At 38.2% G+C, this 57,671-nt stretch carries 46 protein-coding genes and 3 tRNA genes (2 of these 49 running past the window's edge); 26 read left to right on the top strand and 23 right to left on the bottom strand.

Annotation, left to right across the window (positions count from 1 at the left end):
- Together prpB and ACSBFT_RS17320 are read left to right on the top strand one after the other, a co-directional pair.
- On the top strand, positions 1–610 hold the 3' portion of the coding sequence (gene prpB, locus ACSBFT_RS17325; protein WP_489601711.1) for a methylisocitrate lyase. 287 nt of this gene lie to the left of the window's left edge; only the last 610 of its 897 coding nucleotides appear in the window; its start codon lies off the left edge, out of view; it ends in the stop codon at positions 608–610.
- A 57-nt stretch (positions 611–667) separates the two neighbouring features.
- Positions 668–1,783 (top strand): bifunctional 2-methylcitrate synthase/citrate synthase, encoded by a 1,116-nt coding sequence (locus ACSBFT_RS17320; protein ID WP_489601710.1) that lies wholly within the window; start codon positions 668–670, stop codon positions 1,781–1,783.
- A gap of 699 nt (positions 1,784–2,482) precedes the next feature.
- Here the strand turns inward: ACSBFT_RS17320 and ACSBFT_RS17315 are convergent.
- On the bottom strand, positions 2,483–4,102 hold the full coding sequence (locus ACSBFT_RS17315; RefSeq protein ID WP_489601709.1) for a tetratricopeptide repeat protein: 1,620 nt from the start codon (positions 4,100–4,102) through the stop codon (positions 2,483–2,485).
- 554 nt (positions 4,103–4,656) lie between these two features.
- On the opposite strand from ACSBFT_RS17315, the gene ACSBFT_RS17310 reads away from it, so the two are divergent.
- The 9 genes from ACSBFT_RS17310 (at position 4,657) to ACSBFT_RS17270 (ending at position 16,530) form a co-directional block, all read left to right on the top strand.
- Complete coding sequence (locus tag ACSBFT_RS17310) at positions 4,657–5,871, top strand: glycoside hydrolase family 117 protein (protein ID WP_489601707.1); 1,215 nt, start codon at positions 4,657–4,659, stop codon at positions 5,869–5,871.
- An 18-nt stretch (positions 5,872–5,889) separates the two neighbouring features.
- A complete protein-coding gene (locus ACSBFT_RS17305) occupies positions 5,890–6,906 on the top strand; it encodes a zinc-dependent alcohol dehydrogenase (protein ID WP_489601706.1) in 1,017 nt (338 codons plus the stop codon).
- Positions 6,907–6,933: 27 nt separating this feature from the next.
- Positions 6,934–7,698, top strand: a complete 765-nt coding sequence (locus ACSBFT_RS17300; RefSeq protein WP_489604849.1) for an SDR family NAD(P)-dependent oxidoreductase — start codon at positions 6,934–6,936, stop codon at positions 7,696–7,698.
- Positions 7,699–7,713: 15 nt separating this feature from the next.
- Entirely contained in the window at positions 7,714–10,227 is a 2,514-nt protein-coding gene (locus ACSBFT_RS17295) for a glycoside hydrolase family 2 protein (RefSeq protein ID WP_489601704.1), read from the top strand.
- A gap of 22 nt (positions 10,228–10,249) precedes the next feature.
- Positions 10,250–11,695, top strand: a complete 1,446-nt coding sequence (gene aldA, locus ACSBFT_RS17290) for an aldehyde dehydrogenase (RefSeq protein WP_489601703.1) — start codon at positions 10,250–10,252, stop codon at positions 11,693–11,695.
- 6 nt (positions 11,696–11,701) lie between these two features.
- Positions 11,702–12,793, top strand: coding sequence for a mandelate racemase/muconate lactonizing enzyme family protein (locus ACSBFT_RS17285; RefSeq protein WP_489601701.1), 1,092 nt, complete (start codon positions 11,702–11,704; stop codon positions 12,791–12,793).
- A 22-nt stretch (positions 12,794–12,815) separates the two neighbouring features.
- Positions 12,816–14,405, top strand: a complete 1,590-nt coding sequence (locus tag ACSBFT_RS17280) for an apiosidase-like domain-containing protein (protein WP_489601700.1) — start codon at positions 12,816–12,818, stop codon at positions 14,403–14,405.
- Positions 14,406–14,477: 72 nt separating this feature from the next.
- Positions 14,478–15,506, top strand: a complete 1,029-nt coding sequence (locus ACSBFT_RS17275) for an aldose epimerase family protein (protein WP_489601698.1) — start codon at positions 14,478–14,480, stop codon at positions 15,504–15,506.
- 31 nt (positions 15,507–15,537) lie between these two features.
- On the top strand, positions 15,538–16,530 hold the full coding sequence (locus ACSBFT_RS17270) for an L-rhamnose/proton symporter RhaT (RefSeq protein WP_463045307.1): 993 nt from the start codon (positions 15,538–15,540) through the stop codon (positions 16,528–16,530).
- A gap of 71 nt (positions 16,531–16,601) precedes the next feature.
- On the opposite strand, the gene ACSBFT_RS17265 is transcribed toward ACSBFT_RS17270, so the two are convergent.
- Positions 16,602–17,762 carry a mandelate racemase/muconate lactonizing enzyme family protein gene (locus ACSBFT_RS17265; RefSeq protein WP_489601696.1) on the bottom strand — a complete coding sequence of 387 codons (1,161 nt, stop codon included), beginning with the start codon at positions 17,760–17,762 and terminating at the stop codon, positions 16,602–16,604.
- A 16-nt stretch (positions 17,763–17,778) separates the two neighbouring features.
- A complete protein-coding gene (locus tag ACSBFT_RS17260; protein WP_463045309.1) occupies positions 17,779–19,035 on the bottom strand; it encodes an MFS transporter in 1,257 nt (418 codons plus the stop codon).
- A gap of 849 nt (positions 19,036–19,884) precedes the next feature.
- Here ACSBFT_RS17260 and ACSBFT_RS17255 point away from each other — a divergent pair.
- The gene (locus ACSBFT_RS17255; RefSeq protein WP_489601694.1) at positions 19,885–22,137 is read left to right on the top strand and encodes a TonB-dependent receptor family protein; all 2,253 of its coding nucleotides are present in this window, start codon (positions 19,885–19,887) and stop codon (positions 22,135–22,137) included.
- A gap of 180 nt (positions 22,138–22,317) precedes the next feature.
- Here ACSBFT_RS17255 and ACSBFT_RS17250 read toward each other — a convergent pair whose 3' ends face one another.
- The 7 genes from ACSBFT_RS17250 to ACSBFT_RS17220 all read right to left on the bottom strand — a co-directional run bounded on the left by ACSBFT_RS17250 (position 22,318) and on the right by ACSBFT_RS17220 (position 26,868).
- Positions 22,318–23,253, bottom strand: a complete 936-nt coding sequence (locus ACSBFT_RS17250) for an ISAon1 family transposase (protein ID WP_489601692.1) — start codon at positions 23,251–23,253, stop codon at positions 22,318–22,320.
- A 28-nt stretch (positions 23,254–23,281) separates the two neighbouring features.
- Positions 23,282–23,641: an ISAon1 family transposase N-terminal region protein gene (locus tag ACSBFT_RS17245; protein WP_489601691.1), complete on the bottom strand. Its 360-nt coding sequence runs from the start codon at positions 23,639–23,641 to the stop codon at positions 23,282–23,284.
- Between the two features lie 51 nt (positions 23,642–23,692).
- Complete coding sequence (locus tag ACSBFT_RS17240) at positions 23,693–24,676, bottom strand: ISAon1 family transposase (protein ID WP_489604848.1); 984 nt, start codon at positions 24,674–24,676, stop codon at positions 23,693–23,695.
- Between the two features lie 79 nt (positions 24,677–24,755).
- Entirely contained in the window at positions 24,756–25,772 is a 1,017-nt protein-coding gene (locus ACSBFT_RS17235) for an IS110 family transposase (protein WP_489601689.1), read from the bottom strand.
- 251 nt (positions 25,773–26,023) lie between these two features.
- Positions 26,024–26,356 (bottom strand): ISAon1 family transposase N-terminal region protein, encoded by a 333-nt coding sequence (locus ACSBFT_RS17230; RefSeq protein WP_489601687.1) that lies wholly within the window; start codon positions 26,354–26,356, stop codon positions 26,024–26,026.
- 299 nt (positions 26,357–26,655) lie between these two features.
- Positions 26,656–26,741: transfer RNA gene (locus ACSBFT_RS17225), tRNA-Leu, on the bottom strand.
- Between the two features lie 54 nt (positions 26,742–26,795).
- A tRNA-Gly gene (locus tag ACSBFT_RS17220) sits at positions 26,796–26,868 on the bottom strand.
- Between the two features lie 113 nt (positions 26,869–26,981).
- Between ACSBFT_RS17220 and hisIE the strand changes: the two genes are divergently transcribed.
- From hisIE to ACSBFT_RS17205, 3 genes are read left to right on the top strand one after another with little or no spacing between them, the layout of a single operon-like run.
- Entirely contained in the window at positions 26,982–27,584 is a 603-nt protein-coding gene (gene hisIE, locus ACSBFT_RS17215; RefSeq protein ID WP_463046151.1) for a bifunctional phosphoribosyl-AMP cyclohydrolase/phosphoribosyl-ATP diphosphatase HisIE, read from the top strand.
- 7 nt (positions 27,585–27,591) lie between these two features.
- Positions 27,592–27,930, top strand: coding sequence for a phage holin family protein (locus ACSBFT_RS17210; RefSeq protein WP_463046152.1), 339 nt, complete (start codon positions 27,592–27,594; stop codon positions 27,928–27,930).
- Positions 27,927–28,310 (top strand): hypothetical protein, encoded by a 384-nt coding sequence (locus ACSBFT_RS17205; protein ID WP_463046153.1) that lies wholly within the window; start codon positions 27,927–27,929, stop codon positions 28,308–28,310. Before ACSBFT_RS17210 ends, ACSBFT_RS17205 begins: the two co-directional genes overlap by 4 nt.
- Here ACSBFT_RS17205 and ACSBFT_RS17200 read toward each other — a convergent pair whose 3' ends face one another.
- The 7 genes from ACSBFT_RS17200 to ACSBFT_RS17170 form a co-directional block, all read right to left on the bottom strand.
- Positions 28,311–29,699 carry a cellulose synthase family protein gene (locus ACSBFT_RS17200; RefSeq protein ID WP_489601685.1) on the bottom strand — a complete coding sequence of 463 codons (1,389 nt, stop codon included), beginning with the start codon at positions 29,697–29,699 and terminating at the stop codon, positions 28,311–28,313.
- A 62-nt stretch (positions 29,700–29,761) separates the two neighbouring features.
- The gene (locus ACSBFT_RS17195) at positions 29,762–30,451 is read right to left on the bottom strand and encodes a glycosyltransferase family 2 protein (RefSeq protein ID WP_489601683.1); all 690 of its coding nucleotides are present in this window, start codon (positions 30,449–30,451) and stop codon (positions 29,762–29,764) included.
- Between the two features lie 56 nt (positions 30,452–30,507).
- Positions 30,508–31,551 (bottom strand): energy transducer TonB, encoded by a 1,044-nt coding sequence (locus tag ACSBFT_RS17190; RefSeq protein ID WP_463046156.1) that lies wholly within the window; start codon positions 31,549–31,551, stop codon positions 30,508–30,510.
- The gene (locus ACSBFT_RS17185; protein WP_489601681.1) at positions 31,552–33,018 is read right to left on the bottom strand and encodes a S41 family peptidase; all 1,467 of its coding nucleotides are present in this window, start codon (positions 33,016–33,018) and stop codon (positions 31,552–31,554) included.
- Between the two features lie 131 nt (positions 33,019–33,149).
- Complete coding sequence (locus ACSBFT_RS17180) at positions 33,150–34,364, bottom strand: DUF2130 domain-containing protein (protein ID WP_463046158.1); 1,215 nt, start codon at positions 34,362–34,364, stop codon at positions 33,150–33,152.
- A 180-nt stretch (positions 34,365–34,544) separates the two neighbouring features.
- A complete protein-coding gene (locus tag ACSBFT_RS17175) occupies positions 34,545–35,402 on the bottom strand; it encodes a fumarylacetoacetate hydrolase family protein (protein WP_489601679.1) in 858 nt (285 codons plus the stop codon).
- Positions 35,403–35,420: 18 nt separating this feature from the next.
- On the bottom strand, positions 35,421–36,197 hold the full coding sequence (locus tag ACSBFT_RS17170; protein ID WP_463046160.1) for an SDR family NAD(P)-dependent oxidoreductase: 777 nt from the start codon (positions 36,195–36,197) through the stop codon (positions 35,421–35,423).
- 148 nt (positions 36,198–36,345) lie between these two features.
- Between ACSBFT_RS17170 and ACSBFT_RS17165 the strand changes: the two genes are divergently transcribed.
- From ACSBFT_RS17165 to ACSBFT_RS17155, 3 genes are all read left to right on the top strand, one after another.
- A tRNA-His gene (locus ACSBFT_RS17165) sits at positions 36,346–36,421 on the top strand.
- A 189-nt stretch (positions 36,422–36,610) separates the two neighbouring features.
- A complete protein-coding gene (locus ACSBFT_RS17160) occupies positions 36,611–38,521 on the top strand; it encodes a sialate O-acetylesterase (protein ID WP_489601678.1) in 1,911 nt (636 codons plus the stop codon).
- A gap of 45 nt (positions 38,522–38,566) precedes the next feature.
- On the top strand, positions 38,567–39,379 hold the full coding sequence (locus ACSBFT_RS17155) for an enoyl-ACP reductase FabI (RefSeq protein WP_463046162.1): 813 nt from the start codon (positions 38,567–38,569) through the stop codon (positions 39,377–39,379).
- Between the two features lie 65 nt (positions 39,380–39,444).
- On the opposite strand, the gene ACSBFT_RS17150 is transcribed toward ACSBFT_RS17155, so the two are convergent.
- Entirely contained in the window at positions 39,445–40,635 is a 1,191-nt protein-coding gene (locus ACSBFT_RS17150) for a dipeptidase (RefSeq protein ID WP_463046163.1), read from the bottom strand.
- Between the two features lie 196 nt (positions 40,636–40,831).
- Here ACSBFT_RS17150 and ilvD point away from each other — a divergent pair, with 196 nt between their 5' ends.
- From ilvD to ilvC, 5 genes are all read left to right on the top strand, one after another.
- Positions 40,832–42,517, top strand: coding sequence for a dihydroxy-acid dehydratase (gene ilvD / locus ACSBFT_RS17145; protein WP_463046164.1), 1,686 nt, complete (start codon positions 40,832–40,834; stop codon positions 42,515–42,517).
- Positions 42,518–42,537: 20 nt separating this feature from the next.
- Positions 42,538–44,277: a biosynthetic-type acetolactate synthase large subunit gene (gene ilvB, locus ACSBFT_RS17140; protein WP_463046165.1), complete on the top strand. Its 1,740-nt coding sequence runs from the start codon at positions 42,538–42,540 to the stop codon at positions 44,275–44,277.
- 57 nt (positions 44,278–44,334) lie between these two features.
- The gene (locus ACSBFT_RS17135) at positions 44,335–44,688 is read left to right on the top strand and encodes a four helix bundle protein (protein ID WP_463046166.1); all 354 of its coding nucleotides are present in this window, start codon (positions 44,335–44,337) and stop codon (positions 44,686–44,688) included.
- 42 nt (positions 44,689–44,730) lie between these two features.
- On the top strand, positions 44,731–45,267 hold the full coding sequence (gene ilvN / locus ACSBFT_RS17130; protein ID WP_463046167.1) for an acetolactate synthase small subunit: 537 nt from the start codon (positions 44,731–44,733) through the stop codon (positions 45,265–45,267).
- Positions 45,268–45,381: 114 nt separating this feature from the next.
- Complete coding sequence (gene ilvC, locus ACSBFT_RS17125) at positions 45,382–46,425, top strand: ketol-acid reductoisomerase (protein WP_489601675.1); 1,044 nt, start codon at positions 45,382–45,384, stop codon at positions 46,423–46,425.
- 132 nt (positions 46,426–46,557) lie between these two features.
- On the opposite strand, the gene ACSBFT_RS17120 is transcribed toward ilvC, so the two are convergent.
- The gene (locus ACSBFT_RS17120; RefSeq protein ID WP_489601673.1) at positions 46,558–48,051 is read right to left on the bottom strand and encodes a SusD/RagB family nutrient-binding outer membrane lipoprotein; all 1,494 of its coding nucleotides are present in this window, start codon (positions 48,049–48,051) and stop codon (positions 46,558–46,560) included.
- 13 nt (positions 48,052–48,064) lie between these two features.
- A complete protein-coding gene (locus ACSBFT_RS17115; protein ID WP_489601672.1) occupies positions 48,065–51,088 on the bottom strand; it encodes a SusC/RagA family TonB-linked outer membrane protein in 3,024 nt (1,007 codons plus the stop codon).
- A 377-nt stretch (positions 51,089–51,465) separates the two neighbouring features.
- Here ACSBFT_RS17115 and ilvA point away from each other — a divergent pair, with 377 nt between their 5' ends.
- Positions 51,466–52,713: a threonine ammonia-lyase gene (ilvA, locus tag ACSBFT_RS17110; RefSeq protein WP_489601670.1), complete on the top strand. Its 1,248-nt coding sequence runs from the start codon at positions 51,466–51,468 to the stop codon at positions 52,711–52,713.
- Between the two features lie 488 nt (positions 52,714–53,201).
- Here the strand turns inward: ilvA and ACSBFT_RS17105 are convergent, their stop codons facing one another.
- From ACSBFT_RS17105 to ACSBFT_RS17095, 3 genes are all read right to left on the bottom strand, one after another.
- Entirely contained in the window at positions 53,202–53,543 is a 342-nt protein-coding gene (locus ACSBFT_RS17105; protein WP_489601669.1) for a DUF7684 family protein, read from the bottom strand.
- 49 nt (positions 53,544–53,592) lie between these two features.
- Positions 53,593–54,291, bottom strand: coding sequence for a 3'-5' exonuclease (locus tag ACSBFT_RS17100; protein WP_489601667.1), 699 nt, complete (start codon positions 54,289–54,291; stop codon positions 53,593–53,595).
- Between the two features lie 654 nt (positions 54,292–54,945).
- Positions 54,946–55,911: a YpdA family putative bacillithiol disulfide reductase gene (locus ACSBFT_RS17095; protein ID WP_489601665.1), complete on the bottom strand. Its 966-nt coding sequence runs from the start codon at positions 55,909–55,911 to the stop codon at positions 54,946–54,948.
- Positions 55,912–56,269: 358 nt separating this feature from the next.
- Between ACSBFT_RS17095 and rseP the strand changes: the two genes are divergently transcribed.
- Positions 56,270–57,616, top strand: coding sequence for an RIP metalloprotease RseP (rseP, locus tag ACSBFT_RS17090; RefSeq protein WP_463045095.1), 1,347 nt, complete (start codon positions 56,270–56,272; stop codon positions 57,614–57,616).
- Between the two features lies 1 nt (position 57,617).
- On the top strand, positions 57,618–57,671 hold the start of the coding sequence (locus ACSBFT_RS17085) for a DUF6702 family protein (protein WP_489601662.1). The gene runs 438 nt beyond the window's last position; only the first 54 of its 492 coding nucleotides appear in the window; its start codon is at positions 57,618–57,620; the stop codon falls past the right edge of the window.

Here is a 57,671-nt window from a genome sequence, read left to right as displayed (position 1 = left end):
GAGCATGAACGTGGCACGCTGTATTCATGAAATTGAACATGCCGGACTGAGTGCCTGCCATATGGAAGATCAGGTGAACCCTAAAAGGTGTGGTCATTTAGATAATAAGATTATAGTTCCTGTCAATGAAATGGTGCAGAAGATTCAAACGGCAGTTAGAGCCAAGTCAGACCCTAATTTTATGGTTATGGCAAGGACAGACGCCAGAGCTTCGGAAGGTTTGGAAAAAACAATAGAGAGAATTAAAGCCTACGTAGATGCTGGTGCAGATATGATTTTTCCTGAAGCGATGTATTCTGAGGCAGATTTTGAAGCAGTCAGAAAAGCCGTTTCAGTACCTATATTGGCCAATATGACGGAATTTGGTAAGTCAAAACTTCTGAATGCGACACAACTTAGCAATTTGGGCGTCAATGTAGTCATTTACCCTGTTACCATGCAAAGACTTGCTATGAAGGCTGTGGAAGATGGTTTAGATATCATAAAAGAGCAGGGCACTCAAGAACCGATTTTAGATAAAATGCAAACGAGGAAAAGGCTGTACGAGGTATTGAAGTATGAAGATTATAATGCCTTTGACAGTGATATTTATAATTTTAAACTGGACTGATTGATGCTACCATTTTTATGGCATCAATTCGTTTTAACATCAATAAACCCTAGAATAATGAACGAAGAACCTATAATTTATAAAGGTTTAGCCGGCGTAACTGTGGATTATACAAGTATTTCCAAAGTCATGCCTGAGACCAATTCTTTGACCTACCGGGGTTATGCGGTGGAAGAGCTTTGCGAGAAAAAGAGTTTTGAAGATGTAGCTTATTTGTTGGTAAATAATGATTTACCCAATTCCGAGGAAAGAGCAGTCTTCACTGACAAAGAAAAATGTCAAAGAACGCTGTCAAAAGAGCTCTTGAATATTCTTGAGAATTTACCAAAAACATCACATCCAATGGATAGCTTACGAACAGGTGTAAGTGTTTTAGGCTGTGAAGATACCCGAATTTGGGATAGTTCTAGAGAAACCAATATGGATAAATACATTTCTCTATTGGCTAAGATTCCAGCAATAATTGCTGCGTCTTATAGGCACAAAATCGGTCAGGATTTTATTCCTGCTGATAATAAGCTAAGCTTTTCGGAAAACTTCTTTTATATGTGTTTTGGTAAAGTACCAGCACCAGAGGTTATCAAAGCTTTTGATGTTTCTTTGATTTTGTATGCAGAACATAGTTTTAATGCTTCCACATTTACAGCCAGAGTCATTACAAGTACTACTTCCGATATTTATTCGGCGGTTACGGGTGCCATTGGAGCATTAAAAGGACCATTACACGGAGGTGCCAATGAACAAGTTATGCACATGCTAAAGGAAGTCGGAGCTAAAGAAAATGCGGAGGCTTGGATGCTGGACGCCTTGTTGAACAAAAAGAAAATCATGGGTTTTGGGCACCGAGTTTACCGGAATGGAGACAGCCGTGTACCGACCATGAAAAAATATGCGTTAAAAACAGCAGAATTCACAAACAATCTAGCTTTGATGGAAACATCCGAGAAGCTTGAAGAAGTCATGGTGAGCAAAAAGGGGATTTACCCAAATCTTGACTTTCCTGCAGGGCCGGCTTATTATATGATGGGTTTTGAAATAGAAATGTTTACGCCAATATTCGTTATGAGTCGTATAGCAGGTTGGTCGGCTCACATCATGGAGCAAAACGCCAGCAATAAATTAATAAGACCATTAAGTGCTTATGATGGCGTGCCTCAGAGGACTATTAAGTGAAGGAAATTTAATTTCCTGAATTTTTTTAGACAGAAAATTAACAAATCTCCTGCTTTTTTATCTCCTGTTTATTAATTATTAATAAAGCATTAACTCTATACGTTGATATTTGCGAGCGAAATTTATCGTAGTTAATTTTTGTCAGGGAGTGTTTATATAAGGTGATTTTGATGTCTGTACTGTTTTAGTACAGGCTCAAAATTCCGTTTATCTCATTACTTAAGAATATCGCTGTCCCACCGATGAATTATCTTCTAAAATTTGGCTGGATTAAAAGATAGGTATGCTTTTTCATTGGCGTTCAAATTTAAGTTTTAGTCCTTCTAGGTTTATTCCATAGTCTTAAACAAAAGTTGATACGGAGATTGGGGTGAATATATAATTTGACCATAAAGCATAATGACCACTTCAAGAGATGATGCATTTTTTATTTTCAGGCTAACTAAAGCATGAGGTAAAGTCAATTAAATAAGAGATGGAAGTGTAATGAACGCTGATGTGTCAATTGTTGTCTTCTTGCTCTATATTTCGACATGCAAGCTGATATTCCAGAAATTGCGAAATCGATGCGGGCGTTCTTGTACAACAAGGCATTGAAACAATTACTTTGTTTTGTAATCAATTTCAATAGGAAGTGTGTCCTGAACAAATCTGACCGAATGAAAGAAATAAGGGAAAACTTGTGTTGCTATTTAAGGGCTAAAATTTCATTATAAAATCTGTAAGGTTATCATCTCTTTCTAAGCCTAGTTTTCTTCTAAGCCGGTATCTCGAGGTATGTACACTCTCAATAGAGATTCCTAGTAATTTCGACATGTCTTTGCTATTGAAATTAAGTTTTATCAAGGCACATAGTTTGTCGTCTCCAGCGGTAAGTTCTGGGAATTGAGCATGAAGGTTGTCGTAAAACTGACTGTTAATAGCTACGAAACGAGTTTCAAACTCTTCCCAGTTTTGGTTATGATTTACTTCTAATGATTTTACGGCTCTTTTAAGTTTATTGGGTTCTATCTGCCAGTCCATTTTCTCTAGACTGGATTTGAACTCATCAATAATTTCCTCCTTTTCTATAAGTTTCAAAGCCGAAACTGCCATTTCACGATTTTTTAATTCTAGTAGTTCCTTCGTTTTCTGAGCTTCCAACTCCTGATTTTTCTTTGCAATTCTTTTTTCAGCTTCGTATTTGTTTCTGAGATATTTAAAGGATAAAAGAGCTAGTGCAATAAGTGAAACTAAGGCAATTATAAGAATGGTTCTTTGTAGGAAAAGTATTTCTTCTGCCGATTCAAGTTCGTTTAATTTTTGTTTTTGAATAAGGGCGTCGGCTTTTTCTTGTTCTACTCTAAATTGGTCTTGAATCTCTAATAGCCCTCTGTTGTTTTCGCTTCGGCTATCAAAAAAAAGCATATCCAATTCTTTAACCTTTTTGAGTTCTTCATAAGCTAAAGGTAAATTTCCTTTCATAAAGTATACCTTAGAAAGGTATTCATGAATAAGGTTCGCGAAATCTCTGTGGCTGTCGTAGGTCTCTGAAAGCTCCAATGCTTTTCTATAATTTTTTTCTGCTTCGTCTAATTGGCCATTGGATTGGTAGGCTAAACCCTGATGTGTTAGGACCAAGACATTATAAGAGCGATTATGTATTCTAAACCATTCTCTTACTTCTTCAAATAGTTTTATGGCTTGATTAACTTTATTGGTATTCGCTAGAATTACGGCTTCTTCAAATTGAAGTTCGGCTAAAGGAATAGCCGAGGTTTCGTCGAAGTAAAGAAAACAGCTGTCTAAATATATTTTGGCTTTATCGAAATCTTGAAACTCTCTGTTTAAAGCACACATGGCGGAGTAGCTTTCGACAAGAATTACGGGTGACGCTTTTTCTTTGCTTATTAGCCCCTTTTTTATTTCAATAGATTTATTGACAAAATTGAACGCCTCTTTTTCTCTTTTGTAGAATCCATAATAACGGCCGATGTCCACATATAAGGAGCCAATTAGTTTTTCATTTTTAGATGCTGATGCTAAAGAAAGAGCTTTCCATAAGTAGTCGTAAGAAATTTTATATTTCGCGTGATGCCCATTTATGAAAGCTATTCGTCTAAGAACTTTGATCGCATTTATTGTATCATTTGAGGCCATGTAATCTTTGTAGCTTTCGTCCAGAATTTTTAAACTGCTTTTATAATCCGTAAATCTCAATTCATTTGCCTCCTTAAATTTTTTATCTGCTATAGGAGTGTTTTGAGCATGAGTTTGTACTGAACAGAAAACTAATGCTGTCAATACCAAAAAGAAAGGTAGCTGTCTATTGAAATTCATATATCTTGGATCAAAACAATGATTTAAGTCTATCAATTTAGCCAGAATTTCGTGCTTTGGCCTCTAATTATCTAGAGAAATGAGTATTTGTTCAGTTTTGGTCTAGTTTTCTTCGCATTTTACTAAACGGACTTTTACCACTATGATGAGTTAAAATTTTTTGTAAAAAGGAGTTTCAAGTTCTGCTAATAACTTGATTTTAGCTTTAGAAAATGTAATTCTTAAAGCATTTTATGACGCTTTTTGATGAATTTACTTTTTCAATGAATAAGTATTATTAAAGGAGTGTGAGAAAGAATAAGTTAAGATACCCCATTGCTTTTTTGAGTAGGTAAAAATGACTGGAACTTCAATTTCAGTCTTTTTAGAAATTGGATTCTGGTCAACTAATTTTCGTTTGTTCAGTTTTTGAATAGTTCGTTTCTATGGCGTATAGTTAATTATGTATTTGTTTTGGTAATGTGATAATCAAAACAATAATTAGCACTTTATCTTGAGTGCGTTTTGGGTTTCACAAGTTTTATTTCATCCCAATACATTAGTTTAATCATAAAATGAACTACTCAACCCAGCATTTAGTAAAAAGAGCCACAAACCCTTTTTTTACACTCCTGCTTTTCTTTTTAGTCTCATGTAAAGACACCAAGCCTGCTATTTCTCAGGCCCAAATTGATAAGCTAGGTATTACAGACGTCTCTCATATAAGTGCGGCGTCAAAAAGAGCACTTGACTGGCCTGCAGACCTAGGGAACGAATGGTTTTTGGAATTTGGAGGTCTAGAACCACTTAAAGGCGATTTGGCCTATGAGGAAGGTGTTGTTCGAAGAGACCCAAGTGCCGTTCTGAAAATTGAAGATACTTATTATGTTTGGTATACTAGAAGCACTGGGCCCACGCAAGGTTTTGCGGGAGATATAGAAAATGAAAAAGTTTTCCCGTGGGATAGAAGTGAGATTTGGTATGCAACGTCTAAGGATGGTTGGAAATGGAAAGAAGAAGGTATTGCAATAGCTAGAGGAGAAAAAGGTAGTTACGATGACCGCTCAGTTTTTACATCGGAAATTATGGTTTACGACGGCAAATATTATTTGTGTTATCAAACCGTAAAATCTCCTTATGTGGTTAGGGTAATTGAAGAAGTAGGAATAGCTTGGGCTGATTCTCCAAACGGACCTTGGCATAAAAGTTCTGGACCAATAGTGAGCCCATCTACTAATGGTGTTTGGAAAGGAACGGAAGATAATCGTTTTGCAGTAGAGAAAAAAGGTGATTTTGATAGCCACAAAACACATGACCCTTGCATTCTTCCTTATAAAGGAAAGTTTTACCTGTATTATAAAGGGGAGCAAATGGGCGAAGAGATTACTTGGGGAGGAAGACAAATTCGTCATGGGGTTGCCATTGCCGATAATCCATTGGGACCTTACGTAAAATCACCTTACAATCCAATTAGTAACAGTGGCCATGAAATCTGTGTGTGGCCATATAAAGATGGAATTGCATCATTAATAACTACAGATGGTCCAGAGAAAAACACAATTCAATGGGCTCCAGATGGCGTTAACTTTAGTATCATGGCTTCCATTAAAGGGGCTCCTCATGCTATCGGATTAAATAGAGAATTGACTTCTGATGAAGACCCTGTTCAAATTATGGGTTGGGGTTTATCTCATATATATAATTCAGGAAATTATCAAAGCATCATGCGTTTTGAGTCTCGCAAAGTAAGAGAACATAAAGCGGTTGGAGAAAAAGGAAATTTGAAATAGTTTAACAATAGCATTATTATGATTGTAACAAAATACGAAGGAAATAAAACCTTCAAGGTTTCTGAAGGAGAAAAGACACCCCCTCTGGCTGGAGAGGTACAGATTAAAGTAGCATACTGCGGAATTTGTGGAACGGATGTTCATATTTATCATGGCATGATGGATAAGAGAGTGGCGATGCCTCAAACCATCGGCCACGAAATGTCAGGAGAAATTTCTGCTTTAGGAGAAGGGGTTGTCGGTTTTGAAATTGGAGATAAGGTGGTTGTAAGACCGCTAGATAACAGAGCAGAGAAACCTTCAGATAAAGGTATAAGTCATATTTGTAGAGACCTGAAATTCATTGGTATTGATAGCCCTGGAGCGATGCAGCAATACTGGAATATTTTCGATTTTACAGTCCATAAGCTGAAAGCAGATACAGATTTGAAACTGGCTGCCCTTATTGAACCATTGGCCGTAGCTTGTCATGACGTACGCCTTTCTGGTCTTAAAGAAGGAGAAACAGCCGTAGTTTTAGGAGGAGGTCCAATTGGAATGTTGGTCGCTTTTGTGGCCAAAAGCCAAGGTGCCCAGGTTATCATTTCTGAGGTTAATCCAGTAAGAATAGCCATGGCGAAAAGTTGGGGTTTTGATGTCGTAAGTCCTCTAGAAACCGATCTGAAAGTTTACGTAGAAAGTAAAACTGAAAATAGATTAGCGGATGTCGTATTTGAAGTAGCGGGTGTTCAGCCCGCTCTTGATATTATGACGGAAATCGCTGGATTAAGAGGAAGAATTGTAATGGTGGCTATCCATGGCCAGCCTAAAAATGTCAACCTGTTTAACTTTTTCTGGAAAGAACTAAAGCTAATAGGAGCGAGAGTTTATGAACCTGAAGATTACGAAAAAGCCATTGAGTTGGTGACCATTAATGAACTGCCATTCGAGGAATTGATAACGGATGTGCAGCCTCTGAGCAACATTCAAAAAGCATTTGAAGAAAACGATTTAAACCCTAACGGTATGAAAGTGTTATTGGACTGTCAAGCATAATCAAACCAAGAAAAAATAGATATGAGTATTTTAGATAAATTCAAATTAGATGGAAAGGTAGCCTTAGTTACAGGTTGTAAAAGAGGTATTGGTAAAGCCATGGCTGTAGCTCTGGCAGAAGCAGGTGCCGACATTATTGGAGTAAGTGCTACACTGGAAAAAAACGGTAGTGCTGTCCAGAAAGCAGTGGAAGCCACTGGTAGATCTTTTAAAGCATACATGTGCGACTTTTCAGATAGAAGTTCATTATACGCTTTTATTAAGGAAGCAAAAGCAGATAATCCAGTCATTGATATTTTGATAAATAATGCAGGCACAATTTTGAGGACACCTGCTGCAGAGCATCCAGATGAAATGTGTGATAAAGTGGTAGAAGTAAACCAAAATGCTCAATTTATTCTGACAAGAGAAATAGGTAAAGAAATGGTTAGCCGTGGTTATGGTAAAATTGTTTTTACAGCGTCACTTTTAACTTTTCAGGGCGGTATTACAGTTCCTGGTTATGCGGCATCTAAAGGAGCTATTGGTCAATTAACCATGGCCTTTGCTAACGAGTGGGCATCAAAGGGAGTCAATGTAAATGCGATTGCCCCTGGTTATATCAGTACGGATAATACGGAAGCTCTACGTAAAGATGCCGACCGTTCTACGTCTATTTTAAGTAGAATTCCAGCAGGTAGATGGGGACAACCAGAAGACTTTGCGGGGCCAACAGTATTTCTTTGCTCAGAGGCAGCCTCATATATGAGCGGTTCCATTATGCTAGTCGACGGAGGTTGGATGGGCAGGTAATTAAAATAACTAAATATGAGAGTCCTAAAATTAGTCTTCTTAGTCATTTTCTTTAATTCCACTGTTTTTGCTCAGCCAGGATTAGAGAAGTCTTTGGAAAACAATAGTCAACACACGAGGGACTTGGGTGGCTATAAGTGGAAAATGAAAATGATGCTGCCAGGAGAAGGTATGAAAGCAGGCTTGCATCAGCTTCCTCCTACAGATTTGGAAACCAATTTTTGGAATGCTGCCAAGGTACCTGGTGATGTCTATACGGATTTATGGAAAGTTGGAGTCCTAGAAGATCCATATTTTGGAAGAAACAGTGTAAAAGCACAGTGGGTGCAGCAGTATGAGTGGTGGTATGCCTATCAATTTAATATGTCGGATGCTATAGAAGATAGGATGGTTCGTCTTGATTTTGAGGGCGTAGATTTTGCATGTGATGTTTGGCTAAATGGTACTTTCTTAGGACATCACGAAGGAGCATTTTCCCCTTTCTCTTTTGATATTAATGAGGCCGTTAGAGTAGCGAAAGATAGGTTGGGTAGTTCCAATTTATTAATGATACGCCTCGCTCCACCGCCAGCAGTCAATTCTTTGGTGGCCGGCAGGAAGACCCCTTGGTTTGGAGATTATTGGCGTGATTTGACACCTTTCGGAATTACAGGAAATGTTAGTTTGGTCTATACAGGTAAAAGTAGATTGAAAGATGTCTACTTAAGACCTCTTGTGAAAAATGAGAATAAAGCTTCTGTTTCTCTAGAAATTGAGATAGAGAATATAAGTAATATAGATAAAAACATCTCGATTAGTTCTATTATTGAAGGCAAGAATTTTAAAAGTGAGCCTGTTCAGAATACTTTCGACGTTATATTAAAACCTGGCATAAATAAGATTATAAGAGATATTCCTATTCCCAATCCGCAGCTGTGGTGGACTTGGGATATGGGTAAACCAAACCTATATTTGTCGAAGGTAAGCCTTAAAGAAGGAGAGAAAACGCTAGATATTAAGGAAACTGTGTTTGGCTTAAGGAAGATAGAAATGGAATGGAATCCAGGGTTTACCAAAGATGAAGTAAGTTTTCCAAGAACGACCGTTTTAAACGGTAAGCCCATTTTTATTAGATCTGCCTGTTGGGGTGGTCCCCCAGATATTTTTGTTGGTCGCACTACTGACGAAAAGTATAGAAAGCTAATAGCTTTGGCGAAGGAAGCTAATATGAATAATATTAGGATATTTGGTTGGCATCCGCCTGAAATACCACTTTTTTATGAGTTATGTAATGAGGCAGGCATTTCTGTTTGGCAGGATATCGTTCCCTTGGGAACAGGTAACTTTCCGCAAGAAGATGCTTTTGTAGATAGAATCATTAATGAAGCAGTGGATGTTATTAAAGTAAGAAGGAACAATCCATCGCTTATAATGATGGAAGGTGGTGAAGAGATGATGTTGAGAGCAACAGACCCAAAGGCAACAAGAATAATGCTTGAAAAGTTGGGTGCCAAACTTCAAGAGCATGTAGACCTACCGTTTATTCCAGATTCTCCATTGACAGATGAGCCTTCACTAGAGGCTGGTTTCAAACCAAAAGAAGCTGTTCATGCTTTGGCTTATTTCTATGGTATGGGAAGATGGCTTATGGAGGATTGGATAAAGTCTATGGACTATCCCATTGTACCTGAATTGGCGGTTACTTCTGTGCCAAATGTAGAGAGTTTGAAGAAGTTTATTCCAGAAAATGAAATGTGGCCACCGGGATTGAGTTGGGGACATCACTGGGCAGATCTTGATCACCTTAGAATGCAGAACTTCGACACATTTGGCGATGAGCGAACGGGTTCTTTACAAGAATTTGTGGATGCTACGCAAGATGCTCAGGGAACTGTATTTCAATTAACCATTGAGCACTTCAGGAGAAATAAGCCGAAAACTAGTGGGATAGCCATTTGCCATTTTATGACGTATTGGCCCGATATGAAATGGGGGATTATAGACAATTATCAAACACCCAAAAGGTCTTTCAATTTTGTAAAGACCGCTTATCAACCCGTTCTGATTAATCTAAATTTTGAGAAAAGAAGATGGACCAATACAGAGCCCTTTAAGGCCAGTGTTTGGGTGGTGAATGACTATTATAAGGACTTTGAAAATTTGAAAGCTTCTTATGAGATTTTAAATGAAAACGGAGACCTTTTGATTAGTAAAACTGTAAAAATTGATAAAGTTATGCCCAATAGTTCTAAGATGTTTTTTGAAATAAGTCAGGATGTTTTGAGCCAAGTGAAGAACTCTTTTGACGTTAAGCTTCAACTATCAGATCTTAGCGGAAATGAAATTTCAGCGAATAAGTATCATTTCTTAATTGGAGACCAATCCTTAGCGTCTTTAAAAATGAAGGAAATGGGCGAAGAACGCAAAAAGAGAAATGATCAATATACCTATGGAAATTACTTTATGTTTTTTCCAGAATATAATGGAGAGGGTAAACAAATAGAAAGCGAGACAGATAACATTTCAACGGTTGGTTTTCCAAAGAAATAGATAATACATAAATATTTGAAAAATGAATAAATCATTAAAGTTTAAACTATTTATTGATGGTAAATGGGAGGAATCAATCTCGAATGTAACGGAAGATATTCTTAACCCTTCTGACGAATCGGTGGTGGGTACAATAAATATAGCGGTTATAGAAGATGCCGAAAAGGCTCTTCAAGCGGCTACAGTGGCACAGAAGTTATGGGGAAAGTGGCCCGCTAGGAAAAGGGCGGAGTTGATGCGTAAGTTTGCACAAGAGATCAGGGATAACAAGGATTTCTTAGCTCATCTTTTGGTTAAGGAGCAAGGCAAATTAATCTCATGGGCCTATGGGGAGGTAGAGGCTACTTCAACTTTTATAGAGTATGCTTGTGATTGGGCACGACAGATTGAAGGCGACATTTTGCCGTCCGATAATGCAGATGAGCAGATTTGGATAAAGAAGGTTCCTAGAGGTGTGGTGGTAGCCATTACAGCTTGGAATTTCCCATTGGCTTTAGCAGCAAGGAAAATAGGGCCCGCTTTAGTCGCAGGTAATGCTGTGGTGCTAAAACCTACCCCTGATGCTCCATTAGCTACATTGGCACTTTGCGATATCGCTAATAAAGTAGGGATTCCTGCTGGTGTGTTAAACATGGTAACTGGCGGTGTGGAAGTAGGTAAATATCTAGTAGAAAGCCCAAAAACTAAAATGATAACCATGACAGGTAGTACGCCTACCGGCCAGGCTATTTTTCGTTCTGCCGCCAATAATTTGGCCCATGTTCAGCTCGAGTTAGGAGGGAAGGCTCCATGTATTGTTTTTGAAGATGCGGATTTGGAAAAAGCGGCTATTGGTGCATTGCATTCCAGATTCGATAATTGTGGTCAGATATGTACATGTAACGAACGAATGTATGTCCATGAAGACGTATACGATGAGTTTATGGAAATATTCATGGCTAAGGTTAGAGAGCTAAAGCTCGGTGACCCTATGCTAGACGCTACCGATATTGGGCCTAAAATGAATGCGGCAGGTGTAAAGCAGTTGGAGGCTATCGTGGAAGAGAGTATAAAGGATGGTGCTCTCCTATTATATGGCGGTAAGAAGCCAGAAGGAAAGGGATTTGAAAAGGGCTATTGGTTTGAGCCCACCATTTTGGCGAATGTTAGGCAGGATATGAAAATTGTTCATGAAGAAACCTTTGGGCCAGTTTTGCCAATCATAAAGTTTAAGGATTTTGATGAGGTGGTAGGTTACGCCAATGACAGTGAATTTGGTTTAGCTGCCATGGTTTTCACCAATGACTTAAAAAAGATAATGCAGTTGCAGGATGAACTGGAATTTGGTGAAATATATATCAATCGTGGTCACGGAGAGCAGCACCAAGGCTTCCATAATGGACTCAAAATGAGTGGTACAGGCGGGGAAGATGGCAAGTATGGATTTGAGCAGTATTTAGAAAAGAAAACTTTTTACGTAAAATATTAATTGATAGTGGCTTCTTTAATTAAAAACATCGAGACTCGCTTATTTGAGGTACCTCTTCCAGAAGTGCTTTCAGATGCCAAACATGGAGATCATTTTCATTTCGAATTAGTTACTTGTACCATTACGTTAGAAGATGGAAGCGAAGGGACTGGTTATACGTATACAGGAGGAAAAGGCGGACATGCTATTAAAGCCATGATTGAGCATGATTTTGAAATGGCTCTTATAGGTAGGGACGGTGATGATATTGCGGGTATTTATGATTTTCTAGAATGGCACATACATTATGTGGGTCGTGGAGGTATTGCTTCATTTGCGATTTCTGCTGTTGATATTGCTTTATGGGATATTCGTTGTAAAAAAGCAGGGCAACCGCTCTGGAAAATGGCTGGAGGAGCTGGCAATACCTGTAAGGCATATTGCGGCGGTATAGACCTCATGTTTCCTTTAGAAAAATTATTGAATAATATAAAAGGCTACTTGGCCGCAGGCTTTAGTGCGGTTAAGATTAAGATTGGTCGTGAAAACTTAGAAGAAGACATTGAGCGTATCAAAGCCGTGAGAGAATTGATTGGTCCAGAGGTTATATTTATGGTGGATGCCAATTATTCTATGTCTGTGGAAAAGGCCATTGAAGCGGCTAATGCCTTCAGGAAATATGATATTCTATGGTTTGAAGAGCCTACTATTCCAGATAATTATAAAGGTTATACTGAAATAAGCAAAGCGACGGGAATACCATTGGCTATGGGAGAGAATCTCCATACCATTCACGAGTTTGAGTATGCTTTTGAGCAATCCAACCTTTCTTTTATTCAACCAGATGCATCTAACTGTGGTGGCATAAGTGGTTGGCTAGCGGTTGCTGAACTTTCAAGGGCCTACAAAATTCCAGTGTGTTCACACGGTATGCAAGAACTACATGTTAGCCTGATTTCTGCACAATCTAACAGCGGATGGTTGGAAGTTCACAGTTTTCCAATAGATCAATATACGCATCGTCCACTTGTGGTAGAGAATCAAAGAGCTGTGGCACCAGATGCTGCAGGTATTGGTGTAGCCTTCGATTGGGAGAAACTAAAGCCTTTTGAGAAATGATAAAAACATAAAGCCCTAAGCCATGAAAAAACTAATTGTACTCATCTTTTTATTTCAATCTTTTTTAATTTCTGGTCAATCTTCCATTCAACAATGGGAAGTGAAAGACGTTCCTGTTGAAATTGATTTCCCAAAAGGAAGTAATCCTTTTGATTTAAATATTGAAGCTTATGTAAAGGGCGAAAATAGCAGTCAAACGATCCCCTTATTTTATAACGGTGGTAAGGAGTGGATTCTTCGGTTTTCATCAGCCCAAACAGGAAATTATACTTATCAGGTTTTAGGGGATTGGAAAGTAAAATCCAATGCTAAAGGTGAAATAAAGGTAAATGAAAATAAAAAGGAAGATCGGCATGGAGCAGTGGTGCTGAATCCCACCAACAAAAAACGTTTCTTTTATGAAGATGGAACTCATTACTTCAATTTAGCTTTTGAGTGTGATTGGTTATTTGCTTTAGATTATAATCAAAAGGAGCTTAAAAAAACGGAGCAGCTATTAAACACCATTAAAGAAAATGGTCTAAACCAAGTGGTGATGAATGTGTATGCTCACGATGTCGTTTGGGAAAAAGACGCATTGTTAGAAAAACACCCGGAACATGAATATGGTGGCAAAATGGATATGTTTCCATTTTTAGGGAACAATGAAGAACCCAACTTTGAGCGGTTGAATACTACATTCTTTAAACATCTTGATAAGGTTATTGCTTCTTTGCACGATAAGGAAATTACGAGTCATTTGATGATTTATGTTTGGAACAAAGCCGTGAATTGGCCTGATATGAATACCGCGGCCGACAATCGTTATTTCGATTATGTGGTAAAACGTTACCAAGCATACCCTAACATGGTTTGGGATATCTCTAAGGAAGCACTTTTTTATGGAAGGGCGTCTGAAGAATATATTTTGGAGCGGATAGAAAGGCTTAGGAAGCTAGATAAATACGGTAGGATTCTTTCGGTACATGATTATGGTTTTTGTTCTAGAAACCCAGAAAAGGTAGATTTTATTTCTAGTCAAAACTGGACAGGGACGCTGTACCATTCGATGTCAAATATGAATGAGAAATTCGCTAACAAGCCTGTTTTTAACATTGAACATGGTGGTTATGAAGAGTCGCCTTATGTCGTTTTTACAGGAGCCTATATTAATCCAGAAGTTTGTTTAAGAAGGAACTATTTGTGCCTTTTTGCTGGGGTATATTCTACGTACTATTGGCAAGGAACCTCCTGGAATGTTGTTATTCATAATCCATTTGAACAACCTTCAGACTTTATAAAACCTAAGTTTGAATATTATAAGCACTTAAAAGGTTTCTTTGAAAAGTATAACTTTAAGGACTTCTCGCCATACCCTAATGCTAATTCTAGTGGCTATTGTCTAAGAAGGGAGGATGAAAAAACGTTACTCTATTATTTCCCAAAAGAAAACTATCACATCAAGCTTTGGCCTGTTCTGAAAAATCTAAAAGGAACATTCACTTACCAGTTTTTCAATACCATTACTGGCGAGTATACCGAAGAGGATACCTATGAGAAAAAACAAGGAGATGGAATAAAGTCACCTTGGTATGAAAAAGAGGATGCCATATTAATCCTGAATATTAAATGATAGGACGGGTTTGGAAAGAATACTACGGGCTTTGTCTCCCCTTTGACTGAATACCTTAGATAAGAGAAATCAATGATACAGAATTCTATTTTTGGCAATTATAATGATCAGGAAGTACGTCTGTATAGCTTGATAAACGCAAACGGTATGGAAGTCAAAATATCTAATTATGGAGCTACCATTACTTCTATAACAATCCCGACTGATAACGGAATAGATGAACTGGTGGCTGGTTTTGATTCTTTAGAAGGCTATTTTGGTGAAGCTTATAAGGAGAATTCTCCCTACTTTGGGAGCACGGTTGGCAGAGTGGCTTCTGTAATTAAGGATTCAAGTTTTATTCTCCATGGTAAAAAGTATGCGTTGAAGGCAAATGCAGGTTCTGACCAATTACATGGAGGTCCAGACGCTTTTGATAAAAAAATATGGAATGTCAAGGTACATGACAATAGCCTTGAAATGAACATATTTAGCCCTCATAGCGAAAATGGATTTCCTGGAAACTTAGACATCAGCGTTACGTTCAGTTTAGATGATAGTAATGCTCTTTCTATAAAATATGAAGGTCGCACAGACCAAGACACGCCTATTTCGCTTACAAATCACACCTATTTTAATTTAAACGGTTTTAAAGAAACCATTCATGGCCATAAGGCTCAAGTTAGTGCTTCTAGAGCTTTAGAAACGGATGCAGATTTTGCACCTATTGGGCGGGTTTTTAATGTGACCAATACACCTAGTGATTTTCAGGAGACGACTTCCTTTTCTGAGGTTTTTGAAAAGGTAGAGACGGGCATACTTCAATATTACATTTTTGATGACCCGAGTAATAGCTTAAGGTCTGTGGCAAGTTTTGAAGAGGAAGTATCTGGTCGAAAACTGGAAGTTTTAACGACAGAACCTGGGATGCTTTTATACACGGGGTATTTCGCCTCTAATGAGCTGAAAAGAGAAAATGGTATTGAGTATGGTAGTTTAAGAGCTTTTTGCTGTGAAACCAGTCGCTGTCCCAATGGTGTGAATGATGATAAACTGCCAGGAACTATAACTCGAGCAGGAGAAAAGTATCAAAGTGAAACGGTCTATAAGTTCACTTTTTGAAAAGAAAAATCAACCCTAATCTTATAAAAATATGTTAACTGGAATCTTATTTGCTCTATTCGCGGGTCTTACATTAGGACTCTATGCTCTTCCCGAAAAGTTTACTAAGGACTTTGAATTTGAGAATACTTGGGGGCTTTTCTTTGCCATAAATATGTTAATAGTGCCACCACTGGCTGCATTTATGTTTGTGGATGGTCTAAATGATATTATTTCTTCATTGCCTATAAATGTTCTTTGGGGCATGGCTCTGGGTGGAATTCTCTGGGGTGTCGGTGTAATGATGTGGGGTAAGGCCATTAACTATGTTGGGCTTTCTTTGGGTTTTTCCATTTTCATAGGAACGGTGATACTAGTAGGTTCACTAATACCTTTTGCGGTGAATGGTTTACCAGAAAATAATGTATTTCTGACTATTATGGCAGGTATTATGGTTGTTTTGTTTGGTGTTATTTTCAATGGAAAGGCAGGCATGTTACGGGAGAAAGAAGGGCTTTCTGGGAAGAAAAACATGTTTGCGGGTATTGTAATTGCTATTATTGGAGGCTTATTGGCAACGGGTTTTAGTTATGCCAATGCCGTAGGAGGTGAAGTAATAAGTCAAGCCAGTGAGGCTCAGGGAAACGCCTCTTGGGTAGCATCTGTGGTAATTATGCTTATCATTTATCTTTCAGGAGCTCTTTTTGTAATTCCTTACTTCATTATTCAGTTAAGTAAAAAGAACCTTTGGGGTAAATTTAGTACAGCAGCTTTAGGAAAAAATATTGGGCTGGCGTCTATTATGGCGGTTTTGAATTTTGTGGCCGGAGTAGCTTTTGCTTATTCTGCTTATTTGCTGGGTAAGATAGGTGGAACGGTAGGTTACGCCATTTATAACGCCGTGAGTGTGGGCGTGGCCATGTTTAGTGGACTAGTTACCGGCGAATGGCAATCTGCCAGTGGAGTAGCAAAGCGATTTTTATACATGGGATTGGCTGCCATGATAACGGGTGTAGTATTGATTGCTTTGGGGAATAGCTTTTAATCCGTTGAAAGAAAAAAGCGAAGCACTTATATTTTGCATAAATGCTTCGCTAATAAATCTAAAAATGGCTCTTACCAGTTGGTGTAAGAGCCGTCTCTTTTCTTCAATCTCGGTATATCCATCATGACAAATTCTGAGCTTAAGGCTAGTTCTTCGTTGAATTCTACACCTAAGCCAGGGGAAGTTGGAATAGCGTATCTGGAACCTTCTAAAACAGGCTGTACAGGATAAAAATTAGGGTCATCAAAGCCAGGATTCGCTACCGGCGTATGAATTTCTTCTAAAAAAGCAAAGTTTGGGCAAGCCGCTGCCAAATGAATAGTAGCTGCAGTGCAGATGGGGCCAAGTGGATTATGGGGCATTAGGTCTATATAATGCGTCTCAGCCATAGCGGCAACTTTCATAGACTCGGTTAAACCTCCCACGTTACAAACGTCAATTCTAGCGTATTGTGTAATTCCTCTTTCTATAAAAGGTTGAAATTGCCATTTGCTAGCAAACTCCTCGCCGATGGCAAATGGAATATCTATCATTTTGCGTAAGCTTTCATAAGCCTCCGGCGATTCATCGCGAATAGGCTCTTCTATAAAATCAAGTGTACCTTTCGGCATTCTGTTCATAAAAGAAACGGTTTCTACAGGTGAAAGACGATGATGATAATCTATTCCTAGTGTTACAGATGTGCCAATCTCCTTTCTTAATGCTATCATCCATTCTGCCATTTTACTGATAGATTCTCTTGGTTCAAAAATGGAGCCGTCGCCTTCAGCTTCAAACTCTGCAGGAGCTAGTCTTAATACATTCCAGCCTTCTTTGACCAAGGTTTTGCCCATAGTCATCAATTCTTCCTTGTTGGTAAACCTTAAGGAAGCAAAGCAGTCTACATAGTCTCGTTGTTTTCCTCCTAAAAGCTCATAGACAGGAACGCCAAGGGCTTTTCCTTTGATGTCGTAAAGAGCGATATCGATAGCAGAAATAGCTGCTGTAAGTACACGGCCTCCTTCAAAATACTGTCCGCGATATAGGTCTTGCCAAATGGCTCCAATTTGGAATGGGTCTTTGCCAATAATAGCGGCTTCAAAGTGTTTAATGGCACCCATGACCGCAAACTCTCTTCCTGTTAAGCCAGAAGTTCCCCATCCGTAAATACCAGAATCTGTGAGTACTTTGATAATGAGTGAGCTTCTACCGCCAATGTTGGTAGGGAAGCATACAACTTTAGTGATTTTCATTGAATTAAATAAAGGTTTAAATTTCTATTCTTTGAACTTTACCTACTATAAAAAGTAAAGATATAAAGCCCAAAATACATAGTCCCGAAATGAGTGCCAAGGCAGGTGCAAAGTCTCCGCCATCTACAAAATATCCTATGGCAATGGGTATGACCACAGCTGATAAGCCACCAATAAGATTAAACACACCTCCCACTAAGCCAATCAGATGTTTCGGTGCAATGAGTGAAACAAAAATCCAGCTTATAGATGAAAGGCCGTTACCGAAAAAGGCTATCGTAAGAAAAAGGATAATTAAAGGCGTACTGTCTGTATAGTTTGCTCCTATAATACACATGGATAATAAAAGGCCAACAAGCACAGGTGTTTTTCTGGCTAGTTCATTGGATAAGCCTTTCTTGATAAGTAAATCTGAGGTAAAGCCAGAAAGCAGTATACCGCAAAATGCCGCTAGAAAAGGAATGGATGCCAAAAAGCCTGATTTGATAAAGTTTAAACCTCTAAACTCTACCAAATAGGTAGGAAACCATGTCAAAAAGAAAATAGTGACTGAACCCATGCAAAATTGAGTGATATATAATCCCCAAAGTTTTTTATGCTGAAAGGCCTTGGCCAAATCTGACCAGTTCCATGGTTCGCTTTTGTTTTCTCTATGAATTCCTCCTCCTTCTTTAATTAAAGCCAATTCTTCTGGGGTAATACTTTTGTGTTTGTCAGGGTCGCGGTATAAAACATACCAAACTATGGCCCAAATGATGCCTATGATTCCTGAAATGACAAATAGTCCTCGCCATCCAAAATAAGCTTGTACGGTAGCTAGCACAGGGTATAAAAAAGCAAGGCCGATGTATTGGCCAGAAGTATAAATGGCAATGGCAGACGCTCGTTCACTTTCTGGAAACCAGCTACTCACGATGGAGTTATTACATGGGTAGGAAGGAGCTTCAAAAACTCCAATAGCCGCTCTTAGCCCTATAAGTGCGGCAAAGGAGCTTACTAAAGATTGTAAAACGGTGACAATAGACCATAAGAGTAACATTATGCTATATAATAACCTTGGACGTACTTTATCCACTAAAATTCCTCCCGGAATCTGAAGCGTGACATAGGTCCAGCCGAATGCTGAAAAAATGAGCCCCATCTGGACTTTGCTTAATTCTAGGGAATCTGTCATGGCAGATGCTGCCACAGAAATATTAGTCCTGTCTAGGTAATTAATAACCACCGTACCAAAAATCAAAGCCAATATTTGAAATCTCTTTTTTGAAATCATACTTTTTGTTAAAGGCAAAAAAAAGAGAGGGTAGTCCCTCCCGTTTTAACATTTATTCAATCTATTCTTTTAATACTTAATATTGTTCTTAAAGCTCATTCTTATCTTAAAAGCATGAATTAAACTGTTCTAGGAAATTTAAATATTCATGTATTTTAACGTTTCCATTTTCTCAGAAGGGATGATTCATGTATTTTGAAATCACGGTCACTGTGAGGTCAAATAAATAATCGTTGCTAGCTCGGTTTTCTTTAATGACACTTCATAAGAATAGAACATCTCAAAAATCATATAAAATAGGGGTAAAGTGAAGTATTTTAACTGATTAAAAACTGAACATGGGCTAAGGTTTTGACCGAAGGGTTATTAAAAGGGTTATATATAAGTTGCTGTCTATGCCTTTAACATAGTAGGTGGTAGAAAGCAAGATCATAAATAGAGGGGATGGTACTGCGTAAATTAAGGTAATCAATTATGTTGAGAGACTTTTGGAGTAAGATTTATGACCCAATTATAAGTGGCAGCATTGAATAACATATTGTAAGAATTTTCAAACGTTCAATTCAGCCTTTCTCCTTTTGATATCAAGTTTTGTGACAACGACTACTGCTTGCCTAAAAAATGCTGTTAGGTCTACAATTAAGAAAAGTAAGTTTTATAAAAGGTGTCCTAAGCACTAATTGTATAATTTCAATAATTTATTATCTCTCTCGATTTTATTAAGATGCTACTTATGAGCCCATTATCGACTTTGACTGCTGTTATTTAAAATAATTCTAAATAGTTTTGAAAGTTTAACGTCTCTGCTCTACATTTGTGCCTTATTTGTAATTGATCTAAATAAAACCAATGAAAAATATAGGATTCTACTTTTTACTCTTAAGTACATTAATTTTTGCTTCTGCAAAAGCACAAGAAATTCCCACTGAGATAGTATCTAGTATCGACACTTCAATTATTGACTTAAATGAAGTGGTCATTTCAGCGAATATGTTTTTTGGAAGTAAAGCAAATACAATAAACAGAACAGGTTCGGCTTATTTCTTATCTTCCCAAGAAATAGCCAAACAAGGTCACACAGATATAGCAAGAATGCTTGCAAAGGTTCCAGGAGTTAATTCTTATGACGAAGATGGGTTCGGGTTGAGGCCGAACATTAGTCTTAGAGGAGTTTCAGCAGAAAGAAGTGCAAAAATAACAATCATGGAAGATGGTGTATTAATTGCCCCCGCTCCATATAGTGCCCCAGCAGCTTATTATTTTCCTATGGCTCAGCGAATGAATGCAGTAGAGGTTCTTAAAGGGTCTAGTCAAATAGAATTCGGGCCTTTTACAACCGGAGGGGCAATTAATATGGTTTCAGCTCCTATTCCAAACAGTAAATCTGCTGGAAAGGTAAAAGCTAACTACGGAAGTTTTGGAAATAGGAATTTGAGTTTGAGATTCGGCCAGAAATTTGGGCAGTTTTCTTATGTATTGGAAGGTTATAATCAAGGATCAAATGGTTTCAAAGAACTTCCTGTTGGCGAAAGAAATACAGGTTTTAATAAGAGTGATATTCTAACAAAAATTAGATTCAACACAAAGGAGCATAAGACTAATTCACAATCGATTGAGCTTAAAGCCCAATATTCTAATGAACTTTCAGATGAAACTTATCTTGGTTTAACCACAAAAGATTTTGAGCTTAATCCATTCATTCGTTATGCGGCATCAGCTAATGATGAGATGAAAGCGGAACATTTTCAGTTGATGGCTACCCATACCATCGATTTGGGCAATTCTTTTAGAATTACCACAGTGGCCTATAGAAATACGTTTTCTAGAAATTGGTATAAACTCAATGATGTTGTTGTGAATGGTGCCAAAACTGGAATTGCCTCAATCTTAAACAATACAGCGTCAAATGAAATTGCTTTTGGGTATTTAAGAGGAGCAGACTCTCCTGTAAATACTCTATTGCTTAAAAACAACAATAGGAAATATGTTGCTCAAGGGGTTCAGACTAAGTTGGATAAACATTGGAGCACAAATAAGATCAGCCATGATTTAGAAATTGGAGCACGGGTACATTACGACGAAGAAGATAGGTTTCAATGGGTAGATGGCTATCAAATGAATGAGGGTAATCTTAGTTTGACAAATCCGGGTGTCCAAGGTACAGATGCCAATCGCATTAGTTTTGCCAATGCTGCTTCAAGTCATATTTTATACAGATTTACCTTATCAAAAAAACTCACTATTGCTCCTGGAGTGAGATATGAAAACATCAAACTTGGTCTCGAGGACTTTGGCAAGTCGGATGTAGAAAGAAATGGGCAAGATTTAAAAACGAAAGAAAACAATGTTGACCAGTTTATTCCTGGGATAGGCGTAAACTTCAAACCTAATGAAGCGATCGCAGTGTTTTCAGGAGTACATAAAGGTTTTTCCCCTCCAGGGGTTGATGAGGGCAGTTTACCTGAGTCCAGTATCAACACAGAGTTGGGAATTAGAGTTTCCAAAAATGGCTTCTACGGTGAATTGGTAGGCTTTAATAATAATTACAGCAACCTTCTTGGGAGTGATTTAGCAGCAAGTGGAGGTACTGGATCGCTAACGCTTTTTAATGCAGGAGCTGTCAGGGTTAATGGTATTGAAGCCATGGTAAATTATAGTTTGAAAGTTGGCCAAAATAAAGACGTCATTATTCCTTTGGAATTCAGCTATACCCAAACAAACTCTAAGTTCCTTAGTGATTTTTCGAGTTCTGAGGAGATTTGGGGAAAAGTTACATATGGTGACCAACTTCCTTATATTCCGGTTCATCAGTTTTTTACGACTATTGGTATTGAGATTAACCAATTTACAGCTCAACTGACGGGTCGATACAACGGAGCTATTCGTACTATCGCTGGATCGGGTGAAATACCAATAGAGAGCTTGGTAAAAGCTTACTTTGTCTCGGACTTTGCTACCAAGTATCAATTGAATGACAAATTGCAGCTTAGCGTGAACATCAACAATGTGTTTAATAATCACTATCTAGTTTCACGTGTTCCTTCTGGTTTAAGGCCTGGTTTACCTTTTAGTCTGATGGGCGGATTTGAGTTTAGCTTTTAAATTAAAGGGAAGACATTCTTGATTCCAAACAATACAAGAGTATGACAAGTAGGTGGAAATAAGTTTAACCTTGTTTGTTTTAGGCAACACAATCAGGGTAAATGACATCTTTTTGATTTTTCAAAAACTTATTTAATGGCATATTATTGGGTCAAGAGCAAAATCTGGGGGATGAGTTCTTTATGCATAAATTTGACATAGTCTAAATAGGAAGAATTCAATACTCCTGACACCTCTAAACCTAGATCTAAAAGCTTTGATTTTCGCATTGAAAGATTCTGCTGAAGCATTGGTACTTCTATTATCAAAATAATTAAGAATAGTTCTGTAATGATGCTCAAATGTTCGGGCAATTGAATTAAAGGATTTAAAGCCTGCTTGTCTTACTTCTTCATGCCATTTGGCTAGTCGAGCTAAACCATAAGTTTGGTCAGTGGTTTTGTCATAAATCTCGGCTAGTTTAATACCCAGTCCGAAGGCTTTTTCAATATCTGGATAGCGTTCAAATAATAGAGCAGCTCTTTCGGCTTGCGACTTAGACCAGTTTGCTGGTCGTTTATAAAGTACATATCTACCTCTAGCTAAAAGCTGCTTGAGTGTATCGCCATTACTTAGTATCTCAGGTTTATAAGGAGTTCCCTTTACTTTTGCAAGTTCGATGGCATCACTTTCTTGGTCTATAGCCTCCCAACGATGTTTAATTCTCATTTCTTGCACCGCATCCCAGGCTAATTTTTGTACGTGAAACCTATCGGTAACTCGTTTTGCACAAGGAAATGATTTCTTGATTGCCAACTCCATATTAGGAGCCATGTCAAGGGTTACTTCTTTGACTTTCTTACGTTTAGGCTCTGGTATTTTACGTAAGGCTTTTATGATATCAGCCGCCTTAGTGCCTGCTATGATGGCAACAATGCTCCCTTTTTTTCCTTTCGCTTCTTTATTGGTCAGAATAGTATAGAGTTCTCCATCCGAAAGGCTAGTTTCATCTATTGACAGATATTCTCCCATATTTTGTGGGTAGATTAGCCATTCTTTGGCTCTTGGCTTTTGCTTCCAGTTTTTGAAGTCGCTTAAATGATTCTTATACTGCCGCTGTAGTTTCTTCCCATTCAATCCGAAGAACTTGCCAACCGTTTCGACATCAATAGCCTGTGTATCTATTGAATTCTTTTAAAAAAGCAGCAAACTCTGTTGTCATTCGAGTTCCCTGAGCTACTATTTCCCAATTCCTTGTTACGTTCTTTCCTGTTTCCAAATCCTTCCATTTACGACGTTTGACATGAAGGAACACTTTGTAATTACGAATCGGAAAGTCTTGGATGGTTATTTCATCATAGAAGCCTTTTGAATGAAGTTTTAGTTCTGATAATTCCTGTGGAATATCCAACTTCTCTTCTAAGTAAATTCGCAGAATTTCAGTCTTTTTATCCTTATCGACCTTTATCAGATTGAAATTATCGACTAACAATTCGGGCAACAATAGCTTTACTAGTTCTTCCAATTTTATAGCTGTTAAATTTGGGTCAAGAGCAAAATCTGGGGGATGAGTTCTTTATGCATAAATTTGACATAGTCTAAATAGGAAGAATTCAATACTCCTGACACCTCTAAACCTAGATCTAAAAGCTTTGATTTTCGCATTGAAAGATTCTGCTGAAGCATTGGTACTTCTATTATCAAAATAATTAAGAATAGTTCTGTAATGATGCTCAAATGTTCGGGCAATTGAATTAAAGGATTTAAAGCCTGCTTGTCTTACTTCTTCATGCCATTTGGCTAGTCGAGCTAAACCATAAGTTTGGTCAGTGGTTTTGTCATAAATCTCGGCTAGTTTAATACCCAGTCCGAAGGCTTTTTCAATATCTGGATAGCGTTCAAATAATAGAGCAGCTCTTTCGGCTTGCGACTTAGACCAGTTTGCTGGTCGTTTATAAAGTACATATCTACCTCTAGCTAAAAGCTGCTTGAGTGTATCGCCATTACTTAGTATCTCAGGTTTATAAGGAGTTCCCTTTACTTTTGCAAGTTCGATGGCATCACTTTCTTGGTCTATAGCCTCCCAACGATGCTTGATTCGCATTTCTTGCACCGCATCCCAGGCTAATTTTTGTACGTGAAACCTATCGGTAACTCGTTTGGCCCAAGGAAATGATTTTTTGATAGCCAACTCCATATTAGGAGCCATGTCAAGGGTTACTTCTTTGACTTTCTTACGTTTAGGCTCTGGTATTTTACGTAGGGCTTTTATAATATCAGCCGCCTTAGTGCCTGCTATGATGGCAACAATGCTCCCTTTTTTTCCTTTCGCTTCTTTATTGGTCAGAATAGTATAGAGTTCTCCATCCGAAAGGCTAGTTTCATCTATTGACAGATATTCTCCCATATTTTGTGGGTAGATTAGCCATTCTTTGGCTCTTGGCTTTTGCTTCCAGTTTTTGAAGTCGCTTAAATGATTCTTATACTGCCGCTGTAGTTTCTTCCCATTCAATCCGAAGAACTTGCCAACCGTTTCGACATCAATAGCCTGTGTATCTATTGAATTCTTTTAAAAAAGCAGCAAACTCTGTTGTCATTCGAGACTGGGCGTATTCTAAGACCTGAATCTATCCAAAATTTTAAGCAACTTTATTTGAATTGCCCATGCTATTTGAGTAGTTATCCACATATTTCGTTTGATTTCTAATAACTGCAAACATCCTTGTAATTAGCTTGAATCGTACTGCATTAATTATTGAACCATAATGTTTACCTTCATCTATTTTCTTAACATAATAAGCTGCTATTTGGCTATCATGTATCAATGTGCTTCTAGCAGCTTGAGTTAGATAGGCCTTGAGGTTCTTATGTGCATAAAAACAAACATGAGTCTTACCTCTAAGTGAAGTACCTGATGTGTTTTCAAAAGGAGCAACTCCGCAATATGAAGCATATTTTCGTGGGTCAGAGAATTTCGTAAAATTATCGGTATATATAAGCGTAGCTACAGCATTTACAAAGCCAATTCCTGGAATACTAGTCAGTAATGTATAATTCAAAAACAGCTCTGGGTTGGCTTTAATCAATTCTAACATTTTAACCTCCAGCTTTTCAATTTCCTTTTGAGCAAGATTAAACATTCTCTTGTAACCCTTTAAAAATGGATCATTTTCTATAAGGTCTAGTTTATGAGACCATTCTGAAATATGAACCTGAAAAGTCTTTCTAGTGTCAATAAGTGTATTTCGAAGGCTAAAGAGCTTTTTGAGCTCGAAAACTACCAGAGAACCTTGATTTTCAGGCTTTAAAGTCTCTCGCTTTTCGTTTGCATATTTTGCAATTCGGCGAGCATCTACTTTGTCACTTTTTCCGTGAACTAAACCCATTGATTTCTTCACCTCAAGGCCCGAAATTCTCGTGAATCGAATCTTCTTTGCAGTACAAAACTGAACAAGCCGATACTCATAAAAGCCAACATATTCAAATGTAAGCCAGCATTGCTTTATGTCAATTGAATTAGTTTTTAACCAAGCACAAAACGACTTAAACCCAACCGCATCATTTGACGTAGAAAAGTAAAGTTTAGTGCCGTGAACATGCCCATCAAAAGTGAGTTTGGAAATATCAATTCCCACAAAAATATTATTACTTTGCATTTGAAAATTATGTTTAATGGTTTTCAAAAAATGATGCCGATGGTCTAAGACCTTTGATTATTTCCTACGAAAAAAATATTCTAAATAGACATTTCAGCATCTTATGAAAGGAATGGAGTCTAGTACGCCCATTAGGTAACAATACCTAAGTCCCCGTTTAGTTTACTCCATTCTTTTTTCTTTCACAATTTAAGAGTTACCCACAACTTAATTCCCCCTAGAACCCCCTATTACAAAAGAAGTAGTTTTAACTAAGTTTTGATATCTCGGAGTCCAAAGGTCCCCGTCCACTGAGCTACTATTTCCCAATTCCTTGTTACGTTCTTTCCTGTTTCCAAATCCTTCCATTTACGACGTTTGACATGAAGGAACACTTTGTAATTACGAATCGGAAAGTCTTGGATGGTTATTTCATCATAGAAGCCTTTTGAATGAAGTTTTAGTTCTGATAATTCCTGTGGAATATCCAACTTCTCTTCTAAGTAAATTCGCAGAATTTCAGTCTTTTTATCCTTATCGACCTTTATCAGATTGAAATTATCGACTAACAATTCGGGCAACAATAGCTTTACTAGTTCTTCCAATTTTATAGCTGTTAAATTTCTCCAAAATTCAGAATTTAACAGCTATCCCCCAACTTTTGTTCTTGGTCCATATTATTTACTGAGGATCGGGAGTCGGGTTTGATTACGAAGATCTCATTCGTAAACTTTAGCTAGAAGATGTTGGTGTTAACACATAAAGTCATTAAGTAAAACTTGAGTGCTTTTGGTACCGTGTACGTGTCAGGAAGGCCTGCCCATCACCCCCGTGCGTTCGTTTCGTTTCAAAGATTTTAGGGTTAACATAAAAAAAGCCGCAAAACTTAAGTTTTGCGGCTTTGTACCGGGGACGGGGGTCGAACCCGTACGAGCGTTTCGGCTCACAGGATTTTAAGTCCTGCGTGTCTACCAATTCCACCACCCCGGCGGACGAAGTCCTGTTTGAAAAAAAAACCCCCATACTATGGGAGCTTTATTTTCGAGCAAAAGACGGGTCTCGAACCCGCGACCTTAACCTTGGCAAGGTTACGCTCTACCAACTGAGCTACTTTTGCTTGTAATTGAGCTGCAAAGATAAGTGAAGGTTTTTATTTGTCAAGACATTTTTTAAATATTTTTCTTCTTTTCTCTTTTAGCAAACGTACTTTTGTGGCTCAAAGATAATGATATGACAAGAAAACCCGATTTCTCTAAAAGTCCAGATAGCCTGTTACCCGTTGTGGTTCAGGATGTTCATACGCTAAAGGTCCTCATGTTAGGCTATATGAATGAAGAAGCCTATGAAAAAACATTGGCTGAAAAAATCGTAACATTTTTTAGTAGAAGCAAAAAAAGATTGTGGACAAAGGGGGAAACCTCTAAAAACTTTCTCCATTTGAAATCTATAGCTATAGATTGTGATGAAGATACTATCCTTATAAAAGCTTTGCCAGACGGTCCTACTTGTCATACAGGAGACGATACTTGCTGGCAAGAGTCCAACACAGGGAAAGTAGGTTTCTTAGACCATCTAAAAAGAACGCTTCATGATAGAAAATTAAATCCGTCCGAGAAATCTTACACCAGTAGCCTTTTTGCCAAAGGCATTAATAAGGTGGCACAGAAAGTAGGAGAGGAAGCAGTGGAATTGGTGATTGAAGCCAAGGACGATAATAAGGATTTATTTTTAGGAGAAGCTGCAGATTTAATGTATCATTATCTTGTACTTTTAGAAGCCAAAGACATTGAGCTGGATGAGGTTATCGATGTCTTGATTAGCAGACATAAATAATACAAATATGATTAATTACGTAATAAGATTAATACTAGTGGGTTTAGTGGTATTTCAGATACCAAACCTCCTTCCAGACATCTCTGTTGACTCACTAACGACCGCCATTATAGTGGCATTGGTAATGAGTATCCTTAATACTTTTGTCAAGCCGATATTGACGATCCTCTCTTTGCCAATTACTATTCTTACGCTGGGTTTGTTTTATTTTGTAGTTACCGTATTTATAGTTTATATCTGTGATGCCCTCATTGGAGGCTTTGGTGTGACTGGTTTCATTCAGCCATTGATTTTTAGTTTTATCTTAAGTATTGTAAATAGCCTTGTGGGTTCTTTTCAGAAATGAAGTATTTGTCATTTTTTGCCATTCTTGGCTTCTTGGCTTCTTGCAGGTCAAAACCAGTAGATTTAGGCACGTCTTTTAGTTCGGAGGAGTTTAGGTCTGACAGGAATGCTTGTGAAGGAAAAAGAGCGTCTCTTAAAGATGCTCTCATAGCGAATAAGGATTCACTTCTGGGTCATTCAGAAAATGATATGTTTTCTACCTTAGGAAGATACGACCTGCAAATGCTAGATGCTAGAAACCAAAAGGTCTTTATCTACTTTTTAGAAAAGGGGCCGCAATGCGAAAGCGTTTCAAAGCCTTCTAATTCTTATTCTATGGCTGTTTACTTCAATGCCACTAAACTGGTGAAGGAAATTACTTTTCAGGAAGGTATTTTGTAGCTATGCTTCAAACAGGGAATGTTTGACCGTATAAAACGCAATAACTGCATATCCCAAGAAAACCATAAAATGGAAGGGCATCATGCCGTATAATTGTTTTTGGAAATCTAGGTAGAGCATAAATAGGAAGGTTAAGGATATAAGCCCTTCTAGCCATGTTATAAAGGATATTTTCTTGATAGAATATATATTCCCTTTCCAAGAATCTGTTTTGTTGACTACGTTAAACTTTGGGGTTCTTACGAAAGGCGTTTTCTTGCCCATCAAACCTTCTACCACAGCTATGGTATTATGTAACGATAGTCCCATCATAAAGACCAAAAAGAGAAAGAATCTTTTAGCAAAAGCAAAAAACGAATTGTTTTTACGCTTAAAGGCTAGCCAATAAAAGGAACCTAGTATAAGCCAATTGACCTGAAAAAGGGTGGTCAAGTTCACTATTCTATGGTATTTGGAGAAAATATGAGTGTTTAAAACCAAAGGAATACTAAAGAAGGCTAGGGCCATCACGCTTATAAATATGGAGCTGTTTAATAAGTGGTAGAAGCCATGGAGTTTAGTGCCAAATCCCATGTTTTTGGCACGAGTTATCTTGCCGGCATTTTTCATGAAACACTCTGCACCGCCTTTCATCCATCTGTATTGCTGTGATTTTACAGCAGGTAATGTTACCGGAAGTTCCGCAGGAGATTCCAATTCGCGGAGGTATTCAAATTTCCATCCTTTTAGTTGTGCTCTATAACTCAGGTCTAAATCTTCTGTGAGCGTGTCAGGAGACCAGCCACCAGCGTCTTCAATGGTTTCCTTTCTCCATACCCCTGCGGTGCCATTAAAGTTAATGAAATGATTGGCTGCAGAACGCCCTGGTTGTTCTATAAAGAAATGGGCGTCTAAGCCAAAGGCTTGCAATTTCGTGAGTAGAGAATAATCTTCGTTGATATGTTCCCAGCGGGTTTGTACTACACCTACTTTTGGGTCTTGAAAGAGTGGGACAGTTTTAAGCAGAAAGTCTTCTGAAGGAATAAAGTCGGCATCAAAAATGGCAATAAATTCGCCTTTGGCTGTTTCTAATCCATATTTCAAGGCTCCAGCCTTAAAACCAACCCTATCGGGTCTTCTAATTAAAGTAATGTCAAAACCGAGAGCTTGGTATTCTTTTACCTTAGCTTCCAGTAATTCCGTGGTGATGTCATTGGAGTCGTCGAGAAGCTGTATTTCCAGTTTTGAAATAGGGTACTGTATTTTGAGGACAGCATCTACCAGTCTATTGACCACATATTTTTCATTATAAACAGGAAGCTGTATAGTGACTATTGGTAGCTCCTTTTGCTCTAAGGAAGATTCGGCTGGTTTATACTTAAAATGTGAGATGATTAAGCTGAATTGCATCAAGCAATACAGAAAAATAATAGTGAGAGGAATTAAATATGCTATAAGAAAAATTATATCCATTATTTAAGAGCGTATTTAAAAATCCAAGATAAGATTTTGTATCCGGCCATGATGGTTCCTTTAATCGTCCCAGATACCTTAGATTTTCCTATCCGTTTTCTGTATCTAACAGGAACCTCTGTTGTTTTTAATCCTTTTTTTGCGGCCTTTAACTGCATTTCTACCGTCCACCCGTAAGTAGTGTCTACCATAGCGAGTTCTGTTAAGGCAGTGTATTTTATGGCTCTAAAAGGACCTAGGTCTGTATAAGAAACATTAAAGAAAAGTTTTATCAATTTAGTGGCAAGCCAGTTACCAAAAACTTGCTGTGGCGTCATTGAGCCTGGTTCTCTTTGTCCTAAATTTCTGCTTCCAATAACCATATCCATACCATCATTAAGGATGGGAGCTATAATTAGAGTGAGTTCTTCAGGATAATCTGAATAATCGGCATCCAAAAAGACAACGACTTCTGGTGACTTTGTTTTTAAGTATTCCAAACCTTTCAGGCAGGCATAGCCATAGCCTTGTTTGGGCTCATCTATTACCGTGGCACCTGCTTTTCGGGCAGATTCCGCAGTATGATCACTAGAGTTGTTATTAACCACCACCACTTCTTCCACGAAATGGGGTATTTCGGCTATTACTTTATCAATTGATAGTGCCTCGTTAAAGGCTGGAATAACGACGTAAATTCCTTTAGGAGTCAAGCGACTAAATTTTTATTGGCAAAATAGAGATTATTGACCCATATCTACGGTATAACTTACTCCTTGGTTTCTGGCGTATGGTTTTGGCAGTATTTATCATAGAGACCCTCTGCTCTTTTTTGTCCCAAATTTTTTAGTTGAAGGTAATCTTCACAAGCACTATCTACTTTTTGTGTAAAGATGTTTGAGGCTGCTCTTAGATAATAAGAACTTAAAGAATAAGGGTCGTTCTCAATCGCTTTGGTGAGGTAGTAAATGGCCGAACGATAGTTTTTTGCCGCGAAGTAATATTTGCCGTTTTCTTCGTATTCAGCTGCAACAGCTTTTTTCTCCTCCTCTGCACTAGGTTCGTAGGCTGTTTTGGAGTAGCCCAAATCAAAATTATATTCTACTTCACAATTGACGTTTTTGCCTAGATATTTTGCAGGAAGCCATTTGCCTTTGGTTTTGTTAACGGCATTAATCAGTTTTTGGTCAAACTTCTGGTTTGAACTTGCAATAATTCTTTGACCTTCAATTTTACCGGTTTTAGTGACAATAAATCTTACCACAAAACCACCTTTTTTAAATTCAGGGTATTTGAAGTTTGAATTGATGAAATCTATGGCAGAGCTTCTAGAATCTATGAATTTAGGTTCAACGAGCCCTGGTTTATTGATATAAACAGACTCGCCGTTTTTTGCTAAATAGGAGTCTAGGCTTATACCCAGATCATAAACGGGCTTGTAGTACATTTCTATTTTTATAGGCTCCACTTCGTCTGTATCTACCACCTGAGAGATGACTAAAACAGGATTGTCCAGTCTAATGATTTTAAAATGATTTCCTCTATAGCTGATGGTACTATCTTTTACCGTATAGGTGCTTATAGAGTTTATACCGTCAATGGAAACGATAAGGCTATCACCAGAAAATTCCAGCCCGAAGCTGGAATTTAAAATGCTCTGATTGTATATAGGACTTCCGTCCTCTAAAGTGATTTTGTTTTTAACCCATTCTCCTTGAAGGCTTTTTCTAACCGCAGTTTGCGATATTCCTTGCTGAATAAAGGAAAAAAGTAAAATTAAAAGGACGGAAGTGTTTTTTAAATATTTAGACATTTATTTGCTTTTGCTCAAGTACTCTGAAGCATACTTAACCCAGTCTGCTTCTTTCTTTGGTATTTTAACGTCTGGCGTAATTCCCTTATTATCTATTCTTGTATCTCTTGCACTTTTGGCCAAGCCAAAAGCTAATCTCCAACCAAAAGCGGGTAAACCCCAATCTCTTACTTCTATGTAATCTGCCAGACCTTTTGTTTTAGTACCAATGATTACGGTCTTATCGCTTTGTTTGGCTTCTAAAGTAACACTTTCTGCCGTACTTGCGGTATTTTCGTTCACAAGAATTGCGACTTTTTTTGGATACGGCGTAGCTCTCAGGTATTGAAATACTTTGTCTGGGCCTTGAATGTCTTCTCCCATGTTATTTTTCATAGAAGCTATTACCGCCTGAAGTTTTGGAGCTAAAATTCTTTTATACTTTGGGAAAGCCTGTATAGACTCTAGCTCATGAGAAAGTAATATGAGGTTTTCTTCAGACGCTCTAAACATGCCCCCTTTTCTTACAATTGGCTTGTCAGCAATAAATGGATATAGAGCAGAAAAAGCGTTTTCATCTCCTCCTGGATTATTTCTTAGGTCGATAATCAGGTTCTCTGTATTGGTTATTACTCCTTTGTTTTTATTGACCATTTCTAGAATATAGTCGGCGGCATCAATAATAGTAAAAGGAGGAAGTGTAATTAAAGCGGTCTTATTATCAATTTTTTCAACCCTCCATTCTGGGATTCTTGTTAAGATATCTTCATTGTTGATTTCCTCTTTAGGTGCTGGGTAAATCTTTTGGAATTTATAAACATCATCAATCACCAAGTAATTTTTTACCAGTCTGCTTAGCTTGACTTCAGAAGTGAAGTCAGCGTAATAATAATCGGTGTCGAATTTGTCCTTAGAGATCTCTTTTAGTTCAAATTTAACTTTGCCAGCCGTCCAGTGTTCGTCTCTTTTGCTTAGTAAAAAGGCTTCATATCTGTCTTTTTTCTTGCCAGAAGCAATTCCTACTCGGTAGTTTTTGTCGTCCGTTTCCCAAATGCCCACTACATCTGGAAGGTTCTTGTTTTTTTCTAAGTACTTTTTGAAGGCATCTTCTCCTTTAAACGCCACCGTTCCCACTTTAGACGCACGCTTGGCTAGGGCATTGGAAGCTTCTGGTTTAACATAAGGGTTCGGGATATTAATAAATAGATGCCCGTCCTCGAAAAACGAAAGCCAATCATTTATAACATGATAACAAGCCTCTGCTTCGTTTATTTTAGAAACCCTTTGCTTGGTTTCTTCGGTGACTTTGTCAAATTTTCTCTTATTTCTAGAGGTTACTTTTTCGCTCCACCCGGCGTAGTTATCTTCCACTTTTTGGTAAATGGCGTCAAAGTTCCTAGAGCATAAGCTTTGTTTTTCCGGCTCTTGAGCTTGGGAAGATAGCCCAAAAAGCACCAGAGAAGCGGAGAGTAAGGTTATTTTTTTCATTAGTCAACACGTTTTTTAAATTTACATTAGTTTCGTGAATCCAAAACAATGCCAAACTTTCAAAGAACTCCTACTTTGTCTGATTGTTTTTATGAATGGCTTAATTGTGGGGATGAAATACGGAAACTCGTTCATTGATCTTCTTCGTTTTCGTCAGGCAATTCCAAATATTTTATAGAAGATATGGCGTTTCCTGCAATACCTTTTATGCTTCCATACATGTCTATGGTATTTCCTATAACCTTTTCAATTTGAACCTCACGCTCTTTCCATATACGTTGCATGGCTCTTTTCTCTCTATCCAATTCACTTTTTAAATTAGAGAAGCCTTCCACTATGGCTTCCATTTGTTGTTTGAACTGGCTGCTGGTTAGAAAGCTGTAAAGTAAACTCATTTTGTCTGCCTTGTTTTCATTCACAGATTTTGCTTGCTGAGTTCTTATTAAGATTTGGCGGAGGACAAATACTAAGCCTTTGATTTCATGATATCCACAAACCCAAACGCCATCACGCTCACCAAATCTTTCCATGTCTTTGGGCATGGTTTGGGTCACTAAAACGGCTATCTCTGCACCTGTTTCTCTCTGATCTGTCTTTAACTTTTCTATCCAGTCTCCACCCCAGTTTTGAGTTCTTTTACTCTCGTAGATTATTTTTCCACAAGCCTGCCCAAACTCGTTCATCACGGTCTGAATAGCATCTGCACCACGAATTCCTTTTTTTACTTCTTCTATTTCATCATAAGGAAATGTTCTGCCAAGGATAGATTCTATTTCTAATTCTTGAATTTCACCCTGAAGTTGCATAGACCCTTGTTCGGCCTTTCGCTGCATTTCCTTCACCAGGTTCATTTGGTTCTCGAGCTTCTTTTCGTATTCCTTTTTGACCAGTTCAAACTCCTCGTCTTTCTGCTTTTTGGCTTTCTCTTCTATTCCTCTGCTTCTCTCTAATAATTCTTTTTCTAACTTTAGTTGAAGTTGTTCCGACTTAAACTTTAATTCGTTTTCCTTTTTCATCAGTTCAAGCTCCTTCTTTTGTCCATCTAGAATAAGCTGCTGCTTCAATTTATTATCTTCTTGGAGAGCTTTAAGTTCTACCGCATTTTTTTCGTCCGCTCGTTTTTTTGCTTCCGCTTGAGCTATTGCCCACATTTTCTTTTTTTCCTCTTGCTCAAATTTTGCTTTCTCTTCCTGAAGCTGTTTTTTGTAAAACTCTAGTTTCTCAGAACTTAACTTTTCTTGCTCTGCAATGCGTTTTTTAAGCTCAATATCCATGTGTTTTTGAAGTGCCTCACCGGCATCAAAAACATTTCCACAGTTAGGGCAGGTCGTTTGGTTTGGGGTCATTTTGTCAAAAGAATAATAAGAGTGGATTGCAAAGGTAATTATTATAGGCACATGCCCTCATGTAATATCGAAGCCATGGATGGCCTTGTTGTGGTTTAAATTGCCTTTTAAATGAAAGGGTTAAAACAAAGAAAGCCTGCCATTATATTGGGCAAACTTTCTCATGATACCATTTGGAGCTTATTTTGAATAAGCCACAGCCGTTTGGTTTTGAACACCAAGACCTTCAATACCTAATTCGATTTTATCTCCTGCTTTAAGGTATTTGGCAGGTTTAAAGCCAAGTCCTACGCCAGCCGGGGTACCGGTAGAAATTACATCGCCAGGAAGTAAAGTCATGTAATTACTCAAATAGCTTATGATTTCATCAATGTAAAAAATCATGTCGTCTGTATTGGAGTCTTGGATTTTTTCGTCATTGAGTTTTAGCCAAAGGTTTAATTTCTGAGGGTCAGTAATTTCATCCTTAGTGGCCATAAATGGTCCAAGAGGAGCAAAGGTGTCGTTTGATTTTCCTTTAACCCATTGACCGCCATGCTCGAGCTGAAAAGCCCTTTCGCTGTAATCATTATGAAGGCAATAGCCAGCGACATAATTCATAGCGTCTGCTTTGTCTACATAAGATGCTTTCTTGCCAATAACAACAGCCAATTCTACTTCCCAGTCTGTTTTTTCAGAGTTTCTTGGAATAACTACATCGTCATTTGGTCCGCAAAGAGCAGATGTAGCTTTGAAAAAAACAACAGGCTGTTCAGGGTTTGCCATACCAGACTCTGCCGCGTGTTTGGCATAGTTTAATCCGATACAAATTATTTTTGAGGGCCTTGCCACACAAGATCCTAGTCTAGTTCCGTCAGTCACTGTTGGGCAAGATTCTTGATTAGAGGCCAGCCATGTTTCCAGTCGACTTATTCCGTCTGTTTCAAAAAAAGCTTCATTGAAGTCTTCCCCGAAGGCAGAAACGTCTAGTTGGATATTATTTTGAGAGATGATGCCTGGTTTTTCTTTACCAGGCTCGCCATGTCTTATTAACTTCATTATTATTTATATTGAATTTTATGGTGTATTAAGTGTTATGAAGCCTCCGTCTACGGGATAGTCTGTTCCGGTGCTAAAGGCGGCTTCGTCAGAAGCCAAGTAAACAGCAAGTGCGGCTACTTCGGAGGGTTTCCCCATTCTTCCAATAGGCTGTGTTTGAGACAGCTCTTCAAATACCTCTTCTTGCCTGTCAGGGAATTTGTTTTTAATGAAGCCATCCACAAAAGGCGTATGAATTCTTGCAGGCGAAATTGAATTACATCTTATATGATGTTTCACATAGTCTTTTGCTACCTGTATGGTCATGGTTTTTATGGCACCTTTTGAAATGGAATAGGCAAATCGCTCGGCTATTCCAACAGTAGCAGCTACAGAACACATGTTTATAATAACGCCACCGCCATTTTCTTTAAAATGGGGTATCAAGGCATGAATACAATTATAAACACCTTTTATATTAACGGCGTAGATTTTATCTAAATCTGCTTCTGTGGTACTTTCTACGGTTCCTATATGTGCAATCCCCGCATTGTTTACTAAAATATTAATGGGTGAGACCAGTTTTATTTTATCTATCTTTTTTTGAACGTCCGCATGATTTGCTACATCTACTTTGTGACAATATGCGGTTCCTCCAGAAGCTATAATGAGATCGGCTTCACGCTCGGCCAGATCCATATTTAGCTCGAAAATGTGCACTATCGCACCTTGTTTAGCAAAACTTCTTGAAATTTCACGTCCTATGCCACTTGCTCCTCCTGTTACTATGGCTACTTTCTTGTCTAATCTGAACATCTTGGGTTATTTTGATGCGTATGCAATTTAGGGATCCTTTGATTAAATAATAATGATCATTTGCAAAGTTTAAATTCTTTGAAAAATAACAAAAATAACTGTTGCAGAATTTAAGGATTCAATTTACCTTTGCACTCCGTTAGAAAATGGAGGTTGTAGCTCAGTTGGTTAGAGTATCGGCTTGTGGTGCCGAGGGTCGTGGGTTCGAACCCCATCTGCCTCCCTTTCGAAAGCAGGTCTTTTTAGACCTGCTTTTTTTATGCCTTCTGGTGAAGTAAGTTTTTAAAGTCTCGATTCATTTGATCAGATTTCTGCCAATGGAACGCACAATATTGGGTCTTGATTAAGAAAGAGCATTCGGAAACTCGTTTAAAATAAGCTAGATTTAAGTTTGTTTCAGACGAAGCTTTACAATGAACTTAATAAAGGCTTTTCTTTTTTCATTTGTCTTTTTGTTAGGCTTTAAGGTGTCTAGCCAAAACCTCTTTTATAATTTCCCAAAGGATTTTCAATTTTACGAGCGAGATAGCAATGGCTTTGCCAAGGTTAGTATTTCTGGTGCCGTTAGTCATCCAGATTATGAATCCATAAAGCTCGTTATTCTTCAAAATGGGCATCGTTATTATGATAAAAAGGTTTCTTTAAGGGAATCAAAGTCATTTTCTTGGCAGACAGAGCTTTTAGCTGGATTGTTTGAATATGTTTTTGAAATTAAGGTTTACACCAAAACCGATTCGTCTTCCATTGTCAAAGCAGGAAAAGTATTATGTGGAGATACTTATTTGATCTATGGGCAATCAAACGCTTTAGCGGGGTGCTGTTATCAGGATATTAGGCGTCAATTAGATCACACCTTTATCCGGAATTATGTTTATGACCATTTTCAACCAAGTTCTTCTAATAATGGATGGCATGACCTTAATGTAGAGTTTAATTGGCCAGGAGTAGTGGGCACTTATTTGGCCAAAAGCATCATTGAGAATCATAAAATACCTGTTCAAGTTATTAATGGTGCGGTAGGTGGCGAGTCTTTGGAAAGTCTTTCTTTCAGAGATTCCGTCAATCATGAAAACCCCGAAACGTATTATGGTAGGTTCTTAAAAAGAATAAAGGGAAGTAAAACCGAGAAATCGAAAGGTTTTATTTTTTGCCAAGGAGAATGGGAATCAGATACGGGCGAGCCTTCTGCTCTCAATGCGTATAGAAATCGCTTTAATACGCTCATGAAAAATTTAAAAGAGGATGGACTTATAAGCGAAAACCGATATTTAATTCAGACCAACATTTTAGCTACGGCCAGCAGGAAAGAAGTACCTGGTGAGTTAAGGGATGTTCAGCGGAAATTAAAGGAAGACTTCCCAGAAATGCGGATGTATGCATCTGTAGGGACGGAAGTGAGCGGTGACGGACTTCATTACTCACGTTCAGGCTTTGAGTCTATTGCGAGAGACATTTATTTAGGAATAGAGAATGATTTTTACAAAAAGACCTCTACCAGTTCTGTAACAGGACCTCTTATTCAAAAGGCAGTGCATGACGGTTTGAATAAGCGAATAAGGCTGGTTTTTGATAAAAATCAAGAACTAGTGGTTCAAAACATCAAGGACTACGGAAGTTACCAGAGAAGGTTTAAGGATTACATTTATAATCAAAATGGAGAAGCATTTATAGATTCCGCGAGTGCTTCAAATAACGAGGTTACTTTGTATTATTCTGGTAGCTTTAAAAATACCCTAAGCTATTTGCCATCCATTTTTACGGATAATTATAGTTTGAATTATAACGGTCCCTTGATAGAAAATATAAATGGGTTGTCCGCTTTGAGCTTTGACAAATTTAAAACGTGTGAGCAATTAGTGTCTCCAGTTATAAAAGACTACGAACTGGTGAAGGGTGTTTTGGTTTTAAGAATAAAAGATAAAAAAGAATGTTCAGATTGTACTTACAAAGTATATGGAAAGCAGACTAAAGATAAGAACTATACTTTTTTGAGTTCATCCGCCTATGCTTCAGATTCTCTTATCGTGGATTTTGTATGGTCCAAAGAAGCAAAAAGTATAGCATTGCAGGTGAAAATTGAATCGAAAACTTGTGAGTCTGGCTATACCCATTTAGTTTTTAATAAATGCTCTCCTATCGCGTTTACGGGGCGGTTCCCGTTTTCGTCCCAAAATGTAAAGAATGGCGAGAATTTGGACTTTTACCCTAAAGGAAATGTCGAACTTATCTTAAGCCCTTCGGAGTTTACAAAACCACTTAACGGTATTTATGCTCAGGAGGCGGCTACCTTTTCAAATAAAATAGGCAGCTGTTTGAATAACTGATATTTGCTCTAAAGTGCTACTTTTGTACAAACAATTATTTTGAATATGTCTTACGGTTTACTAAAAGGTAAAGTTGGAATTATTTCAGGAGCTTTGGATGAAAATTCAATTGCTTGGAAAACAGCATTAAAAGCTCATGAAGAAGGGGCAAAAATAGTATTGACAAATGCCCCAATTGCCATGAGGATGGGGAAGATAAATGAATTGGCGGAACAAATAGGTGCAGAGATTGTACCTGCAGATGCTACTTCAGTGGAGGACATAGAAAACCTTTACGCAAAATCAATGGAAGTGCTAGGTGGTAAAATGGATTTCGTTTTACACTCTATAGGGATGTCTCCTAATATTAGAAAGGGTAGGGCATATGGTGACTTGAATTACGATTGGTTCTTAAAGAGCTTAGATATATCGGCACTCTCTTTTCATAAATTTATGCAAGTAGGAGATAAAGTAGATGCTCTTAATGATTGGGGTTCTGTTGTGGGTTTATCGTACATCGCCGCTCAGAAAACCTTCCCTTTTTATACAGATATGGCGGATGCTAAAGCTGTATTAGAGTCTATTGCGAGAAGTTTTGGTTATAGATTAGGCAAATCGAAAAAGATAAGAGTTAATACTATTTCTCAGTCTCCTACCATGACTACTGCTGGTGCAGGAATTGGTGGATTCGATTCTTTCTTTGATTTTGCCGATAAGATGTCTCCACTTGGAAATGCTACGGCCGAAGACTGTGCAAACTACATTGTGATGATGTTCTCTGACTTAACCAAAATGGTTACTATGCAGAATTTATTTCATGACGGAGGCTATTCTTCTACGGGTATTTCTGAAGAAATTATTGAAATGATGCAGAAGTAAGCTCTTTCATTTTCTATATATTAAAGAATGGCGTTCCCTTTTGGTGACGCCATTCTTTTTTTTATTTAGTTCAGTGCTGCGTAATCTAAAGTTGCTTGCCAAACTCGGAAAAGGTTTCCAGAGCATATTTTTTCAATGTCGCCTTCCGAATAACCTTTTGCCAGAAGTAGTCGAATGATGTTTGGGTAATCCGAAACATCTTTCAAGCCGGTTGGTAAGGAATCTCCTACACCATCAAAATCTGAACCTAATCCCACATGGTCAATCCCCGCAATCTTTACGGCCCTCTCGATATGGTCTACAACTTTTTCAACATCAGAGAAAGCTGAAGGGCGTGATTTTATAAATTCCTCAATGATAGGTTTGGCTGCTTCATCTCTTCTTGAGAGTCCTTTTTCCTCCAAAAGCTTTGCTAGAAGTTCGCCGTTTTCATTTCTGATTTTTTGTATTTCTCCGTCAATAAACGTTGAGCCAAAGTTTATCATCACTACTCCGCCGTTTTCTTTAAGTTTGAGGAGCATTTCATCCGTCATGTTTCTTTCAAAACCTTCTGTGAAAAACCTAAGTGATGAATGCGAGGCAATAACAGGCACTGGGCTAATTTCTATGGTATCATAAAAGGTGCTGTCTGAAACATGAGAGATGTCTATCATAACGCCTTGTTTGGCTAGCTCCATTACCACTTCTTCTCCATAAGGGCTGAGTCCCTGCCATAGTCTTTCTGGATCATATGAAGAATCGCAAATTTGATTGGCTTTGGAGTGTGTTAAGGTTACATAGCTAATGCCTCTTTTTTTGAAATAGGCCACATCGGATAACTCTTTAATGGGAGAGCCATTTTCCATACCCATTGGTAATGCTACTTTACCTGCTTTAAAAATTCTTTGAACGTCTTTTGGGCTATAAGCGACTTCAAAATAGTCACTATTTTCTGAGCTGATATAGTTTACCATGTCTATGAGTGTGTCGGCAAGAAATTTTCCCTCTTCTGGGCTAAACTTTGCAGGGATGTAAATAGACATAAAAGGAGCATCAAGTCCACCTTTTTTTGCTCTTTCAAAATCGAAGTCGCCATCGTTAGAGGAAATGGGGATGCCGGTAAACTCCTTGGTGAGCTGAAAGTTTTTGACTTTCAGTCGGTAGGGGAGGTCGACATGACCATCCGTAATGATGAATTTATGAGCTAGTTCGTCAGCTTTATCTTGACCAAAACTTAGTAGTGGTAACAAGAGGATTAGAGGTAGTAATTTTTTCATGCAAAAAGTTACCCCAAAAAATGCACTCAAAGGAAGTAAGATTGAAAAGTTAATAGATTTAATTAGTAAAATGATAATGATTACTTAACGAATAGGAAATATCTGAGAAAAATGTTGCAAAATATTATTGAACTCCTTTATTTGCCGAACGATTTTAATAATTAGCGAAAATTCGCAACTAGCGAAACTTGATATAATGTCTGAAAATCTTAATAAATACAGCAAAACACTTACTCAGGAAGTAAGTAATCCAGCCGCCCAAGCAATGCTTTATGCCATTGGCATGACAGAAGAGGATATGAAAAAACCTCAAATAGGTATTGCCAGTACTGGATATGAAGGAAACCCATGTAATATTCATTTGAATGGTCTCTCTGTCCATGTCAAAAAGGGTATTCAAGCCAATGACATGGTGGGTTTAATTTTTCACACCATTGGTGTTTCTGATGGAATGACTAATGGAAACGATGGCATGAGCTATTCGCTTCCAAGTAGAGACATTATTGCAGATTCTATAGAAAATGTGGTAGCGGCTCAGTGGTATGACGGTGTAATAGCTGTAGTGGGTTGTGATAAAAATATGCCAGGTGCTATTATGGCCATGGCAAGATTGAATCGTCCTGCTATTATGATGTATGGTGGTACAGTAAGAACAGGAAACTGGAAAGGAAAGAAATTAGATATCGTTTCTGCTTTTGAGGCTTACGGCCAAAAAGTGGCAGGTACCATTTCTGAAGAAGATTATAAAGGTGTTATTCAAAACGCAATCCCAGGACAAGGAGCTTGTGGAGGTATGTATACGGCCAACACCATGGCTTCGTCTATTGAGGCATTAGGTTTAAGTATGCCAGATAACGCATGTTATCCGGCCACTCACGAAGGCAAAACACAGGAGTGTATTGACTTAGGAGCTGCTATGAAAAACCTTTTGGAAAAGCAGATTTTGCCAAAAGACATTTTGAGTAAAAAGTCGCTCGAAAATGCTTTGACTATAGTAATGGCACTAGGAGGTTCTACTAACGCTGTTTTGCATTATTTAGCGATTGCTCATTCAGCAGGAATTCCCTTAACATTGGATGATATTCAGGCGGTATCAGATAGAACTCCTTTTATAGCGGATTTAAAGCCATCTGGAAAGTACTTCATGGAGGATATTTTGGAGCTAGGTGGTGTGCCAGCCATTATGAAATATCTTTATAAGAAAGGATTGATTCATGGTGAGTGTTTGACGGTGACAGGCAAAACAGTTGCGGAGAATTTAGAAACAGCACCAGATTTGGATTTTGATGCTCAATCAATCATTAGACCTTTAGAAAACCCTATCAAAGCTTCTGGTCATATTCAAATCATGTATGGTAACCTTGCTGAAAATGGCGGTGTTGCTAAAATTACAGGAAAGGAAGGAATGAAGTTTGAAGGTCCTGCTAAAGTTTGTGATAAAGAAGAAGATATGCTAGAGGCATTTGCCAAAGGCGAGATAAAAGAAGGACAGGTAGTGGTTATCAGGTATGAAGGCCCAAGAGGAGGTCCAGGAATGCCAGAAATGCTTAAGCCTACAGCTGCAGTAATGGGAGCCGGTTTAGGAGATAAAGTAGCTATGATAACAGATGGTCGTTTCTCAGGAGGAACGCACGGTTTTGTGGTTGGTCATATTTCTCCAGAGGCTTATGAGGGTGGAACCTTAGCTCTAGTAGAAGATGGAGATTTAATAACCATTGACGCAGATAGCAGAGAGTTGAAATTGCACGTTTCTGACGAAATTTTGGCCGAAAGGCGTAAAAATTGGAAACCGTTGACACCTCCTTTTATAGAGCAAGGTGTATTGAGAAAGTACTTTAAGAATGTTTCGCCAGCACACGAAGGCTGCGTTACAGATAAATAATTCATTAAAAACAAACTACCATGGACATTGCAACAGACATCATGGAAGAGAAAAAAATAGCAGATAAGCCAACGTTTCTTTCTGGAGGACAAGCATTAATGGAATGCTTTATTCAGGAAGGAGTGGATACTATTTTTGGTTATCCGGGAGGTGCTATCATGCCAATTTATGACGCTCTTTACGACTATACAGATAGAATAGAGCATATTCTTGTTCGTCACGAACAAGGTGCTTCACATGCTGCTGAAGGCTATGCTAGAAGTAGCGGTAAAGTGGGTGTATGCATGGCCACTTCTGGTCCTGGAGCCACAAACTTAGTTACTGGAATAGCGGATGCCATCATTGACTGCACCCCTATGGTAGCCATCACAGGACAGGTAGCTTCTAACCTTTTGGGAACAGATGCCTTCCAAGAAACAGACGTTATTGGAATTACAGCACCGGTTTGTAAATGGAATTATCAAATTGTTGACCCTAATGAAATCCCTTTAATCTTAGCGAAGGCTTTTTATATAGCCAGAGCAGGAAAGCCAGGTCCTGTACTAATTGACATCACAAAAGATGCTCAAGTATCTATGATGACTAAGCCTTTCGAATATAAAAAGGTGGAGGGTTTACCAGGTTACCATCCAAGGAAGGTTCCTAAAATGGAACAAGTAGAAAAAGCAGCTGAACTCATCAATAATGCCAAGAAGCCATATATTTTGGTAGGCCATGGTGTGTTGATTTCGGAGGCAATGGAAGAGTTTAGGGAATTGGTAGAGCAAGGCGATATTCCTGTGGGAAGTACACTTCTTGGTTTATCGGCTCTGTCTATTGAACACCCCAACTATATGGGTTGGCTGGGAATGCATGGCATGTATGCTCCTAATGTAATGACAGACGAATGCGACGTTTTGATTGCTATCGGAATGCGTTTTGACGACCGAGTAACAGGTGATGCCAATCTTTTTGCGAAGCAAGCTAAGATTGTTCATATCGAAGTGGATCCCGCAGAAATTGATAAAATCAAAAGAGCCGATGCCCCTGTTGTGGGTGATGCTAAAGAAGCATTGAAACTCTTAAATCCTTTAATTGAGAAAAAGGAGCGTGCTGCTTGGAAACAGGAATTCCGTGATTTAGAGCAGGCAGAATATGATGCGGTAACTGCAAGAGACTTAAAAGGCGAGGGTAAAATAAAAATGGCTGAAGTTGTCAGAATGGTTTCTGACAAAACGAAAGGCGAGGCTTGTGTGGTAGTAGACGTAGGGCAGCACCAAATGGTGACAGCCAGATATTATGACTTTAAAAAGCCACATTCTTATATAGCTTCTGGTGGATTAGGTACAATGGGATTTGCACTTCCGGCAGCTTTTGGTGCTAAAATGGGTGCTCCTGATAGAGAAGTAATTGCTTTCATAGGGGATGGTTGTTTCCAAATGACTATTCAAGAATTAGGAACAATTGCTCAGAAAGGTCTTCCTGTAAAGATAATTATTTTGAATAATAACTTCTTAGGAATGGTACGTCAGTGGCAGCAACTGTTTTTTGATAGGAGATATTCATTTGTTGAATTGCAGAATCCCGATTTTATCATGATTGGTAAAGGTTTTGGAATTGATGGCCATAAATGTGAAGAAAGAGGAGATTTGGAATCTTCTATAGATAAACTTTTAAATTCAGAAGGCTCTTATTTATTGGAAGTTGTTTGTGAAAAAGAAGAAAACGTTTTTCCAATGGTGCCAGCAGGAACAAGTGTTTCGGAAATACGTTTGAAGTAGATTTTTTGATATTCGACGTTCGATAGTTGATAATGGACTATTAGATATTAGTTAGTTATGAAGTCGTATTTGGATCTAGATGTTTGGAAGAAGTCAAGAGAGTTGGTTGGTCTTGTTTATGAAGTGACTGAGCTATTTCCTGATTCTGAGAAATTTGGTTTAGTGTCCCAAATGCGGAGGTGTTCTGTTTCTGTTCCATCGAACATTGCAGAAGGACATGGAAGGAAGTATAACAAAGAGAAAGTTAGATTTATTTTAATTGGGAGAGGGTCATTATTTGAGCTTGAAACACAATTATACCTTTCTTTTGATTTGAAATTTATTGATAAAAAACAATTAACTGAGTTTTTGGACAGAATCTCAGAGGTAAAAAGAATGATAAGTGGTTTGATTAATTTTTTAGAGAAATAAACTAATATCTAATCACAAACATCCAATATCGAAAAGAAGATAATGAAGACATATACCATATGCGTATTCACGGAAAATAGCATCGGCTTGTTAAACAAGATTACGATTATTTTCACACGCAGAAGATTGAATATCGAGAGCTTGACCGTTTCTGAAACAGAAAGAAAGGGCGTCTCTCGTTTTACCATTGTTATTAAGCATGACCAGCGTGAAGCTGTGGAGAAACTGGTAAGACAGATTAGGAAAGTAGTGGAGGTTTTAGCTGTTTTTGGTTACCTAAATGAAGATATCGTTTATAACGAAATAGCGATGTTTAAAATACCAACACCTTTAGACTCTAAGCCTTTGGATATGGAAACCATAAACCGTGTTCACAAAGCTTATTTGGTTTATTGGGGACTAGATTATATGGTACTTCAAAAGACAGGAACGGAAGAGGAAATTTTTGATTTCTTTAAATACATCAAACCTTTCGGAATTTTAGAATTTATTCGTTCGGGAAGAATTGCGGTAGGTAAAACACCAAAAGGATTGGTGGAATATCTGCCTGAAGATACCGAGTGGGAGTATTTGGTATAAGTTAATTAGCAATTAGTAATAAGGTTTTTTTCAGTAGTTTTGCTGCTTGAAATATAGAACCGACGTTTATATATTATCATAACAAGTAAGTATTCATAAATTTAGATTTAAATAATGGCAAAGTTAAATTTTGGTGGTGTTGAAGAGGAAGTTGTAACAAGAGAAGAATTTCCTTTAGAAAAAGCAAGAGAAATCCTTAGTGGCGAAACTATCGCTGTAATTGGTTACGGTGTACAAGGCCCAGGTCAGGCAATGAATATGCGTGACAATGGTTTACCTGTTATCGTAGGCCAGCGTAAGGGTAAAACTTATGATAAAGCAGTAGCTGACGGATGGGTTCCTGGCGAAACTTTATTTGAAATTGAAGAAGCTCTTGCAAAAGGTACTATCATCTGTTATTTACTTTCAGATGCGGCTCAAATTGAACTTTGGCCTACCGTTAAGAAGCACCTTACTCCTGGTAAGTCGCTTTATTTCTCTCATGGTTTTGGTATTACTTACAAAGAGAAAACGGGTATCATTCCTCCTGCAGATGTTGATGTATTCTTAACAGCCCCTAAAGGTTCTGGAACATCTCTTCGTCGTTTATTTGTAGCGGGTAAAGGTTTGAACTCTTCTTTCGCAGTTTACCAAGATGCTACAGGAAAAGCTCGTGAGAAATGTATCGCAATGGGTATTGGTGTTGGTTCTGGATATTTATTCGAAACTAACTTTTACAACGAAGTAACATCTGACCTTACGGGTGAGCGTGGAACTTTGATGGGTTGCATCCAAGGTGTATTCGCTGCTCAGTATGAAGTATTGAGAGAGAATGGTCATTCTCCATCTGAAGCTTTCAACGAAACAGTAGAAGAGCTTACGCAGTCTCTTATGCCTTTAGTTGCTGAAAACGGAATGGATTGGATGTATGCTAACTGTTCTACTACAGCTCAGCGTGGTGCACTAGACTGGTGGAAGCCTTTCCGTGATGCTACTAAGCCAGTTTTCGAGAAACTTTACGAATCTGTAAAGAGTCAAAATGAAGCTGAAATTTCTATCACTCGTAACTCTCAGCCAGATTACCGTGAGAAATTAGAAGTAGAATTGGCTGAACTTCGTGACTCTGAAATGTGGAGAGCTGGTAAAACAGTAAGAAGTCTTCGTCCAGAAAATACTTAAGAAGTAATTCTTGAAATTATATTTAACCAGAAAGGGCTTCGCTCTTTCTGGTTTTTTTATGACTATATATGAATCATAAAAAAAGCCCGCTTGTCAATTTGACGAGCGGGCTTTCGAATTTATGATTGAATCTTATTCCGCCACATTCCACCATAATGGCGTTGTTAGTCTTACTGCAGGTACATTAGAAGGCATGTTTTCATAGTTTCTGTCTTCCTCGTTATACTCGTAAACCATTCCTTGAATCCAGTCATTTTCATTAGGGAAAATTGCCAAGTTCACATTGGTAGGCCTAGACAAGTTCTTATAGATTTCAGAGCTGTAATCCATTCTTCTCATATCTACCCAAGTTTCTGGGTCAAAAACCAAAGAAATATACTTCTGCGTCATAATCTGTGATAAGGTTAAATTAGCGGAACCCATCTCTTCTAGCTTAGCAATGTATGGAGCAGCATCTGCTGCTGCCACGCCGGCCTTTGTCATATCTGCAACAACCCCAGCTTTTAAAGCCGTAAAAGCACCTGCCTTGTCTCCTTTTCTAAACTTAGCTTCAGCTTCAATAAATTTCACTTCGCTAAAGGTCATCAGATAAGTAGGAGAGGTAGCACTGGTATACGAACCTCCGTTACCTATACTGTATTTATCTCTTCCATTGACAGGGCCAGCACCTATTTTCACACCTATGTATTCGCCGGTGGCAGTAGCAGGAACAATAGTTCTTAGTCTAGGATCCTCAAATGGTATGGCTAAGTTTAGAGAATTTTTTAAGGTTTCTACAAAGAACTCAGACCAATAATCCACTCTTGAGCTACCGTAACCTTTAGAGCTGTAAGGCTGATTGTCATTTTCTGTCAGACCGCCTCCGTAAGTTCTCATGGCATTGTCGCTGTTTGACGCTAAAGCTTTTGAGCAAGCTTCAATAATGGCGTCTGCATTATAAGCCATGTCTCCAGAACTCTTTTTAGAAAGATGGTTCAAGTATCTGGCTTTAAGTGCATAAGCTAATTTCATCCACTTTGCCTTATCGCCTTGATAGAAAACATCGCCATTGGCTGTGTTTAGCTCTATATCACTGGCCTGGTTTATTTCTACAATAGCCTCATCAAGCATTTTGATAATATTGGTATAGGCTATTTTCTGAGTTACAAACTTTGGCGTGATGTTCATCGTTGATTGACCATCGTAAGTGTCTTCAAAAACGATATCACCGTATTGGTCCGTCGTACATCCAAAATTATAAGCTCTCAAAATTTTACCCACCGCCACAAAGTTTGGGCTATTATGCGTTTTACCAAGAGCTATTAAGTCTGCCGAATTTGGCAGTGAGTACACATAGGCATTTTGCCAAAGGAAATATCGACCCGTCGTAAACTCATTATTCCAAACTTCAGAATAGTAGTTTGCCACGTTCTGTGATCCATATTGCATGACACCTAGCACCTCTCTACTTCCACGATAAAGCGTAGCCGCAAACGTGTTTTCTATAGCTCCTTGAATTCTAAATTGGGGAGCTAATGAAGCAGTTGTAGGAGCCGTTACAGAGCTGTTTACATCAAAAAAGTCGTCACTACAGGCCGTCAATGCCAATAGCGAGAACATATATAGAGCTTTAGATAATATTTTCATGAGTGATTTTCAATTAAAAAGTTACTTTCATTCCTACATCAAATCCTTTAACGTTTGGTGTGCTTAGGTTGTCAATACCCACAGAACCAGCACCCAATACGCCAGCACCAAATGCGTTTATTTCAGGATCGACCCCGCTGTAGTTTGTTATGGTTAAAAGATTTCTAGCCGTAACGTAGAATTCGATGTTTTGAGCAGGGAGTTTTTTACAAACTGATTTATCGATGTTATAAGATAGGTTGACATATCTCAATCTACCATAAGAGCCATTTTCAGTGAAGTTATCTGCCAGTCTGCTGTAGTAGTTCTGGTAGTAGTTTTGGTCTTTAGTTACCGCAACGGTATTTGGAGAGCCATCTGCTGTTACTCCTTCAATGATAGTCGTGGTTCCTCTGTCGCCAGTTATTGCACCGACGCCGTAATAAGCCATGGCAGATTTGGTAGCGTTATAAACGGTATTACCGGAAGAGATGTCAAACAAGAACGATAAAGCAGCATTTTTGTACTTGAAACTGTTTGTGATACCCAGTGTAAAGGTTGGTTGTCTGTCAATATCGGTAAAGGTTTGGTCCGTTAATGTTGGGTAACCTTTGGCATTTATAATAACCTGCCCTGCATCATTAGTAACTGCTCTTTTACCTCTAAGTCCAAACAGTGAACCATTTAAAATACCCGCACCCGCGGCAGAATTTAAGAAAGTCCATGAGTCTGAAAGGTAAACTTCCTTAATTGCACCAGGAAGCGTTTTTACTTTAGACTCATTTCTAGCGAAGTTGAAAATAGCATTCCAGTTCAGGCCGGAAGTGTTCTGAAGTATTTTATAGCTTAATAAAGCTTCAAAACCTTTGTTTTCAATAGAACCACCGTTTAAGGTTGCATAAAATGTTCCGGTCGTTGGAGGTACGCGGATATCTGTTAAAATCTGATTGTCAGATACGGTATTGTAATAGGTTAAATCTAAGGTTAATCTATTTTGAAGTAGTCTTGCTTCCGCACCTATTTCAAAGCTGTTTGTAAATTCTGGCTCAAGACTTGGGTTTCCAACGTCTACCCCGTTCCAAGTGTATGCAGAACTTGCCAGACCGTTGATGTTTGTACTCAAATAACTCTCTAACTGACCAATAGGAGCATCTTTACCAACTTGAGAAAAGGTAGCTCTCAATTTCAAGTAATTTAAAGCCTCAAATGAACTTAGATCTGTTAGTTCAGTCACCACAGCCGCTAAACCTACAGAAGGGTAGAAGAAAGAACGTTTGTCTACTGGTAAGGTAGACGACCAGTCGTTTCTTCCCGTAACATTAAGATAAAGGGCGTCTTTATAACCTACTCTAGCCTCTCCAAAAACGGCCATTCCTCTTCTTCTAGAGATTATCTCGGTAATCGATTGGTTTTCTTTAGCAATGTTGCTGATATTAAATATCCCAGGAGCTAGAAAGCCGATACCGCTTAAGTAGTCCGTTTTTTGATTATAGTCCTCTACGGTATTTCCAGCCAATAAACTTAAGCTAAAATCATCCGACAATTTGGTGTCGTAAGTGGCTATTAAATTGGACGTATATTTCTTATGAAGTCTTTCATATTGAGCAATAGAGCCTGATGTTCTAGACTCAATAAAAGAGCCTGTGGTAAGAGAGCTGTTATGTTGGTCATAAACGTCAACCCCAAACTTATAAGCCAAGTTTAACCCTTTCAAAATATTATAATCAAGGCTTAAAATACCCATAAAACGATTCAGCTCATTTGAAATAGGATTCTTATCCATACTCCAATATGGGTTATCAAACATCTGGTCTACATAGTATGGTTTCTGTGTGCCATTGGTGTTTAGGTAATCATGAATGTCAATATTGGCAGGATAAGATAAGATACTGGTATAGCTGCCGCCGGTTGCATTTCCGTCTCTTGTACTTGAAATATTGGTTTTAACATAATTCGCTGTAGCACCTACGGTCAACTTGTTGTTCAGTTTGGTGTTATTGGATAACCTGAAACTCGTTTTGTCGTAAGAAGTAGTAGGAATAACGCCGTTGTTATCTAACCTCCCAAGAGACATGTAGGTACGACTTTTATCAGATCCTCCAGAAAGGCTGATGTTATTATTATAAGAAACGGCCGCTTGGTAAAAATCTTCTATGTGGTTATAAACCTTTGTTCCTGAACCTAACTGCTCTCCCCAAGAAAGAGGACTTTCCAAGTTATAGGTATAAGTTCCATTAGAACCTAGTATTTGTTCCCCTTGACCGTAAGCCGTTTGTATTCCTGGTGTTCCAATTATAGAGCTGGTGCTTATGGTTCCGTTATAACTCACTTTCACGCTTCCTGCTTTTCCTTTTTTTGTGGTATAAACCACGGCTCCAGAAGCGGCTTGGATACCATAAAGGGCTGCAGCGGCTGGACCTTTAAGTACGGTTACACTTTCTATATCCTGAGGGTTTAAGTCAGAAGCTCTGTTAATGCTTGATACTTCTGAGCCGCCATCGGTAGAGTTGTCAATAGGAATACCATCTACGATAATAAGTGGTTGATTACTTCCTGTAATAGAAGTACCACCTCTAATCATAATCACAGATGAGGCTCCTGGGGCTCCGCCAGAATTGGTTACTGTTACCCCAGCAATTCTACCTTGAAGGGTATTGATGACGTTGTTCTGATTACCTTCTGTCAACTCTTTGCTTTCCAAGGACTGGATAGAGTAGGCTAAAGATTTCTTCTCTTTGGTAACACCAAAAGCTGTGACTACCACTTCTCCCAAAAGTTTGGTATCCTCCTTTAGACTTACGTCAATTACGCTTTGGTTACCTACAGTAATGGTCTCAGTTATTAAACCAATGAAAGAGTATGTTAGCACATCTCCTGATTTTGCACTGATTTTGTATTTACCGTTTGCGTCGGTAGTTGTTCCTGTGGTGGTTCCACTGATACTCACACTTGCTCCCGGAATAGGTTCATTGTCCGTTCCAGTAACCTTTCCTGTTATTTGTGCATTAGCAATGGCACAAATGAAGCTCAGGAGAATAATAAGTTTTGTTTTGATCATAAAAGAAAATTTGGCTTGTTTAACGATTAGTGTAATTAAAGTATGGGATTGCATTCAATGAACTTGGGAAAATTCTCTTGTGTTAATTGAAGGGGTACAATTATATTTGAATATGGGCGATAAACAAATTATTCTAGACCAATTCGATGGAAGTGAAGAGCCCTTCTTCCTTTTATACAATAAGAGGTCGTTTTTTTACAAAACACAGGGCTTTTGACGTCATATATTTAGACTTACCGAGATTCTAAGTTAATGGACGTAATACGGATTATATTGAAAGGTATTGTCTATTTGAGGGCTTGATGGTTGATAATTGTGCTTTTGATTGCCTTTTGTTTTAAAGCTCTTTTAATTTACAGCCTACTTAAATTTAAGAAATGCAATTGCCTAAAATCGAAAATATTTATTCGGCTGCAGAGCTACTGACAGGGATAGTGACGCATACGCCGCTGCAACATAATCTGAACCTTTCTGAAAGGTTTGGAGCTAACATTTATTTAAAAAGGGAGGATTTGCAGTTGGTTCGTTCTTATAAATTAAGAGGAGCATATAATAAGATGGCCTCTTTAAGTCAAGAGGTTTTGGATAGAGGGGTTATTTGTGCATCTGCAGGAAATCATGCCCAAGGTCTGGCATGGGCTTGTCATAAGTTGGGTGTGAAAGGCACGGTCTTTATGCCAACGACCACACCTGCTCAGAAAATAAAACAGGTTCGGTTTTTCGGTGGAACATGGGTAGAGATTAAGTTGGTTGGAGACTCTTTTGATGAAGCTTCTGTGGAAGCAAAGAAATATACTATCGAGTCAGGAGGTACGTTTATTCACCCTTTTGATGATTTACAAGTCATAGAAGGTCAAGGAACTGTCGGGCTTGAGATTTTTAAGGACGCTGATTTTAAAATTGATTATGTTTTGTTAGCAATAGGAGGCGGAGGTTTAGCTTCTGGTATCTCTACGGTTTTCAGTCAGCTTAGTCCACAGACCAAACTCATAGGGGTGGAGCCATCTGGTGCTGCTGCCATGAAGGCGTCTATAGATGCTGATAAACTTATTGTTTTGAACGAAATGGACAAGTTTGTGGATGGTGCCGCAGTGGCAAAAGTAGGGGAGATAACCTTTGAAGTTTGTAAGAAAGGTCTTTCAAAAGTAATTCTTGTGCCGGAGGGCAAAGTCTGTTCTGTGATTTTAGATTTATACAGCGAAGAGGCCATTGTAGCAGAGCCAGCTGGAGCATTGAGTATTGCGGCACTTCCTGATATGCAGGATGAAATAAAAGGGAAGAATGTAGTTTGTATTATAGGTGGAGGAAACAACGATATCCTTCGGATGGAGGAAATAAGGGAGCGTTCGCTAATATATGAGGGACTAAAGCACTATTTCATTATTCGCTTTGCTCAAAGAGCAGGAGCCATGAAGGAGTTTTTGGACGATGTTTTGAGTCCAACGGATGATATTGTGTTTTTCGAATATTCAAAAAAGACCGCTCGTGAAAGAGGGCCAGCCTTGGTCGGTATTGAAATCAAGAAGAAAGAGAACTTTAAGGGCTTAATCGAAAGGATGAACAAGCTCGGTATTAAGTTTACTTACATCAATGACAAACCTGAGTTGTTTGAATTTTTGGTTTAGTATTTTTTAATAGTTAGAAAGACATTGAAGCCCTTCAGGCTTCTCAACTTCACGGGAAAGTGTTTTCTATTCAAATTCAAGCCCTTCAGGCTTGTGGTTATATGCGAGGTATCAATTGAATTCACGACTTTTTCCCAGTAATTTTATGTTATTTGGAAAGTAGAAGCCCAGAGGGCTTCAATATGAATAGAAAATGAATCAAAGAGTAATTGCAACCCTGAATGGGTTGAATTTATCTGATGAAAAATGTTTGTCTAAATCGATGACGACCTAGAATTGTTTGAGCTTTTTGGTTTTGGACAGTTTTGGCCTAATTCAAAGTAAAATAGGGGGTTATTTTACTTGATAATTGTAAACAATAATTCTTAGGAATCGGGTATATAGGCAAGATCAAATCTTTCAATGAGTCCTTTTATTTCAATAAAAGCAGATTTGGTTAAGTCTACAATTACGATATCCTTAATTTCAGGTCCATCATTTAATGTACATTAGAGACTAAACCATAAGCCATGTTCAATATTTTCATCACCAACGGTCATTATGGTATGTTGTGGTAGATAGTGCTCTTCAAAATCAACTTGGCGGAAAACAATTTCCTCATCTGCTAGGTTGTGTACAAGGTTATGATACTGATCTATTGCACAAATATAGCCCACATTAAGGTCAATACTTTTTCTTATAATTTCATCATAGTATCTTCTTTCATCATTATTGGTAATAAGTTCAAGACACCAGTTTTGATGTGGAAAACCTAGTATCCAGTTCTTTGATGTGTCATATTCTACATAATTGATGTTTTTTTCAATTGTATTTGTTTTTATCTGAATCATAAGTTTATTCCAGTTGATGTTAGAGCCAATTTATGACAGAAAAACCAACTCATATTTGATGACTCAAACCCCTCATTTTCAAATATAGCTGAGCCAAAACAGCCACATCCCTTCCACAGTACTCCTTAATCTTTTCTAAATCATTTTCTTCATGATAAACCCGATTGACATCCGCACCGGAAATGTCTGATTTACTACTTGGAATGTCAAAAACAGCTGCCAGTAAGTCTAAGGAAGTGAATTTCTTATAATCGCCAAATTTCCATAATTCCATAGTATCAATATGGTTGATTTCCCAAGGCTTTTTGCCTCCAAGGTCTAAGGCATCAGGTAGTTTTAGACCATTTATAAGCATTCTGCGAGAAAGGTATGGGAAGTCAAACTCTTTACCATTATGAGCACAGAGCTGTAAGGAGTTTTTTGCCTTATGTTTGTCTAAAATGGCTGAAAAGTCTTCTAGTAGTTCCTTTTCTGAATTGGCAGAAAGCACTTTAGTTTTAAGTTTCAAAGTCTTATTTTCCTCCAGATATAGACCTCCAATGCCTATGCAAATCACCTGTCCAAATTCGGCATAGATGGCCGCCCTATCCTTATACATTTCTGCTGCAGAATGTTCGGCGTCATTTTTTAGATAAGCGGCTTTTTTATCCCAAAGAGGTTTTAATCGATCAGGGAGTTCGTTGTAATTGTTTTTTTGTGCCGCAGTTTCTATGTCCAGAAACAGTATGTTAAAGAGAAGTGGATCCATCTTGATGTGAAATTGTTCTACCAAAGTAAGAAATTTTTAGGACTTTAGAATTTTAGGAGTTCTGGTCTCCTCGGAGTTTTTTATATCATTTATGTCTTCCAGTAGCTTTTTTTAAGGCAATAAGATGTTTCAAGCAGCTTTCTTATTCAAGTTCTTTTTTCTCGAAGGCGACAGATTGCTCATGAGTATCTGTAAAGTTCAAGCCTTTCAATATGGGTGTAGATGTAAAGAAACGGGTGAACCTACCAAATTGGCTAAGAGCAATGGTCTAAAAGCTAGAGGTTTCCGATGTAGATTCAGCCGAAGACCCAATCAACAGTGGTTCTGTAGAAGCAATGAACAACACGGAATAACCACAATGAAGATATTCTTTACTTTGGCATTGCCTAATGCAAATAGATAATCATATAAAAATATGAATCAAATATTCTATTCGGATAAAGTTCGATTTGAAAAAAGGGATTCATTCATCTTGGGAGGATTTTCTACATCATATCCCCAAGCCTGTGCATTGAGAAATGCGGCAGCTTGCAATCTTTCTTGAATGCTTATGGGGTGCGAAAGATCAAATGTAGGTTTTTCACTTTCTTCATTTGTTCTTCACCTAATGGCCGTTTTATTTGACTTAAACTCATTCATATTCAAAAATAAGCATTAATTTTTTTTTAAAATAGCATTCACAATCTGCTCAGCATGTATTCTAGAATTTTCAATGAAAAGACTGTGGGTGTTCATTCCACCACATACCACTCCGGCCAAATAAATATTGGGGAGGTTGGTTTCCATACTTTCTTCGTTGTATTGAGGTTTTAAGATTTGGTCTTCAGAAAGGTTTATGCCCACTTTTTTAAGAAAAGGAAGGTTCGGTTGATAGCCTGTCATGGCTATTACCCAATCATTTGGAATTGTTTTTTCACCTTCTGGGGTTTTGATAGTCACTTGTCGTTCTTCAATACTCGTGATGGAAGAATCGAAATAGGCTTTTATGGAACCCTCTTTTATTCTGTTTTCCACATCGGGTTTAACCCAATACTTGACGCGGTCGCCAATTTCTTTTTGACGAATCACCATGGTTACTTCCGCTCCTTTTCTCCATGTTTCCATGGCGGCGTCTACAGCAGAATTATTGGAGCCAACTACCAATACTTTTTGAAAGGTATAGAAACTGGGGTCTTTATAATAATGGGTCACTTTTGGTAAACCTTCACCTGGTATCCCCATTAAATTTGGAATGTCATAAAAACCCGTACATATAATGACACTTTTGGCCATGTATTCTTCTTTACTGGTCTTTATGGTGTATAAATCCTGTTTCGGGCTTACTTTTTCTACCTCTTCAAAGAGTTTGACATTCAGGTTCCATTGGTTAGTAACTCTTCGGTAATACTCTAAGGCTTCTGTACGTGTGGGTTTAGAATTGATAGACATAAAGGGAACATTGCCAATTTCAAGTCGCTCAGAAGTACTAAAAAAAGTCATGTTTAGTGGATAATGATATAGCGAATTTACGAGAGTTCCTTTTTCTAGGATAACATAACTTAGTCCGGCTTTTTGTGCTTCTATACCACAAGCCAGACCTATAGGTCCTGCTCCAATGATGGCAATATCGAATTTATTCATAATGATTTGGCGTCTGTAAATGCTTAAAAAGTAGTTGTCAAAATTTAAGATACTTCAAAAGCTTGTATGTAAGAAATGCGATTGAAACTTTAAAATAACTTGGCTTTGGAAATACAACAGACTTGAAATATTAAATGGTTCTGAACGAGCGTTAAATTATTTGTGTTTCATTTTTGACTCGTTTAAAGCTAATTGTGGCTAAAGGATTGTTTTGTCGCTCAGAAAAGGCGACTTTTGCACCCCGTAAACCATTAAGAGTTTGCACGATAGAAATTTCAAGAGCATATAATATACTTCATCACCCAGGAAGTAAAGTAACAGACTAAAAAGATGCCTGTTTGGGTACAGGAAATAAGATATGGAAGGATTTATAATGGCCGGACAGCTTTTGCTAGGCTTGACTGTTTTAGTTGGATTACACGAATGGGGGCATTTTATTGCCGCTAGAATGTTCGGAATCCGTGTAAATAAATTTTACATCTTTTTTGACTTTTTATTTCCACTGCCAAATGTGCTGAACTTTGCCCTTTGGAAGAAGAAAAAGGGAGATACTGAATATGGTATCGGCTGGTTTCCAATGGGAGGCTATGTGGATATTGAAGGTATGATAGATGAAACCAAAGATGCTTCAAAGTTAGCTTCGGAACCAAAGCCTTATGAATTTAGAGCCAAGCCGGCATGGCAAAGGTTGATCGTAATGTTAGGCGGCGTTATAGTTAATATCGTTTTAGGTGTCCTTATATTTTGGGGAATGACTTATAAAGCGGGTGACAACTTCTTAACAATGGAAGAGGTCAATAAGTTAGGAATTGTGGCTCATCCAGTAGCGGAAGAGATAGGTCTTAAAACGGGAGATAAAATATTAGGCGTAGGTGGAAAAGAGGTGAAAACCTTTTCGGAAGCCATGGGATCTGACGTACTTCTTGGAGAAAACGTTTACTATACGGTCTTAAGAGATGGTGAAACCATTGAGATTCCTATTCCAAACGATTTGTATGAGAAACTTTCAGATGAAAATAGTGAAGGTTTTATCGATGCGGTGCAAACTTTTTCTGTTGGTGAAGTAATGCCCGACATGCCTGCTTCTGAAGCTGGACTGAAAGAAGGTGACAAGATAGTTTCTCTTAATGGAGAGAACATTATGTACTATCATCAGTTCACAAACTTGGCCGGGAAAAATTCTGGTAAAGAGGTGGAGTTAATGGTTAAAAGAGGAGATGACACCGTTGCCATAAAACCAACATTTACCGAAGATGGGAAATTAGGTTTTCAGTCTATTCCTGATTTAAAATATGAGCATGTTGACTTAGGGATCGGTCAGGCGTTTGTGATGGGTTCTGGTAGAGCATTTTCTGTTATAACAGATAATATTAAGGGCTTCAAGAAGATTTTTACGGGTCAAGTTTCTGCAGGAAAGGCTATGGCGGGTCCAGTAGGAATAGCAAGAAAGTTTTACGGTGGTGTATGGGATTGGACACGTTTCTGGATGATTACAGGAATGCTATCTATGGCATTAGCCTTTATGAATTTACTGCCGATACCTGCTTTAGACGGAGGACATGCCGTTTTACTCGTGTACGAGATGATATCTGGCCGTCAGCCGTCGGTTAAGTTTATGGAAAGAACTCAGCAAGTGGGTATGGTTATATTACTTAGTTTGTTGGCTTGGATTATGTTCAATGACACCATGCAAGCTTTATTTTAAAATGAGCCAAAGTTTGAAATACGTGGTATTCCTTTGCTCCTTATTAAGTTTGGGT

The sequence above is a fragment of the Arcticibacterium sp. SM2516 genome (genome assembly GCF_057914865.1).
This window is presented reverse-complemented; position numbering and strand designations above follow the sequence as displayed.

Excerpts from the sequence above, each read along its gene's own strand:
- ACSBFT_RS17210 (WP_463046152.1), top strand. The coding sequence starts at position 27,592 with ATGATTAATTACGTAATAAGATTAATACTAGTGGGTTTAGTGGTATTT.
- ACSBFT_RS17255 (WP_489601694.1), top strand. The coding sequence starts at position 19,885 with ATGAAAAATATAGGATTCTACTTTTTACTCTTAAGTACATTAATTTTT.
- ACSBFT_RS17205 (WP_463046153.1), top strand. The coding sequence starts at position 27,927 with ATGAAGTATTTGTCATTTTTTGCCATTCTTGGCTTCTTGGCTTCTTGC.
- ACSBFT_RS17175 (WP_489601679.1), bottom strand. The coding sequence starts at position 35,402 with ATGAAGTTAATAAGACATGGCGAGCCTGGTAAAGAAAAACCAGGCATC.
- ACSBFT_RS17260 (WP_463045309.1), bottom strand. The coding sequence starts at position 19,035 with ATGATTTCAAAAAAGAGATTTCAAATATTGGCTTTGATTTTTGGTACG.
- ACSBFT_RS17105 (WP_489601669.1), bottom strand. The coding sequence starts at position 53,543 with ATGATTCAGATAAAAACAAATACAATTGAAAAAAACATCAATTATGTA.
- ACSBFT_RS17265 (WP_489601696.1), bottom strand. The coding sequence starts at position 17,762 with ATGAAAATCACTAAAGTTGTATGCTTCCCTACCAACATTGGCGGTAGA.
- ACSBFT_RS17150 (WP_463046163.1), bottom strand. The coding sequence starts at position 40,635 with ATGAAAAAATTACTACCTCTAATCCTCTTGTTACCACTACTAAGTTTT.
- ACSBFT_RS17095 (WP_489601665.1), bottom strand. The coding sequence starts at position 55,911 with ATGAATAAATTCGATATTGCCATCATTGGAGCAGGACCTATAGGTCTG.
- ilvA (WP_489601670.1), top strand. The coding sequence starts at position 51,466 with ATGCAATTGCCTAAAATCGAAAATATTTATTCGGCTGCAGAGCTACTG.
- ACSBFT_RS17235 (WP_489601689.1), bottom strand. The coding sequence starts at position 25,772 with ATGCAAAGTAATAATATTTTTGTGGGAATTGATATTTCCAAACTCACT.
- ACSBFT_RS17315 (WP_489601709.1), bottom strand. The coding sequence starts at position 4,102 with ATGAATTTCAATAGACAGCTACCTTTCTTTTTGGTATTGACAGCATTA.
- ACSBFT_RS17190 (WP_463046156.1), bottom strand. The coding sequence starts at position 31,551 with ATGTCTAAATATTTAAAAAACACTTCCGTCCTTTTAATTTTACTTTTT.
- ACSBFT_RS17115 (WP_489601672.1), bottom strand. The coding sequence starts at position 51,088 with ATGATCAAAACAAAACTTATTATTCTCCTGAGCTTCATTTGTGCCATT.
- ACSBFT_RS17280 (WP_489601700.1), top strand. The coding sequence starts at position 12,816 with ATGAAAAAACTAATTGTACTCATCTTTTTATTTCAATCTTTTTTAATT.
- ACSBFT_RS17135 (WP_463046166.1), top strand. The coding sequence starts at position 44,335 with ATGAAGTCGTATTTGGATCTAGATGTTTGGAAGAAGTCAAGAGAGTTG.
- ilvN (WP_463046167.1), top strand. The coding sequence starts at position 44,731 with ATGAAGACATATACCATATGCGTATTCACGGAAAATAGCATCGGCTTG.
- ilvC (WP_489601675.1), top strand. The coding sequence starts at position 45,382 with ATGGCAAAGTTAAATTTTGGTGGTGTTGAAGAGGAAGTTGTAACAAGA.
- ACSBFT_RS17270 (WP_463045307.1), top strand. The coding sequence starts at position 15,538 with ATGTTAACTGGAATCTTATTTGCTCTATTCGCGGGTCTTACATTAGGA.
- ACSBFT_RS17310 (WP_489601707.1), top strand. The coding sequence starts at position 4,657 with ATGAACTACTCAACCCAGCATTTAGTAAAAAGAGCCACAAACCCTTTT.
- ACSBFT_RS17155 (WP_463046162.1), top strand. The coding sequence starts at position 38,567 with ATGTCTTACGGTTTACTAAAAGGTAAAGTTGGAATTATTTCAGGAGCT.
- ACSBFT_RS17170 (WP_463046160.1), bottom strand. The coding sequence starts at position 36,197 with ATGTTCAGATTAGACAAGAAAGTAGCCATAGTAACAGGAGGAGCAAGT.
- ACSBFT_RS17185 (WP_489601681.1), bottom strand. The coding sequence starts at position 33,018 with ATGAAAAAAATAACCTTACTCTCCGCTTCTCTGGTGCTTTTTGGGCTA.
- ilvD (WP_463046164.1), top strand. The coding sequence starts at position 40,832 with ATGTCTGAAAATCTTAATAAATACAGCAAAACACTTACTCAGGAAGTA.
- aldA (WP_489601703.1), top strand. The coding sequence starts at position 10,250 with ATGAATAAATCATTAAAGTTTAAACTATTTATTGATGGTAAATGGGAG.
- rseP (WP_463045095.1), top strand. The coding sequence starts at position 56,270 with ATGGAAGGATTTATAATGGCCGGACAGCTTTTGCTAGGCTTGACTGTT.
- ACSBFT_RS17305 (WP_489601706.1), top strand. The coding sequence starts at position 5,890 with ATGATTGTAACAAAATACGAAGGAAATAAAACCTTCAAGGTTTCTGAA.
- ACSBFT_RS17320 (WP_489601710.1), top strand. The coding sequence starts at position 668 with ATGAACGAAGAACCTATAATTTATAAAGGTTTAGCCGGCGTAACTGTG.
- ACSBFT_RS17200 (WP_489601685.1), bottom strand. The coding sequence starts at position 29,699 with ATGCAATTCAGCTTAATCATCTCACATTTTAAGTATAAACCAGCCGAA.
- ACSBFT_RS17120 (WP_489601673.1), bottom strand. The coding sequence starts at position 48,051 with ATGAAAATATTATCTAAAGCTCTATATATGTTCTCGCTATTGGCATTG.
- ACSBFT_RS17100 (WP_489601667.1), bottom strand. The coding sequence starts at position 54,291 with ATGGATCCACTTCTCTTTAACATACTGTTTCTGGACATAGAAACTGCG.
- ACSBFT_RS17295 (WP_489601704.1), top strand. The coding sequence starts at position 7,714 with ATGAGAGTCCTAAAATTAGTCTTCTTAGTCATTTTCTTTAATTCCACT.
- ACSBFT_RS17160 (WP_489601678.1), top strand. The coding sequence starts at position 36,611 with ATGAACTTAATAAAGGCTTTTCTTTTTTCATTTGTCTTTTTGTTAGGC.
- ACSBFT_RS17180 (WP_463046158.1), bottom strand. The coding sequence starts at position 34,364 with ATGACCCCAAACCAAACGACCTGCCCTAACTGTGGAAATGTTTTTGAT.
- hisIE (WP_463046151.1), top strand. The coding sequence starts at position 26,982 with ATGACAAGAAAACCCGATTTCTCTAAAAGTCCAGATAGCCTGTTACCC.
- ACSBFT_RS17275 (WP_489601698.1), top strand. The coding sequence starts at position 14,478 with ATGATACAGAATTCTATTTTTGGCAATTATAATGATCAGGAAGTACGT.
- ilvB (WP_463046165.1), top strand. The coding sequence starts at position 42,538 with ATGGACATTGCAACAGACATCATGGAAGAGAAAAAAATAGCAGATAAG.